At 67.3% G+C, this 56,587-nt stretch carries 54 protein-coding genes and 2 tRNA genes (1 of these 56 only partly in view); 38 read left to right on the top strand and 18 right to left on the bottom strand.

Features of this window, described 5'->3' with window-relative positions:
• Positions 1–247 precede the first annotated feature (247 nt).
• From ACHAA3_RS02010 to ACHAA3_RS01975, 8 genes are all read left to right on the top strand, one after another.
• Positions 248–439, top strand: coding sequence for a Flp family type IVb pilin (locus ACHAA3_RS02010; RefSeq protein WP_435707258.1), 192 nt, complete (start codon positions 248–250; stop codon positions 437–439).
• 82 nt (positions 440–521) lie between these two features.
• Positions 522–950 carry a TadE/TadG family type IV pilus assembly protein gene (locus ACHAA3_RS02005; RefSeq protein ID WP_435707257.1) on the top strand — a complete coding sequence of 143 codons (429 nt, stop codon included), beginning with the start codon at positions 522–524 and terminating at the stop codon, positions 948–950.
• Positions 938–1,990 (top strand): pilus assembly protein TadG-related protein, encoded by a 1,053-nt coding sequence (locus ACHAA3_RS02000; protein WP_435707256.1) that lies wholly within the window; start codon positions 938–940, stop codon positions 1,988–1,990. The genes ACHAA3_RS02005 and ACHAA3_RS02000 overlap by 13 nt, the downstream gene beginning before the upstream one ends.
• Before the next feature lie 9 nt (positions 1,991–1,999).
• Positions 2,000–2,692 (top strand): Flp pilus assembly protein CpaB, encoded by a 693-nt coding sequence (gene cpaB, locus ACHAA3_RS01995; RefSeq protein WP_435707255.1) that lies wholly within the window; start codon positions 2,000–2,002, stop codon positions 2,690–2,692.
• Positions 2,689–3,852, top strand: a complete 1,164-nt coding sequence (locus ACHAA3_RS01990; RefSeq protein WP_435707254.1) for an AAA family ATPase — start codon at positions 2,689–2,691, stop codon at positions 3,850–3,852. Before cpaB ends, ACHAA3_RS01990 begins: the two co-directional genes overlap by 4 nt.
• Positions 3,839–5,221, top strand: a complete 1,383-nt coding sequence (locus tag ACHAA3_RS01985; protein WP_435707253.1) for a CpaF family protein — start codon at positions 3,839–3,841, stop codon at positions 5,219–5,221. The genes ACHAA3_RS01990 and ACHAA3_RS01985 overlap by 14 nt, the downstream gene beginning before the upstream one ends.
• 23 nt (positions 5,222–5,244) lie before the next feature.
• Complete coding sequence (locus ACHAA3_RS01980; RefSeq protein WP_435707252.1) at positions 5,245–6,147, top strand: type II secretion system F family protein; 903 nt, start codon at positions 5,245–5,247, stop codon at positions 6,145–6,147.
• Complete coding sequence (locus ACHAA3_RS01975; protein ID WP_435707251.1) at positions 6,144–7,040, top strand: type II secretion system F family protein; 897 nt, start codon at positions 6,144–6,146, stop codon at positions 7,038–7,040. The genes ACHAA3_RS01980 and ACHAA3_RS01975 overlap by 4 nt, the downstream gene beginning before the upstream one ends.
• Positions 7,041–7,067: 27 nt before the next feature.
• Here ACHAA3_RS01975 and ACHAA3_RS01970 read toward each other — a convergent pair whose 3' ends face one another.
• From ACHAA3_RS01970 to ACHAA3_RS01940, 7 genes are read right to left on the bottom strand one after another with little or no spacing between them, the layout of a single operon-like run.
• On the bottom strand, positions 7,068–8,561 hold the full coding sequence (locus tag ACHAA3_RS01970) for a dolichyl-phosphate-mannose--protein mannosyltransferase (protein ID WP_435707250.1): 1,494 nt from the start codon (positions 8,559–8,561) through the stop codon (positions 7,068–7,070).
• Positions 8,562–8,584: 23 nt separating this feature from the next.
• Positions 8,585–9,187, bottom strand: a complete 603-nt coding sequence (idi, locus tag ACHAA3_RS01965; RefSeq protein WP_435707249.1) for an isopentenyl-diphosphate Delta-isomerase — start codon at positions 9,185–9,187, stop codon at positions 8,585–8,587.
• On the bottom strand, positions 9,184–10,206 hold the full coding sequence (locus ACHAA3_RS01960; protein WP_435707248.1) for an NAD(P)/FAD-dependent oxidoreductase: 1,023 nt from the start codon (positions 10,204–10,206) through the stop codon (positions 9,184–9,186). The genes idi and ACHAA3_RS01960 overlap by 4 nt, the downstream gene beginning before the upstream one ends.
• Positions 10,206–10,742: an isoprenylcysteine carboxyl methyltransferase family protein gene (locus tag ACHAA3_RS01955; RefSeq protein ID WP_435707247.1), complete on the bottom strand. Its 537-nt coding sequence runs from the start codon at positions 10,740–10,742 to the stop codon at positions 10,206–10,208. The genes ACHAA3_RS01960 and ACHAA3_RS01955 overlap by 1 nt, the downstream gene beginning before the upstream one ends.
• Positions 10,739–11,809 carry a type III polyketide synthase gene (locus ACHAA3_RS01950; RefSeq protein WP_435707246.1) on the bottom strand — a complete coding sequence of 357 codons (1,071 nt, stop codon included), beginning with the start codon at positions 11,807–11,809 and terminating at the stop codon, positions 10,739–10,741. Before ACHAA3_RS01950 ends, ACHAA3_RS01955 begins: the two co-directional genes overlap by 4 nt.
• 5 nt (positions 11,810–11,814) lie before the next feature.
• Entirely contained in the window at positions 11,815–12,999 is a 1,185-nt protein-coding gene (locus tag ACHAA3_RS01945) for an NAD(P)/FAD-dependent oxidoreductase (RefSeq protein WP_435707245.1), read from the bottom strand.
• A complete protein-coding gene (locus tag ACHAA3_RS01940; RefSeq protein WP_435707244.1) occupies positions 12,996–13,829 on the bottom strand; it encodes a UbiA family prenyltransferase in 834 nt (277 codons plus the stop codon). Before ACHAA3_RS01940 ends, ACHAA3_RS01945 begins: the two co-directional genes overlap by 4 nt.
• Before the next feature lie 81 nt (positions 13,830–13,910).
• Here ACHAA3_RS01940 and rsmI point away from each other — a divergent pair, with 81 nt between their 5' ends.
• The 7 genes from rsmI to ACHAA3_RS01905 all read left to right on the top strand — a co-directional run bounded on the left by rsmI (position 13,911) and on the right by ACHAA3_RS01905 (position 20,734).
• Complete coding sequence (gene rsmI / locus ACHAA3_RS01935) at positions 13,911–14,738, top strand: 16S rRNA (cytidine(1402)-2'-O)-methyltransferase (RefSeq protein WP_435707243.1); 828 nt, start codon at positions 13,911–13,913, stop codon at positions 14,736–14,738.
• An 18-nt stretch (positions 14,739–14,756) separates the two neighbouring features.
• Positions 14,757–16,352 (top strand): methionine--tRNA ligase, encoded by a 1,596-nt coding sequence (metG, locus tag ACHAA3_RS01930; protein ID WP_435707242.1) that lies wholly within the window; start codon positions 14,757–14,759, stop codon positions 16,350–16,352.
• Complete coding sequence (locus tag ACHAA3_RS01925) at positions 16,349–17,218, top strand: TatD family hydrolase (RefSeq protein WP_435707241.1); 870 nt, start codon at positions 16,349–16,351, stop codon at positions 17,216–17,218. The genes metG and ACHAA3_RS01925 overlap by 4 nt, the downstream gene beginning before the upstream one ends.
• A gap of 62 nt (positions 17,219–17,280) precedes the next feature.
• A complete protein-coding gene (locus ACHAA3_RS01920) occupies positions 17,281–18,405 on the top strand; it encodes a ubiquitin-like domain-containing protein (protein ID WP_435707240.1) in 1,125 nt (374 codons plus the stop codon).
• Positions 18,369–19,250 (top strand): 16S rRNA (adenine(1518)-N(6)/adenine(1519)-N(6))-dimethyltransferase RsmA, encoded by an 882-nt coding sequence (rsmA, locus tag ACHAA3_RS01915; protein WP_435707239.1) that lies wholly within the window; start codon positions 18,369–18,371, stop codon positions 19,248–19,250. Before ACHAA3_RS01920 ends, rsmA begins: the two co-directional genes overlap by 37 nt.
• A gap of 9 nt (positions 19,251–19,259) precedes the next feature.
• Positions 19,260–20,180 (top strand): 4-(cytidine 5'-diphospho)-2-C-methyl-D-erythritol kinase, encoded by a 921-nt coding sequence (locus ACHAA3_RS01910; RefSeq protein WP_435707238.1) that lies wholly within the window; start codon positions 19,260–19,262, stop codon positions 20,178–20,180.
• Between the two features lie 26 nt (positions 20,181–20,206).
• Positions 20,207–20,734 carry a DUF421 domain-containing protein gene (locus ACHAA3_RS01905; protein WP_435707237.1) on the top strand — a complete coding sequence of 176 codons (528 nt, stop codon included), beginning with the start codon at positions 20,207–20,209 and terminating at the stop codon, positions 20,732–20,734.
• Between the two features lie 6 nt (positions 20,735–20,740).
• Here ACHAA3_RS01905 and ACHAA3_RS01900 read toward each other — a convergent pair whose 3' ends face one another.
• Together ACHAA3_RS01900 and ACHAA3_RS01895 are read right to left on the bottom strand one after the other, a co-directional pair.
• Positions 20,741–22,516, bottom strand: a complete 1,776-nt coding sequence (locus ACHAA3_RS01900) for an ABC-F family ATP-binding cassette domain-containing protein (protein ID WP_435707236.1) — start codon at positions 22,514–22,516, stop codon at positions 20,741–20,743.
• 9 nt (positions 22,517–22,525) lie between these two features.
• Positions 22,526–23,041 (bottom strand): MarR family winged helix-turn-helix transcriptional regulator, encoded by a 516-nt coding sequence (locus ACHAA3_RS01895; RefSeq protein WP_435707235.1) that lies wholly within the window; start codon positions 23,039–23,041, stop codon positions 22,526–22,528.
• A gap of 88 nt (positions 23,042–23,129) precedes the next feature.
• Between ACHAA3_RS01895 and ACHAA3_RS01890 the strand changes: the two genes are divergently transcribed.
• The 4 genes from ACHAA3_RS01890 (at position 23,130) to ACHAA3_RS01875 (ending at position 25,899) form a co-directional block, all read left to right on the top strand.
• Positions 23,130–23,597: a hypothetical protein gene (locus ACHAA3_RS01890; protein WP_435707234.1), complete on the top strand. Its 468-nt coding sequence runs from the start codon at positions 23,130–23,132 to the stop codon at positions 23,595–23,597.
• 43 nt (positions 23,598–23,640) lie between these two features.
• Positions 23,641–24,984: an amidase family protein gene (locus ACHAA3_RS01885; protein WP_435707233.1), complete on the top strand. Its 1,344-nt coding sequence runs from the start codon at positions 23,641–23,643 to the stop codon at positions 24,982–24,984.
• A 45-nt stretch (positions 24,985–25,029) separates the two neighbouring features.
• Positions 25,030–25,806 carry a methyltransferase domain-containing protein gene (locus tag ACHAA3_RS01880; protein WP_435707232.1) on the top strand — a complete coding sequence of 259 codons (777 nt, stop codon included), beginning with the start codon at positions 25,030–25,032 and terminating at the stop codon, positions 25,804–25,806.
• A 14-nt stretch (positions 25,807–25,820) separates the two neighbouring features.
• Positions 25,821–25,899: transfer RNA gene (locus ACHAA3_RS01875), tRNA-Gln, on the top strand.
• Between the two features lie 13 nt (positions 25,900–25,912).
• On the opposite strand, the gene ACHAA3_RS01870 is transcribed toward ACHAA3_RS01875, so the two are convergent.
• The gene (locus ACHAA3_RS01870) at positions 25,913–26,533 is read right to left on the bottom strand and encodes a maleylpyruvate isomerase family mycothiol-dependent enzyme (protein ID WP_435707231.1); all 621 of its coding nucleotides are present in this window, start codon (positions 26,531–26,533) and stop codon (positions 25,913–25,915) included.
• A 126-nt stretch (positions 26,534–26,659) separates the two neighbouring features.
• Here ACHAA3_RS01870 and ACHAA3_RS01865 point away from each other — a divergent pair, with 126 nt between their 5' ends.
• From ACHAA3_RS01865 to mfd, 6 genes are all read left to right on the top strand, one after another.
• Positions 26,660–28,303, top strand: a complete 1,644-nt coding sequence (locus ACHAA3_RS01865) for an AMP-binding protein (RefSeq protein ID WP_435707230.1) — start codon at positions 26,660–26,662, stop codon at positions 28,301–28,303.
• 142 nt (positions 28,304–28,445) lie between these two features.
• Positions 28,446–29,906, top strand: coding sequence for a bifunctional UDP-N-acetylglucosamine diphosphorylase/glucosamine-1-phosphate N-acetyltransferase GlmU (glmU, locus tag ACHAA3_RS01860; RefSeq protein ID WP_435707229.1), 1,461 nt, complete (start codon positions 28,446–28,448; stop codon positions 29,904–29,906).
• Position 29,907: 1 nt separating this feature from the next.
• A complete protein-coding gene (locus ACHAA3_RS01855; RefSeq protein WP_435707570.1) occupies positions 29,908–30,873 on the top strand; it encodes a ribose-phosphate diphosphokinase in 966 nt (321 codons plus the stop codon).
• Positions 30,874–31,047: 174 nt separating this feature from the next.
• Positions 31,048–31,734, top strand: coding sequence for a 50S ribosomal protein L25/general stress protein Ctc (locus ACHAA3_RS01850; RefSeq protein ID WP_435707228.1), 687 nt, complete (start codon positions 31,048–31,050; stop codon positions 31,732–31,734).
• Entirely contained in the window at positions 31,731–32,303 is a 573-nt protein-coding gene (gene pth / locus ACHAA3_RS01845) for an aminoacyl-tRNA hydrolase (RefSeq protein ID WP_435707227.1), read from the top strand. Before ACHAA3_RS01850 ends, pth begins: the two co-directional genes overlap by 4 nt.
• A 13-nt stretch (positions 32,304–32,316) precedes the next feature.
• On the top strand, positions 32,317–35,808 hold the full coding sequence (mfd, locus tag ACHAA3_RS01840; protein WP_435707226.1) for a transcription-repair coupling factor: 3,492 nt from the start codon (positions 32,317–32,319) through the stop codon (positions 35,806–35,808).
• Here mfd and ACHAA3_RS01835 read toward each other — a convergent pair.
• A complete protein-coding gene (locus ACHAA3_RS01835) occupies positions 35,805–36,368 on the bottom strand; it encodes a 1-acyl-sn-glycerol-3-phosphate acyltransferase (RefSeq protein ID WP_435707225.1) in 564 nt (187 codons plus the stop codon). The two genes, mfd and ACHAA3_RS01835, sit on opposite strands and share 4 nt — an antisense overlap.
• Positions 36,369–36,431: 63 nt before the next feature.
• Between ACHAA3_RS01835 and ACHAA3_RS01830 the strand changes: the two genes are divergently transcribed.
• From ACHAA3_RS01830 to ACHAA3_RS01800, 7 genes are all read left to right on the top strand, one after another.
• A complete protein-coding gene (locus ACHAA3_RS01830; protein WP_435707224.1) occupies positions 36,432–37,937 on the top strand; it encodes an APC family permease in 1,506 nt (501 codons plus the stop codon).
• Positions 37,934–38,560, top strand: coding sequence for a hypothetical protein (locus ACHAA3_RS01825; protein WP_435707223.1), 627 nt, complete (start codon positions 37,934–37,936; stop codon positions 38,558–38,560). Before ACHAA3_RS01830 ends, ACHAA3_RS01825 begins: the two co-directional genes overlap by 4 nt.
• A complete protein-coding gene (locus ACHAA3_RS01820; RefSeq protein WP_435707222.1) occupies positions 38,560–39,147 on the top strand; it encodes a MazG family protein in 588 nt (195 codons plus the stop codon). The genes ACHAA3_RS01825 and ACHAA3_RS01820 overlap by 1 nt, the downstream gene beginning before the upstream one ends.
• A 37-nt stretch (positions 39,148–39,184) precedes the next feature.
• Positions 39,185–40,462 (top strand): phosphopyruvate hydratase, encoded by a 1,278-nt coding sequence (eno, locus tag ACHAA3_RS01815; protein WP_435707221.1) that lies wholly within the window; start codon positions 39,185–39,187, stop codon positions 40,460–40,462.
• A 72-nt stretch (positions 40,463–40,534) separates the two neighbouring features.
• Positions 40,535–41,035 (top strand): FtsB family cell division protein, encoded by a 501-nt coding sequence (locus tag ACHAA3_RS01810; RefSeq protein WP_435707220.1) that lies wholly within the window; start codon positions 40,535–40,537, stop codon positions 41,033–41,035.
• The gene (locus ACHAA3_RS01805; protein ID WP_435707219.1) at positions 41,032–41,544 is read left to right on the top strand and encodes a DUF501 domain-containing protein; all 513 of its coding nucleotides are present in this window, start codon (positions 41,032–41,034) and stop codon (positions 41,542–41,544) included. The genes ACHAA3_RS01810 and ACHAA3_RS01805 overlap by 4 nt, the downstream gene beginning before the upstream one ends.
• A 5-nt stretch (positions 41,545–41,549) precedes the next feature.
• Complete coding sequence (locus ACHAA3_RS01800) at positions 41,550–42,482, top strand: Ppx/GppA phosphatase family protein (RefSeq protein ID WP_435707218.1); 933 nt, start codon at positions 41,550–41,552, stop codon at positions 42,480–42,482.
• Between the two features lies 1 nt (position 42,483).
• Here ACHAA3_RS01800 and ACHAA3_RS01795 read toward each other — a convergent pair whose 3' ends face one another.
• Entirely contained in the window at positions 42,484–43,695 is a 1,212-nt protein-coding gene (locus tag ACHAA3_RS01795) for a DUF222 domain-containing protein (RefSeq protein WP_435707217.1), read from the bottom strand.
• A gap of 94 nt (positions 43,696–43,789) precedes the next feature.
• Here ACHAA3_RS01795 and ACHAA3_RS01790 point away from each other — a divergent pair, with 94 nt between their 5' ends.
• Positions 43,790–44,419 carry a GNAT family N-acetyltransferase gene (locus ACHAA3_RS01790; protein WP_435707216.1) on the top strand — a complete coding sequence of 210 codons (630 nt, stop codon included), beginning with the start codon at positions 43,790–43,792 and terminating at the stop codon, positions 44,417–44,419.
• Here the strand turns inward: ACHAA3_RS01790 and ACHAA3_RS01785 are convergent.
• Positions 44,376–46,739, bottom strand: coding sequence for an ATP-binding cassette domain-containing protein (locus ACHAA3_RS01785; protein ID WP_435707215.1), 2,364 nt, complete (start codon positions 46,737–46,739; stop codon positions 44,376–44,378). The two genes, ACHAA3_RS01790 and ACHAA3_RS01785, sit on opposite strands and share 44 nt — an antisense overlap.
• Before the next feature lie 41 nt (positions 46,740–46,780).
• On the opposite strand from ACHAA3_RS01785, the gene ACHAA3_RS01780 reads away from it, so the two are divergent.
• Genes ACHAA3_RS01780 through ACHAA3_RS01770 form a run of 3 tightly spaced genes read left to right on the top strand, consistent with a single transcriptional unit; the run spans position 46,781 to position 49,253 of the window.
• Complete coding sequence (locus tag ACHAA3_RS01780; RefSeq protein WP_435707214.1) at positions 46,781–47,701, top strand: NAD(P)-dependent oxidoreductase; 921 nt, start codon at positions 46,781–46,783, stop codon at positions 47,699–47,701.
• A gap of 9 nt (positions 47,702–47,710) precedes the next feature.
• Positions 47,711–48,940, top strand: a complete 1,230-nt coding sequence (locus ACHAA3_RS01775; protein WP_435707213.1) for an alpha-hydroxy acid oxidase — start codon at positions 47,711–47,713, stop codon at positions 48,938–48,940.
• Positions 48,941–48,965: 25 nt separating this feature from the next.
• A complete protein-coding gene (locus ACHAA3_RS01770; protein WP_435707212.1) occupies positions 48,966–49,253 on the top strand; it encodes a putative quinol monooxygenase in 288 nt (95 codons plus the stop codon).
• Here ACHAA3_RS01770 and ACHAA3_RS01765 read toward each other — a convergent pair.
• Entirely contained in the window at positions 49,240–49,683 is a 444-nt protein-coding gene (locus tag ACHAA3_RS01765) for a hypothetical protein (RefSeq protein ID WP_435707211.1), read from the bottom strand. The genes ACHAA3_RS01770 and ACHAA3_RS01765 overlap by 14 nt on opposite strands.
• 44 nt (positions 49,684–49,727) lie before the next feature.
• On the opposite strand from ACHAA3_RS01765, the gene ACHAA3_RS01760 reads away from it, so the two are divergent.
• Positions 49,728–49,801 (top strand) — tRNA-Leu (locus tag ACHAA3_RS01760).
• A gap of 150 nt (positions 49,802–49,951) precedes the next feature.
• Here ACHAA3_RS01760 and ACHAA3_RS01755 read toward each other — a convergent pair.
• From ACHAA3_RS01755 to ACHAA3_RS01745, 3 genes are all read right to left on the bottom strand, one after another.
• Entirely contained in the window at positions 49,952–50,992 is a 1,041-nt protein-coding gene (locus ACHAA3_RS01755; protein ID WP_435707210.1) for a Fic family protein, read from the bottom strand.
• 487 nt (positions 50,993–51,479) lie between these two features.
• A complete protein-coding gene (locus tag ACHAA3_RS01750) occupies positions 51,480–53,348 on the bottom strand; it encodes an ATP-dependent nuclease (protein WP_435707209.1) in 1,869 nt (622 codons plus the stop codon).
• A gap of 631 nt (positions 53,349–53,979) precedes the next feature.
• Complete coding sequence (locus tag ACHAA3_RS01745) at positions 53,980–54,267, bottom strand: hypothetical protein (RefSeq protein WP_435707208.1); 288 nt, start codon at positions 54,265–54,267, stop codon at positions 53,980–53,982.
• Between the two features lie 118 nt (positions 54,268–54,385).
• On the opposite strand from ACHAA3_RS01745, the gene ACHAA3_RS01740 reads away from it, so the two are divergent.
• A complete protein-coding gene (locus ACHAA3_RS01740) occupies positions 54,386–55,207 on the top strand; it encodes a S1 family peptidase (protein WP_435707207.1) in 822 nt (273 codons plus the stop codon).
• Positions 55,208–55,534: 327 nt separating this feature from the next.
• Here the strand turns inward: ACHAA3_RS01740 and ACHAA3_RS01735 are convergent, their stop codons facing one another.
• Positions 55,535–56,587: the 3' portion of a CocE/NonD family hydrolase gene (locus tag ACHAA3_RS01735; protein WP_435707206.1), read on the bottom strand. The gene runs 981 nt beyond the window's last position; 1,053 of the gene's 2,034 nt are visible here — the last part of the coding sequence; its start codon lies off the right edge, out of view; the stop codon is at positions 55,535–55,537.

The following is a 56,587-nucleotide window of genomic DNA, read 5'->3' as shown; positions in this document are numbered from 1 at the left end:
TGTCTGAGGGCTCCGCGCCATGTGCGGGGCCCTCAGTTTTTTATTGTTCCGTGAGGCTGTGGTCAGTCACAGGTTTATCACCAGTATCGCTGGTATCGCGGGGTCAATAGTTCATCGGGACTACTGGAGTAGTCCTTCAAGGGACTCCTAATGACTATAGTCCCGGGACTTTATTCCCCATAGGTTCCCTCTTGGGAGACGCGCTCATCCGGGCGCGGCACAGAAACATCAAGAGGGAGAACTCAACATGCACGCATTCACCAAGCTGTTCGTGGTCCTGTCGTCGTTCGAGGCCACCATCACCGAGCGTCGCGACGAGCGCGGCGTCACCGCGATCGAGTACGCGCTGCTCGCGGCCGGCATCGCCGCCCTCGTCGGAATTGCAGCACTTGCCCTCGGCAACAGGATCTCGGCCGCCTTCCTCACCATCCTCCCCTGAGGTTGGACCTGACGATCAGCTGACGTCGCCGTGGGGTCCGGTCCGGACCGCGGCGACGTCAGTTCGTCAGTCCGCCGTCATCATGACGACACGTCGCCGAGGCGACCACGGAGTTGCTGCCGTGGAGTTCGCGCTCATCGCCCCCCTCCTCCTCGCCCTCATCATGGGCGTCATCGAGTATGGCGACCGCTTCAGGAACACGGCGACGTACGACAACGCAGCACTCGTCGCGGCTAGGTCGTACTCGATCAGCGACACTGCAGGCACCGCGACCTCGGCCGCCCGCAACGCAGGCATCCCCGCATCGGTGACGCCTACCTACTCGTTCACGTTCGACGACGGCAGCCCGGCATCGAGCTGCATGCCAGCATCGGACGGCACGTATCCCAATGTCACCGTCACCATCAGTCGCACGGGCGTCCCGGCCGTGACGCCGCTCCCGCAGCTGCTGCCCGGAATTGCCTCGACCTTCACGATCACCGGAAAGGCGGTGGCGCGATGCGCTGCCTGACCGCTCGTGCCGAACGCGGCGTCGTCGCCGTCATGTTCGCGGTCGCCGCCCCGATGCTGATCGCCGCGGTCGGTCTCAGCGTCGACGTGGGCAATCTCGTGCTGCAGAACGGAAGCGTGCAGAAGGCAGCCGACAGCGCCGCCCTGGCGATCGGCCAGGACTGCGCTCGCGCCACACGACAGGGAGCGACCTCCACCCAGCTCCAGCGCTGCACGCCCGCTGGCGCGCTCGCGACGGCCCAGCTGATGGTCGCCGGCAACGCCACGGGATCCTCGCCGAGCATGCCGAGCTCGCTGACACCAGGTCAGGGCACCATGTCGCTCACCGTCTCCAAGAGTGTGCCGATGAGCTTCGCCGCCATCGTGGGCGTCGAACCCAGGACGGTCACGGCCAGCAGCACGGTCGCCTGGGGCCAGGTCCCGACCGCAGCCACGACGATGCCGCTGACGCTGGACACCTGCGACTTCAACGCGTGGAGATTGAACCCGACTTCCGAACGTAAGCTCTACCGGTACGACGCCGCTCCACGCTTTTCGCAGACCGAGCCGATCACGTGTGAGGCGCCCGACGGCGGAACCAACACCAGCATTGGTGGTGCGTTGTGGGTGGGCAACCTGGACAGCCCCGGGTTCGACGCCTCAACCTGTCTGGCCTCGACCGCGCTGGGACCCAACAACGGAAAGATCTTTCCGCAGAAGTATGAGTTCCCGCAGAGCTGCACCGATCGGATGAACGCCTTGGTGCCGGGAAAGACGTATCTGATGGCGATCGGTGAGCACGACGGTTGGAGCGGCTGGGGCACGACGTTGTGGCCTCGTGTGGGCGGTTACGCGCCGTTCGTCATCACCGGGTGGCGGCTCGGGGACCAGAACACCGTGAGGTCCTCGCACCTGGACCCGTCCGCGCCCCCGTGCACGGGCAGCTGCCGAGGCATCCAGGGTTACTTCACCGGGTGGGTCGGCGGGCTGGAAGGCATCGACTCCTACGGCACTGACCCCAACGCCGACTTCGGCTCCATCCGCGTCAAGCTCACGAGCTGAGAGGCCCTCATGAACAAGAAGTTGCTCGCCCTGCTGCTGGCCGGCGTGCTGGCCCTCGGCGGCGTGGTGGCGACCGTCATGTACGCGCGAGCCGCTGACGCGCGTGCCTTCGGAAACGCCGAACTCGTGCCCGTGCTCGTCGTGACACAGCAGGTCCCGGCCGGTTCGCCCGCCGATCGACTGGCCGGGAGCCTGGAGACCAAACGAGTCCCGAAGGCGCTCGTGCCGGATGGAGTCGTCACTGATCTCGCCGCGCTCGGGCAGGAAGTGACCAATGCGGTGCTCGTCCCGGGGGAGACACTGCTCGGGGCGCGCTTCGGCGAGGCGAAGAAAGCCGTGGACAAGACGGACCTGCCCGAGGGGATGCAGCGGCTCGACCTGCTGCTGGAGGCGCCGCGGGTGCCGAGTGGCCTGAAGGCAGGTGACCTCGTCGGAGTGCTGGCGAGCTACGCCGGGGAGAACGCGGGTGGTTCGGACGCGAACTCGACCAAGCTGGTGTTGTCGAAGGTGCGGGTCATCGGCCTGGAGGACGGGGTTGCTGGCGGCCAGGGTGAAGCCGCGGTGGGTGCGGGCACCAAGATCACCCTCGCCGTGAACACCGCCCAGGCCGAGCAGATTGCCAATGTCGCCGAGTTCGGCACCATCTGGCTGACCGGGCAGAACGACGAGACCGACGTCGCGTCGAGGAGGACACCGTCATGAGGGGCGTCTTGCTGGTCGGTGGAGACGGCGGGCTGGAGTACCGGCTCGGGCGGATCAGCGGCGACAAGCTCCAGAAGGTACCGCTCGACGAGATCTTCCGGCCCGGCTTCGACATCGGCCAGATCATCGATCCGGCAGCGCCGCCGAGCGCCCTTCTGCTTGGCCCAGAGCTCGACCAGGAGACGATGCTGTGGATCGCATCGTCGGCCGACGCTCTGGGCACCGGGACCGCGGTGATCGCTGTCGCCGAACCGACGCCGAAGCTGATGGCCGCCGCGATGCGCGCCGGAGTGCGTGAGGTGCTCGACCTCGACGCCCCCGACGATGAACTCGAACGCGTCCTGCTGTGGGCCCGCACCCATTCGTCTCGACTCACCGCGCCCAAGCACGTGGGGGTGCCGCACAGCAATGGCCGTGTCGTTGTCGTCGCTTCGCCCAAGGGTGGAGTCGGCAAGACGACCGTCGCGGTCAACATGGCCGTCGAGCTCGCCCGGATCGCGCCCTCGCAGGTGGTGGTCGTGGATCTGGACCTGCAGTTCGGCGACGTCGCGACGATGCTCGACCTCCAGCCCGATCATTCGATCGCCGACGTGTTCGCCAGCGGTGGCGGCCTCGACACCCTGATGCTCAAGACGTACCTCGCCGCACATGGGAGCGGGCTGTGGCTCGTCGCGGCCCCCAACTCGCCTGCTGCAGCCGACGTCGTTGACGCGTCCCACGTCAAGGAGCTGCTCCAGGTCCTGAAGGGAGCGTTTCGCTACGTCGTCGTCGACACCGGTTCGGGGCTCGACGAGCCCACGCTCGCGGCCCTGGAGGTCGCGACCGACGCGGTCTTCGTGTCCAACCTGGACGTTTCCAGCGTGCGCAACATGCGCAAGGAGGTCGAGATCCTCGGCACGGTCGGCCTGCTGCCAGAGCGTCATCGGCTGGTCGTCAACATGGCGGACCGGCGTTCGGGCATGAAGCCTGGGGACGTCTCCGCGGTCGTCGGCCTACCTGTGGGTGCGGTGATACCCAGGTCGCCCGAATTGTTGCTTGCATGCAACCAAGGCGTACCGCTGCTGACAAGCAAGAAGCACGGTGGCGCAGCCGCGAAGTCGTTGCGCGGCTTCGTGACCGTCCTCGCAGCTGAGGGGAGCGAACCTCATGAGTCTGTCTGAGCGGCTTGATGCACAACGCCAGCCGATTCCACCAGCCCGCCAGGCCGGCCACCCGGTCGAGGCGCCGGAGCCGGAGCCGAAGCAGTCGGCGGCGATGACGCAGCTGAAGACGGCGGCCATCGCGACGCTGCTGGAGAGCGTCGGTTCTCGCCTCACTGATTCCTCGATCACCGACGACCAGCTGCGCACGGTGGTCCGGCGCGAGCTGACGGACATCATCGCAGCACAGCAGGTGCTGCTGACCCATGAAGAGCGGCACAACCTGATTCGCGACATCGAGGACGATGCGCTGGGCCTCGGTCCGCTGCAGCGTCTGCTCGATGACCCCACGGTCAGCGAGATCATGGTCAACGGACACGAACGCATCTACGTGGAGCGCAGCGGCCGATTGATGGACTCCGGCACGGGATTCGTCTCCGAACAGCAGCTGCGCCGAGTCATCGAGCGCATCGTGTCGAAGGTCGGGCGTCGCATCGACGAATCCTCGCCGATGGTCGACGCGCGTCTGCAGGATGGTTCGCGTGTCAACGCGGTCGTACCACCTCTGGCCGTGCATGGATCATCGTTGACGATCCGCAAGTTCTCCGACACCCCCCTGGTGGTCAGCGACCTGATCCGCATGAGCACCATGACCGAACCGCTTGCCGAGTTCCTGAACGCCTGTGTCGAGGCACGTCTGAACATCCTGGTCTCCGGCGGTACCGGCACCGGCAAGACGACATTGCTCAACGTGCTCTCGTCGTTCATCCCGTCGTCCGAGCGCATCGTGACGATCGAGGACGCCGTTGAGCTCAAGCTCATGCAGGACCATGTCGTCACGCTCGAGAGCCGGCCGCCCAACATCGAGGGGAAGGGCGAGGTCACCATCCGTGACTTGGTGCGCAACTCGCTGCGCATGCGACCCGACCGCCTCGTGGTCGGTGAGGTCCGAGGCGGCGAGGCCCTGGACATGCTGCAGGCGATGAACACGGGCCACGACGGCTCCCTGTCGACCCTGCACGCCAACACGCCGCGCGACACAGTCTCGCGGCTCGAGACCCTGGTGCTGATGGCGGGCATGGACCTGCCGCTGCGAGCTGTGCGTGAGCAGATCTCGTCGGCCGTGGACCTGGTGGTCCAGCTGTCTCGCCTGCGGGACGGCACGCGTCGCATCAGCTACGTGACCGAGGTGCTCGGCATGGAGGGCGAGAATGTCGTGCTCCAGGACATCTTCTTGTTCGACCACGCAGCCGGGCTGGACGCCACGGGACGCATGAAGGGGCTGCCGACGTTCACCGGCGTGCGGCCGCGATTCATCGACAAGTTCGAGGAGATGGGGCTGGCTTTCGACCAACAGAAGTTCATGGCGCGGGTGGCTGGTCACCGATGATGCTCGGCCTTGGCGTCCTCTGCATGCTGAGCGCGTTCGGCGTGGCGCTGTACCTCGTGCTGCAGCCGAGTCTCGTGCGCGTGGCGCCGTCGAGGCGCGGTCGGACCGGCTCCGAGACCGGACTGAGCACGTTTGCCGATCGATTGGCGGGGGCGGTGGACAGCGCCCTTCACAAGGGTTCGTGGTCCCCGGTCAGCGCTGTGTCGCTGGAGCTGGCGGGAATCTCCACGACCGTCGGCACCTTCCTGGTGACCGTCGGGGCGGGCGCGCTGGCGACCGTCCTGCTCGTCACCGTGGTGTCGGGCAGCTGGTTGTTCGGCCTGGCTGCCGCAGCGCTCGTCTTCCTGGGGGCCAAGGTCGTCCTGTCGAATCGAACGGCCAAGCGACGGTCGGCCTTCGCCGCGCAGCTCGATTCCACTCTGCACCTGCTGGCCTCTGCGCTGCGCGCCGGGCACAGCCTGGCTCGTGCCCTCGACACCACGGCGCGCGAATCACTGTCACCGACGGCTGGCGAGGTCGGGCGTCTGATCAACGAGAATCGCATCGGACGCGATCTTGTCGACTCCATGCACACCACGGCTGACCGCATGGCGAACGAAGACTTCCACTGGGTGGCTGATGCCGTGGCGATGCAAAGAGAGACCGGCGGCAACCTGAATGAGGTGTTGGAGCGGGTCGGTAACACGATTCGTGAACGCAATGCCCTGCTGCGGGAGGTTCACACCCTCTCGGCCGAGGGGCGCGGTGGCGCCAAGGTGCTGATGGCGCTCCCGATCTTGGTCGGTGGCGGCCAGGGCCTGATCAATCCCGCTGGGCTGGGGCAGCTCTTCGGCACCACCACAGGTCACATCGCGCTCGCCGTGTCTGGTGTCCTTTATCTCGCTGGTGTGCTGTGGATGCGTGCCATCACTGCGGTGAAGCTGTGATCAGCCCCGTGCTGTATCTGGTCGGGGGACTGCTCCTGCTCGCGATCGCCGCGTGTGCGTGCGCGTACGCCTTCGACCTGTTCCCGGCCGGCCGGGCCGACGTGCGCAACAGGCTGCTCGCGCGCGACGGCGTGGGCGGTGCTCGAGCAACGACTGAGGCTGGCGGCTTCAACGCTGAGCGTGGTTCGCTGGGCGTGTGGCGCCACGCGGCCAGCGCCAAGGCTTTGAAGGCGATGGAACGAAACCTTTCGATCGCCGGAAAGCCGCTGGACTCCCTGCGAACCCTGCTCATCATCAAGACGGTGGCGCCCTTCCTCGTCGCCTTCACAGGCTGGGCCTACGTCAAGGGAACTGACAACCCGCTGATCTGGATCGGCCTGCTCATCGGCGTGTTCGCGGCGTACCAGTACCCGAACATCTACTGCGCCTCACGTGCGACCGAGCAGCAGGCCGCCATGGTGGCCACGCTTCCAGATGTTCTGGACCAGATCACGATCGCGCTCGATGCCGGCATGAGCTTCGAGGCGGCGTTCGCCCGGGTGGGCGCGACGAATCGTGGGCCCCTGGGTCCGCAGATCGTGCGGACCGTCCAGGACCTGGCGATCGGGATGCCGCGCCGTGAGGCCTATCTCGCGCTGGCGGAGCGCAATGATGTCGACGACCTGACGCAGTTGATGCGCAGCTTGGTGCAGGCCGAGGAGTTCGGCGTGCCGATCGCCCAAGTGGTCCGACTGCAGGCCGATGAGATGCGCGACAAGCGTCGCCAGCGGGCCGCTGCGAAGGCGCAGACCGTTCCGCTGAAGTTGTTGTTCCCGATGATGTCCTGCTTCCTGCCGGTGCTGTTCATCATCTTGCTCACGCCCGCCGTCATGAATCTCGGCGCGGTGCTCTGAGGTCGTTGTGGAGCGGCGCTTGGGTGGCTAGATCCAGCGCGAGAACCACATGCGGCTGAACCACGAGTCGTAGGAGATCAGCTGGTCGGTCAGGATGGGGTGGAACCACCAGAACAACCCGATCGTGGTGACGACGAGCCCGCCGGACAGCGCGCCGACGACATAGCGGCCACGTGCGGTGGCAGAGCGTTGGTACAACGCTGACACGACCATCGCGATGGCCACGATCATGAACGGCAGCACCGTGACGGCGTAGAAGCTGAAGATCGGCCGGTCCGCGTTGGCGAACCACGGCAACCAACCCGACAGCACACCCACCACCGGGACCGCCCACCGGCCGTCGCGAGTGCGGATCCACGCGAAGGCGGCAGCCAGGGTCACGGCCACACCGGTCCACCACACCGCGGGGTTGCCCAGGATCGTCACGACTCGGATGCAGCTGGAGTCGGCGGCCGCGCCGCAGGTGGCGGCCGCCAAGTCGTTCTGGGCGTCGACGCCGACCGGCCGCTCCAGCACCAGCCACCCGAGCGGATTCGACTGGTAGGGATGGCTGGCGGTGTCGAGTCCGCCGGTGTGGAACTCGTACGTCATCTGGTGGTAGTGCCACAGAGAGCGAAACGCGTCGCGAGTCTCACCGAGGAACCCGGTGGGCGTCCGGTCCAGGTAGGTGCCCCACGGGGCCGAGTAGTCGCCGTAGCCGTATCCGAACCGCGCCTCGTAGATCTCGTGGTTGACCAGCCAGCCGGTCCACGTGAGCAGGTAGACGCCCAGGGCGACCACGACGATCCACCCGAAGGCCGGAATGCCGGTTCGCAGCAGTGACCACCACCCCGCGCGGCGGGCCCAGACCTCCCACACCACGACCAGCAGGCCGAAGGCAGCGAGGCTGTACAGGCCGCTCCACTTGGTCGCCACCGCCAGGCCGAAGCTGACGCCGGCAGCGAGCTGCCACGGCCGCCACCAGCCCCGCAGCTTCTCGGCAGCCATCGCGTGGTCGTGATCGGCAACGAGGCAGGCGACGCCGACGAGGATCCAGAAGGCGAGGAACACGTCGAGCAGAGCGACCCGGGACAGCACGAAGTGCATCCCGTCGAAGGCCAGCAGCAGGCCGGCGAGCATGCCGATGACGGTCGATCCGGTGAGTCGTCGCACCAGCCGGGCCAGCACCAGCACGGTCAGCGACCCGATCACGACCGCGGCGATGCGCCAGCCGAACGGGTCGAGGCCGAACATCGACTCACCGGCGGCGATCAGCAGGTGACCGGCCGGGGGATGCACGACCCAGGACGGATCACCGGTCATCAGGCCGCTCAGGTCACCGGCGACGATCTTGTCGTTCGCGTCCTCGACGAAGTCCTGGGCATAGCCCACCTGCAGCATCGACCAGGCGTCCTTGGCGTAGTACGTCTCGTCGAACATCAACCGGTTCGGCCGCGCCACGTCCCAGATGCGGAGCACGAACGCCAGCAGTGCGATCCCGATGGGTCCGATCCACCCCCATGTCTGCTGACCCACGCGCACGCGCCCAGCGTAGAGGGCGTTCCTCACCGGTGGGCAGGTCTCGCGGCCGGGGGCAGCAGTACCGGGTCGGCGGCAGGGGCCTCGTAGGGACGTTCGGGCAGCTCCGCGACCTGTGAGACGCACCACGGGCTGACGGTGGTGTGACCGGAGAGGACATCGTCGCGGAACGTCGCCCACGGCACCCACGCGTGGGCGGCCACCTCGGCCGGATCGGGCCGGACCTCGTCGGTGGTGAAGGCCACGAAGACCGGGCACATCTCGTTCTCCACGGTGCCGTCGGCCATCGTGCACCGATACCGGAAGCTCGGAGCGATCAGGCGCACATCGGTCAGGGTGATCCCGAGCTCCTGGCGGGCACGGCGGCCGACGGCAGCGATGAAGGGCTCGCCGGGAGCCGGGTGGCCGCAGACGGAGTTGGTCCACTCGCCCGGCCAGGTCACCTTGTGCCAGGCGCGCTGGGTGAGCAGCAGGCGGTGCTGGCTGTCGAACACGTAGCAGGAGAACGCGAGGTGCAGCGGGGTGTCGGGGCCGTGCACGCCGGCCTTGTCCGCAGTACCGATGGCATGGCCGTCCTCATCGAGGAGCACGACCTGCTCGGACGCGCTGCTGACGCCGGTGGTGCTCATGCTGGCCGGGCGAGCTGGTTGACGGCGGCGTCGAAGGCCCAGGGGAGGGCGGCGGCGGCACGCACCAGATGTCTCCGAGGAGCCGGGTGCCGGGTGCTGCTGAGCAGCGCCTGGGTCAGCAGGTCGTGACGCCAGGTGAGCCGGCGCCAACCCCTCTCGTAGGAGTCGGGGTGCCCTGTCGCGATCGCGGCCACAGCCGCCCGCGCCTGCGCCAGCCCGGAGGCGACTCCCTCGCCGGTCAGTGCGTCCACGTAGCCCGCGGCGTCGCCGGCCAGCAGCACTCGACCCGCAACCCGGCGTCGTGATCGCTGGCGCAAGGGGCCGGCGCCCCGTGTCCCCACCAGCGTGTGGTCGGCCAGCCGCGCCCTCAGCGAGGGCAGCCCAGCGAGATGTTCGGTCAGCGATCCCGTGCGGCTGCTGAGCACGGCGATGCCGATCAGGTCGTCGGCGACCGGAGTCACGTAGGCCTCCGCCCCCGACGACCAGTGCACCTCCACGCAGTCCGACCAGGGAGCGGTGGCGATGTGGGCTCGCTGGCCGAATCTGCGCTCGCCGCGTGTCGAGACGTCGAGACCGAGCAGTCGACGGACGGGCGAGTGCAGGCCGTCGGCCGCGAGCACGTACGCCGCTGGATCACCGTCGACGAGAACCCGGCGGGTGTCCTGGGTCACCGCTCGAACCGGACGGGGTGTGACGGGTATGCCTGCCATGTCGACGGCGTGGCGCAGGCTCCCGTGCAGGGCCGTGCGGCGCACTCCGCGACCGGGGCCATGTCGAAAGAGCGCACCTGCCTCATGGGTGTCGTCGACGTACCGAATCCCGCGCAGCAGGTGGCCGGGCGGGTCGACCCCGAGATCGGTGAGCAGGCTCAACGCACCGGGCATCAGGCCCTCTCCACACGCCTTGTCGATGGTGCCATCGCGAGGCTCGCGGATCTCGACATCGAGTCCGGCCCGGGCTGCGTACAACCCAGCTGCCAGGCCCACCGGCCCGCCCCCGGCGATGATCAGGTCACGCATCACGCGGCTCCAGCCGCGGGAAGTCCGGCCAGCGCCTCGTTCTCGACCCGGATCCGCACCGTCAGCAGACCGGCGTTGACGATCGTGAAGACGAGTGCCGTGATCCAGGCACCATGGATTAGTGGCAGTGCGACTCCCTCGATCACGACGGCCACGTAGTTGGGGTGGGAGAACAGCCGGTAGGGCCCCGTGGTGACCGGCGCCAGCCCCGGCACCACGATGACGCGGGTGTTCCAGCGCCGACCCAATGCGGTGATGCACCACCAGCGCAGGACCTGGGCAGCAATCACCAGCGCCAGCATCGACCACGCCAGCTCCGCCGCCACGTCCGAGCGACGGAGGACGTAGGCCTCCACCAGCATGGCGATCAACAGGCCTGAGTGCAGGACGACCATGAAGCGATAGTGGCCCTGACCGGTCTCACGGCCGCCCTGGCGCATCGACCACGCGGCATTGCGCCGGGAGACGACGAGCTCGGCCAGCCGCTCGAGGGCGACGAGTGCGACGACGACGGTGAAGGCCGTCAGACTGGTCACGAGGCCGCCTCGAGCAGCACCAGCTCCAGGCAGAACCCGGGTCCCATCGCCATCAACACACCCAGGGAACCCGGCTCCGGCGGACGCTCATCCAGGGTGTCGGCGAAGATGTGCAGCACGGACGCCGATGACAGGTTGCCGATCCTGGCCAACGAGCTCCAGGTCATCTCGACCGCCTCGTCGGGCACCTCGAGGGCCTCCTGGATGGCTTGGATGACCTTCGGGCCACCTGGGTGGCAGACCCACCAGCCGATGTCGGCGCGGGTCAGTGCATGGCTGGCCAGGAAGGTGTCGACGTCGCCCTGCAGGTGTCGATCCACCAGCTTCGGCACCTCGGCGTCCAGCACGATCCGCAGTCCGGAGCTGGTGACGTCCCAGCCCATGGCCTTCTCCGTGTCCGGGTACAGCCGGCTCCTGGAGTCGAGCACCCGAGGGCCCCCGGCGCTCCGGCCACGGGTGGCTCGGTCTCCCCGTGAGACGACCGCCGCGGCGCCATCGGCGAACAGTCCGCTGGCGACGAGGTTGGCGATCGAGACGTCGTCGCTCTGCATCGTCAGCGAGCACAGCTCGACTGCGACCAGCACCGCCACGTCCTCGGGTCGGCCGAGGAGGTAGTCGTTGAGGCGGGCGATGCCCGCAGCCCCTGCGACACACCCCAGACCGACGATGGGCAACCGCTTGACGTCGTCGCGCAGACCGATCCGGGCGGCGATCCGCGCGTCGAGAGAGGGAACAGCGAGACCCGTCACGGTCGTGGACATGATCAGGTCGACGTCGGCCGGCTCCAGATCGGCGGCGTCGAGGGCCGTCTGCAGCGCCTCGGACCCGAGCCGGACCGCCTCCTCGATGAAGAGGTCGTTGGTGGCGCCGAAGTCGCCGAGCTTGGCGTACGTGTCCAGGGGCAGCACCAGATGGCGGGACTGGACGCCGGAGTTGGCGTGGAGACGGCGCAGCAGCTGCTCGTTCGCACCGTCCTCGGCGGACACCATCGCGGCGAATGCGTCGGTGATCTCCTCCTGCGGATAGCAGAAAGAGGGGAGGGCGCCGCGTATGGAGAGGATCTGCATTTTTCCTACCTTCTCGAGGTGAGCGTGGGGCGATGGGCGAGCAGGCCATGGGCCAGCCCGGCGGCGAGTCGAGGGGTGATCCGGCCGTCGCCGAGACCGAGCTCGACCAGGGCGTCGAAGGACTTCTGGCTGCGCCGGGCGGCATGGATCGCGGCGTCGAGCACGGTGGGTGATCGGCTCAGTCGGGCTGCTGTCCAGGTGTGGTGCAGGTGGGTGCGGAGCAGACGGCTGACGGCGCTGTCGTAGCGGGTGGCGGCGCCCGGGCCGGCGGCGACCGCACGGCCCGCGGCCAGTCCGGTCGCGACCGCGTAGTAGATGCCCTCGCCGGTCATCGGGTTCACCAGGTGGGCGGCGTCGCCGACCAGCAGCACCGGGTCCGTGGACGTCTCAGGTCGCCAGCCGGACAGTGGCAGGTGATGAGCCTTCCAGGACGTGCCGCCCTCGGCGCTGCCAGGGATCAGCCGCTCCAGGTCCTCCAGCATCGAGGCGCGGGTGGGGCGGTCGGCAGGGTCGACGATGAATTCGCCATATCCCACGTTGGCCAGGCCGTCGCCGCGGTCGAACGACCATGCGTACGAGGGCCGGCGACGGTCGCCGTAGACGATCGTCTGCAGGCCCGCGCGCTCCGGCGGGGTGGGGGAGTAGCCGCGGATCGCCACTGCGCGTCTCGCCACGGCGAGGCGCCCGACCAGCCCGCGGATGACGGAGTAGGCGCCATCGGCGCCGATCAGCATCCGGGTCCGCAGCACGTCGTCCACGGTCACGCCGCCGGAGTCGACCTCGATGGAGCGCACCCGGTGTCGGCGCAGCGTCGCACCGGCGGCCACGGCGTGCTCGACGAGGCGGGCATCGAACACGTCCCGAGGGATGACCCAGACGGGGCGCGCCAGTCGCCCTTCGACCCGGCGTTCGCCGTGATGCAGGTCGAGCCGGTGCAGCGGTTCCCAACCGTCGGCGACGTCGAGGACGCCGACCCCTGCCAGCGCGTCGAAGACGTGGGGAGCGATGCCGTCACCGCAGGACTTGTCGCGCGGAAAGTCCTCACGATCGACCATGAGCACTCGCAGGGAGGGATCGGCCCGCAGGGCGCCCAGTGCCGCGCTGGCCCCTGCCGGACCTGCGCCGACCACGATGAGATCCCAATGCTCGAGGAGATCCCAGTGCTCGAGACGAGCCGACGGCTCACTCATATCGCGAGCACCAACGCCACGACGTCGACCAGGGCGATCGCCATGGCGGCCTGGAACGGCCGCCGTCCACCGGTGCGCAGCGCCAACGCGGCGAGTGTGATCACGACGAGCCCGGCGACCACGACCAGCGGCCCGAACGGGAGGGCGACGAGCAGGATCGCGGACGCGATGACGAACAGCACGACAGCCATCACCGACACGGCGCGGGCGCCGTGCCGGTCAGCCACTCGGTGCGGGAACCCCGACACCCCTGTTCGGGCGTCGTCGTCGAGGTCAGGCAGGACGTTGACCAGATGAGCGCCGACTCCGAGCAAGGCCCCGACCAGGGGTACCCACCAGGCGACGTCGACGTCGGCGGCGAGGCCGGGTGCGGCGGCCAACGAGGCAAAGGCGACGGCATACGGAAGCCAGGACAACCCCGTTCGCTTCAACCCCAGGTTGTAGGTCTGACCGCCCACGACGATCAGCCAGAGTGCGGCAGCCGGTGGGCCGATTCCCAGGGGCAACGGGAGGAGCGCGGCAAGCCCCAGGGCGATCACGGCAGCGATCTGGACCATGCGTTGCCCCAGGTCGCCGGTCGCCAGTGGCTTGTCGGTTCGGCCGGCCCGTCGGTCGCGGTGCAGGTCGAGCAGGTCGTTCCCCCACCCGATGCTCAGCTGGCCGGCGAGCACCGAGGCGATCAGCAGCACCGCACGCCGCGCGTCGAGGTCGACGGCGATGCAGAGCAGGGCCGCGATGGTGGTCACCGCGATCGTGGGGCCGGGGTGGCTCGCGGTCAGCAAGATCCTGACGAGATGCAACGCACCGCGAGGAGTCGAGGTCGTGGCCACGGCATCCACCCCTTCGTTGGTACTCCTCAGGCCAGTCTCGTTGAGATGATGCTTTGTCGCCGGTAGACCTGCGACGATGGGATGGTGTTGATCCTGGCGGCGACTCCGATCGGACGGGCCGACGACGCGAGTCCTCGGTTGCGTGAGCTGCTGGGATCCGCAGACGTGGTGGCCGCCGAGGACACCCGGCGGCTGGGCCGGCTGGCGAGCGACCTCGGCGTCGAGATCACCGGCCGGATCACGTCGTACTTCGAGGGCAACGAACAACGCCGTACCCCCGACCTCATCGCGGATCTGCAGGCCGGCTCGACGGTCCTGCTGGTCACCGACGCCGGCATGCCGAGCGTCTCCGATCCCGGCTACCGGCTGGTCGCCGCGGCCGTCGAGGCCGACATCGACGTCACCGCCGTGCCCGGACCGTCCGCCGTCCTGACCGCCCTGGCCGTGTCGGGCCTGCCGGTCGACCGGTTCAGCTTCGAGGGCTTCGCCCCGAGAAAAGCCGGTGAGCGCGCCCGCGTCTTCGGCGCCCTGGCCACCGAGCAGCGCACCATGGTGTTCTTCGAGTCGCCCCACCGCACCGAGGCCACGCTGGCCGCAATGGCGCAGGCGCTCGGTGGCGATCGCAGGGCAGCACTGTGCCGTGAGCTGACCAAGACCCACGAGGAGGTCGTGCGCGGCAGCCTCGACGAGCTGGTCGCCTGGGTGCCGGCGCAGGAGCACGGTGTGCGCGGCGAGGTCACCCTGGTCATCGCTGGCGCCTCGCCCGAGCAGCGCGAGTGGGCCGCCGACGAGCTGCGCGCGCTGGTCGACGAGCAGCAGGCCACCGGCATCAGCCGCAAGGACGCCGTGGCCGCGGTCGCGGCGTCCACCGGGGTGCGCCGCAGAACCGTCTTCGATGCCGCTCACTAGATCACTAGGATGGTCAGCGTGCCTGCTGACAAGTCGTTCTACCTGACCACCCCGATCTACTACGTCAACGATGCTCCGCACATCGGGCACGCGTACACCACGCTGATGGGCGACATCCTGACCCGTTGGCACCGCCAGCGCGGCGAGCGCGTCTGGTACCTCACCGGCACCGACGAGCACGGTCAGAAGGTGCTGCGCAAGGCCGAGGCGAGCGGCGTCGAGCCCCAGGCGTGGGTCGACCGGCTGGTCGAGACGGAGTGGAAGCCGATGCTGGAGACCATCGACGTCGCCAACGACGACTTCATCCGCACCACCGAGCAGCGTCACATCGACGGCTCGAAGGCGTTCTGGGAGGACCTCTACGCGCGCGACGCCGTCTACAAGGGCGAGTTCGCCGGCTGGTACTCGGTGGGCTCGGAGGAGTTCGTCGGCGACGACGACGTCACGCCGGGCGAGGGCGACGACGCCGGTTCGATGGTCTCGACCCTCGACGGCAGCCGGGTCGAGCAGGTCACCGAGGAGAACTACTTCTTCCGGCTCTCGGACTACCAGCAGCGGCTGCTCGACCTGTACGAGCAGCAGCCCGACTTCATCGCCCCCGCGTCGTCGCGCAACGAGATCATCTCGTTCGTGCGCCGCGGCCTGCGCGACCTGTCGATCTCGCGCTCCACGTTCGACTGGGGCATCGAGGTGCCGTGGGACGACGAGCACGTCATGTACGTGTGGATCGAGGCGTTGCTGAACTACGTCACCGCGATCGGCTACGGCACCGACGAGGAGCGCTTCGAGGAGCTGTGGCCCGCCGTGCACCTGGTGGGCAAGGACATCGCACGGTTCCACGCGGTCATCTGGCCGGCCATGCTGATGGCCGCCGGCCGCCCCGTCCCGCACCGGGTCTTCGCCCACGGCTGGCTGCTGGTCGGCGGACAGAAGATGTCCAAGTCCAAGGCCAACGGCATCCACCCCGACGAGCTGGTCGCGGTGTTCGGGTCCGATGCCTACCGCTACTACTTCGCCCGCGCCCTGACCTTCGGCAGTGACGGATCGATCTCCTACGAGGACATCCACGCCCGGTACCACGCCGACCTGGCCAACGGGCTGGGCAACCTGGCCTCCCGCGTCTCGGCCATGATCGGCAAGTACTTCGAGGGATCGCTGCCGGCTGCCGGGACGGTCACGTCGGCCGAGCAGGCCGTCATCGACCTGGCCGCCACTGCGGTCGCCGATGCGGACGCCGCGATCGAGGCGCTCGCCCCCCAGGACGCCCTGAACTCGATCTGGCGACTCGTCGACGCCCTGAACGGCTACCTGGCCGAGCAGGCGCCGTGGAAGGTTGCGAAGGAGGATCTCGACCGCACCGCCACCATCTTGGCGACGGCAGCCGAAGGTCTCCGTGCGTTGGCAGTCGTCCTGGCGCCCGTGATGCCCAAGGCGATGGCTGTGCTGTGGGACTCCCTGGGTGCCACCGAGGCCATCGGGCCGCTCGCGGACCAGCGCATCGCTGACGCGGGCCGCTGGGGACAGCTGCCGGCCGGTACTCCGATCACCAAGTCGGCCTCGTTGTTCCCCCGAATCGAGGAGAGCAAGGTCGAAGAGAGCAGCGCCGAGGCGTGAACCTCACCGAGGGATGGCCCGAAGCGCCAGAGCCCCTGCCCTCGCCGGTCGTGGACAACCACTGCCACCTCGACCACCCGATCCGGGCGGCCAAGGGGGAGTCCGCGTCGCTGATCGGCGTCGACGAGGCGCTCGACCGTGCGGCCGCGGTCGGTGTCACGCGCGTGGTCCAGGTGGGATGCGATCTCGCGGGATCGCGCTGGGCCGTCGAGACCGCGACCGCCCAGCCGTCCGTGGTGGCCGCCGTGGCACTGCACCCCAACGAGGCACCCGACCTCGCGGTCGCCGGACAGCTCGACGACGCCCTCGCCGAGATCGACCAGCTCGCCGCCGACCCCCACGTTCGCGCTGTGGGAGAGACCGGGCTGGACTACTTCCGCACCGGCGCGGAGGGCCACGGAGCCCAGCACGCGTCCTTCCGGGCGCACATCGCCATGGCGCATCGGCACGATCGGACGCTCGTCATCCACGACCGTGACGCCCACGACGACGTGCTGCGCCTGCTCGACGAGGAGGGTGTGCCCGATCGCACCGTCATGCACTGCTTCTCCGGGGACGCCGACTTCGCCCGCGCGTGCGTGGAGCGCGGCGCGTTCTTGTCCTTCGCCGGCACGGTCACGTTCAAGAACGCCGAGAACCTGCGCGAGGCCCTGGCGGTAACTCCGATGGACCGCATCCTGGTTGAGACCGATGCGCCGTTCCTCACACCCACACCCCACCGGGGGCGGCCCAACGCCTCGTTCCTGATCCCGCTCACGGTCCGCCTCATGGCGGGGGTTCTGAGCGTGGAGGTCGACGAGCTCTGCCGGGCGATCGCCGCCAACACCGATCGGGCCTTCGGCGGCCCCTGGGAGCATCGGACTTGACGCATCGGGGTCTGCGGCTACTGTTGAACGCTGGCGTGTCGTCGATCCCCCCCAGGATGTATGTGAGTCTGTCCCGACCCAAGCACAAATCCCTTCCACTGATTGCCCTCTACGTGGCGATCGCTCTGGTCGTCGCCGGTGGTACCACCGCGTACGGCGCCATGAGCAATTCCGTGACCCTCTCGGTCGATGGCAAGACCGAGGACATCCGCACGCTCGGCGGCTCGGTGGGCGACGTCCTCGAGTCACGTGACATCGAGGTTCGCCCCGATGATCGCCTGAGCCTGGCGGCCGATCACGACCTCAGCGATGGCGACGAGATCGAGCTCGACTACGCCAAGCCGGTCACTCTCTCGCTCGACGGCAAGATGTCCAAGCACACGGTGTACGAGAACACCGTCGCTGACGCGGTCGACGAGATCGGCATCGATCTGCCGGCCGGCTCGTTCGTGTCCGAGGACGACTCCGCGGCGTTGTCGCGTGAATCCAACTCCTTGGTGGTCAGCACCAACAAGGACCTGGTCATCAAGGCTGACGGCAAGAAGAAGAAGGTCAAGACGGCCGAACCGACCGTCGCAGGTGCGCTTGAGGCTGCCGACATCAAGCTCGGTGAGGACGACGAGGTCAAGCCGGGTATCTCCTCGTACCTGGAGCCCGACCAGACCATCGCGGTCACCCGCATCGAGACCGTCACCAAGACCGAGACGGTCACGGTCGACTTCGACACCGACGTCCAGGAGGACGCCGAAGCCCTCGAGGGCGAGGTCGACGTCGTCACCAAGGGTGTCGCCGGTGAGACCAAGCGCGAGGTCGAGCTGGTCCTGGCCAACGGCGAGGTGCGTGATCGCAAGGTGCTTGGCACCGACGTGGTCTCCAAGCCCGTGACGCAGGTCGAGAAGCACGGCACCAAGGCGCCTCCGGCCCCCGAGCCGGCCCAGGCGGTCAGCCTCGACGGTGTCTGGGGCAAGTTGGCTCAGTGCGAGTCCGGTGGCAACCCGAGGGCGAACAACGCCGGTCTGTACTTCGGGCTGTACCAGTTCAGCCCGCAGACCTGGGCGGCTGTCGGCGGTTCAGGAAGCCCGGCTGATGCCAGCCCGGCCGAGCAGACGCAGCGCGCCAAGACCCTGCAGGCCCAGTCCGGGTGGGGTCAGTGGCCCGCCTGCGCAGCGAAGCTCGGACTGCTCTGAGCCAGATCCGGCTGCTCGGGCCCGCTGAGGTCCGAGCGCTGGCTGCCACCTGCGGGATCCGTCCCACCAAGCAACGGGGGCAGAACTTCGTCATCGACGCCAACACCGTGCGGCGCATCGTGCGCACGTCCGGTGTGGGCGTCGATGACGTCGTGGTGGAGATCGGCCCCGGGCTCGGCTCGCTGACCCTCGGACTGCTCGAGGTCGCCGCACACGTCACGGTGGTCGAGGTCGACGAGGTGCTGGCGGGGCAGCTCCCACAGACCCTCGCCACCTACGCGGGTGACCGGGCCGGCGACGTCGATCTGGTCGTCGCCGACGCGCTCCGGGTCGAGACGCTTCCCGGTCCGGCGCCCACGGCGCTGGTCGCGAACCTGCCGTACAACATCTCGGTGCCGGTGCTGCTGCACTTCCTCGAGCACTTCACGACCATCACCAGCGGGCTCGTGATGGTGCAGTCCGAGGTGGCGCACCGCCTGGCCGCTGGGCCCGGATCGCGCACCTACGGTGTGCCCAGCGTCAAGGCCGCCTGGTACGGCCAGCTGCGTCTCGCCGGACAGATCGGTCGCTCGGTCTTCTGGCCGGCGCCCAACGTCGACTCCGCGCTCGTGGCGTGGGAGCGGCGCGATCCTCCCGGCGACGACGCCCTGCGGCGCCGTACCTTCGCCGTCGTCGATGCCGCCTTCGCGCAGCGACGCAAGACGTTGCGGTCGGCGCTCGCCTCGTACGTGGGATCTCCGGCCGCCGCCGAAGCGGCCCTGGTGGCAGCAGGAATCTCGCCCCAGGCTCGTGGCGAGCAGCTCCCGCTGGAGGACTTCGTGCGCCTCGCGGGGCACATCACCTAGGTTGAGGCGATGAGTTCTGTGACGGTGGGGGTCCCGGCCAAGATCAATCTGTGTCTGGGGGTCGGTCCGTCTCGGGCCGACGGATTCCACTCGCTGGCGACGGTCTACCAGGCCGTCGACCTGCACGACGAGGTTCGCGCCACCCTTCGTGACGACGGTGACATCACGATCACGGTGCACGCTGACATGGACGCCCGCGTCGAGGCCGCACCGATTCCCCAGGACCTCGACAACCTCGCCGCCCGTGCGGCGCGCGCCCTGCAGGACGCCACCGGCACGGTGGACGGCGTGGAGCTCGCGATCCGCAAGGTCATTCCCGTTGCGGGCGGGATGGCGGGCGGCTCGGCCGATGCCGCAGCGGCGCTGGTCGCCTGCAACGAGCTGTGGGGCACCGGGATGAGCCGAGGCGAGCTCGCCCCGATCGCGGCCAGCCTCGGCAGTGACGTCCCGTTCCTGCTGCACGGAGGGACCGCAATGGGGACGGGACGAGGGGAGTCCGTCAGCCCCGTGCTGGCGCGCGGCGGCTACCACTGGGTCTTCGCCACGGCGGCGCAAGGACTGTCGACGGCCGCCGTGTACGCACAGTTCGATCTGCTCAACCAGGGGCGTCAGGTTCCGGAGCCCCAGGTCCCCGACGCCCTGATGACGGCCCTGCGCGGCGGTGATCCTCACGAGCTGGGCCCGTGCCTGTCCAACGACCTGACCGAGGCGGCGTTGTCGCTGAGACCCGAGCTGGCCGACACCCTCGAGATCGGTCTCGAGGCAGGCGCCCTCGCAGCGATCGTCTCAGGGTCGGGCCCCACCACGATCTTCCTGGCCGAGGACGACCAGCACGGACTCGACATCTCGATCGCGCTCGGAGCCGCCGCAGCCTGCGCCGACGTCATCCAGTCACGGGGCCCGATGCCGGGTGCACACATCATCGGCTGACGACGGCTGCATGAAACAGTGGCGAGATGGATTCCACGTACTTCTGGACCGGATGGTCGCCCATCGTGCACACCCTGCTCGTGGGGGTGGTCGGTTACCTCGTTCTCGTGATGCTGCTGCGAGGTGCTGGGCCGCGCACGATGGCCAGCATGACTCCGCTGGACTTCGTCATCGCGGTGACGTTGGGATCGGCGTTCGGACGGGTGCTCACGGCTGTCAAGGTCAGCCTGGCCCAGGCGCTTGCGGCCCTCGTGCTGCTCGTCGTCATCCAGTGGGTGCTGGCCGCCGCGCGGGCTCGCTGGAGTCTCGTGCGCCGTCTTCTCGACGCTCCGCCGGTCCTGCTGTTCTACGACGGTCAGATGCAGCACGGCGTCCTGCGCAAGCACCGGATGACCGAGTCCGACGTCCACACGGCGGCCCGCGAGTCAGGTCACGGCTCACTGGCCGACCTGCAGGCGGTGATCCTGGACCAGGACGGTTCGCTCGGCGTCATCGCACGGTCCTCGATGGGGGACGGCTCCAGTGTCCTGCCGTTCGTGGCGTCGGATCGCTGAACGCCCCTAGGCGGGAGCCAGCTTCTCGGACAGCTCCAGCCACCGGGTCTCGGCCGTGGACTGCTCGGCCTCGGCGGTCTGGATCTGCTGTCCGATGCGACCCAGACCGACGTGGTCGGTCGGGTCGTGAACGGCCAGCTCGCCATTCAGCTTCTCGATCGTGCCGATCAGGTTCTTGATCTTGCGCTCGGCGGCACCCAGCTCCTTGCGGGCGGCGTGGCGCTCGGCGCCGCTGAGGGCGTTGTCAGCCGGAGCAGGTGTCGACGAGGTGTTGCGGGATGTGGGTTCGCGGCGCAGGCTCAGGTACTCATCGACGCCGCCAGGCAGGTGCCGCAGGTGACCGTCGAGGATCGCGTACTGGGTGTCGGTGACGCGCTCGAGCAGGTACCGGTCGTGCGAGACGACCAGCAGGGTTCCCGGCCAGGAGTCCAGCAGGTCCTCCATCGCCGCGAGCATGTCGGTGTCGAGGTCGTTGGTCGGTTCGTCGAGCACCAGCACGTTCGGCTCGTCGAGCAGGATCAGCAGCAGCTGCAGGCGCCGCTTCTGCCCACCAGACAGGTCGCGGACCGGCGTGGACATCTGGGCGCTGGTGAAGCCGAGCCGCTCCAGCAGCTGGCTCGGCGTCATCTCCTTGCCGCCAGAGACGTATGACGTGCGCTGGCGTCCGACGACGTCGCTGACCCGGTCCGATCCGACGTCCTTGAGCTCGTCGAGCTCTTGGGTCAGCGTCACGACCTTGACCGTCTTGCCGCGCTTGACGCGTCCCGTGGTGGGTTCGACCTTGCCCGTCACCAGACCCAGGAGGGTCGACTTGCCCGATCCGTTGGCGCCGAGGATGCCGGTGCGCTCTCCCGGCCCGATACGCCACTCGACCTGCTTGAGGACAGGTTGGTCGTACGACACCGACACGTCGAGGATGTCGACGACGTCCTTGCCGAGGCGCGAGGTGGCCATCTGCTGCAGCTTGATCGGATCACGCGCCGGTGGCTCGTTCTCGATCAGCTCGTTGGCGGCGTCGATGCGGAACTTGGGCTTGGACGTGCGCGCCGGTGCGCCGCGACGCAACCAGGCCAGCTCCTTGCGCATCAGGTTCTGTCGCTTGGACTCGGTCGCGGCGGCGTGACGGTCGCGCTCGACGCGCTGCAGGATGTAGGCGGCGTAGCCACCCTCGAACGGCTCGACGATGCCGCCGTGCACTTCCCAGGTGGCGGTGCAGACCTCGTCGAGGAACCACCGGTCGTGCGTCACGACCAGCAGGCCGCCCGCGTTCGCGGACCATCGGGTCTTCAGGTGCTCTGCGAGCCAGGTGATGCCCTCGACGTCGAGGTGGTTGGTGGGCTCGTCGAGGAACAGGACGTCGTGGTCCTCGACGAGCAGCGAGGCCAGGGCGACCCGTCGGCGTTGACCACCGGACAGGGTCCCGATGACCGAGTCCCACCCGATGTCGGAGACCAGGCCTGTGATGACGTCGCGGATGCGTGCGTCTCCGGCCCACTCGTGCTCGGCGCGGTCGCCCACGATTGCCCGCGCGACGGTGCCAGCCTGGTCGAGCGTGTCGGTCTGGTCGAGCATCGTGATCGTGACCCCGTTGCGGACGGTGACGCGGCCGGAGTCTGGCTGCTGGAGTCCGGCGAGGATGCGCAGCAGCGTGGATTTGCCGTCGCCGTTGCGGCCGACGATGCCGATGCGGTCGCCCGCGTCGATGCCGATCGTCACCGACTCGAAGACGGTCTTGGTCGGGAAGTCCAGCGCGATCTGTTCGACGCCGAGTAGGTGAGCCACGTCCGAAGTCTAGGAAGGCCGAGAAGGACGAGGCACGGTGGCATCGAATGGCAGCGAGAGGGTGCGCAGGGCGTCGGCGACGAGACCGGTCGTGTCGGCGTCCAGATCGGCGAGCAGTCGTTGCTCGCGGTCCAGCAGCGCACCGAATGCGCCGTCGACCGCCGACCGCCCTGCGTCCGTCAGGCGCACGAGCACACCCCGACGGTCGGCGGGATCGGGAAGACGCTCCACGAATCCCTTGCTGACCAGTCGGTCGACGCGGTGGGTCATGGTTCCGCTGGTCACCAGGGTCTGCTGGACCAGCAGGCCGGGGGAGAGCTGATAGGGCGAGCCGGCGCGGCGCAGGGCCGAAAGGACGTCGAAGTCGGAGGTCTCGAGGCCGTGATCGGCGAAGGCCTCGCGGCGAGCGCGGTCCAGGTGCACGGCCAGGCGCGAGATGCGGCTGAGGACCTGCATGGGGGCGACATCGAGATCAGGCCGTTCGCGCTGCCATGCCACGACCAGTCGGTCGACCTCGTCCTCCATGTCCCTCACGGTAGGCCATCAAGATTCTTGACATCAAGATGTCGTAGCCGGACACATTGTGACCCGTTGTTCCTGTTACCTTTTGCCCATGAAGAAGATTGTGTCCGCCTTCGCCGGACTCGCCCTCATGGCCACCCTGACCGCCTGCGGTGGTGGAGGTGGAGCTTCCGAGGAGGACCTCCTCAAGGAGCTGAAGGATTCTGGTTTCAGCGACTCCCTGGCCAACTGCGTGCTGGACGAGGTCAAGACCGAGGCCGGAAGCCTCGACGAGTACGCCGACATGGCGCAGGACGACCAGCAGACGATGGCTGCCGAGGCGGGCGCCGAGTGTGCTCAGGGCGCCTCGCCGGAGGACATCGCCGGCGCTGCCGAGGGCGTCGACGCCGATCTCAGCGACCCGGCCCTGCGTGACTCGATCATCACGGGAATGACCTCGCAGGGCATCCCCGAGGAGACCGCCAACTGCATCCTCGATGCGGCCATCGATCAGGACCTCACGCCGACCGACTTCATCGACCCCGAGAAGATCACCCCCATCGCCCAGGGCTGCCAGTGACACAGGGCTGCCAGTGACACAGGGCTGCCAGTAGATTGCCGGAATGAGCGATGCCCGTGACGTGACCGCACTGGGTGCTGCTCGACAGGCCGAGCTGCTGGCCGCCGGCGAGGTCACCTCGCGCGAGCTCACAGCTGCGACGCTGTCGGCGATCCGGGGCCAGCAGCTTCAGGTGAATGCCGCCGTGGCGATGTTCGATGAAGAAGCCCTGGCTGCCGCAGATGCGGCTGATCGGCGCCGAGCGGCGGGGCACGCCGGTCCGTTGACCGGCGTGCCGATCGCGGTGAAGGACGATCTCGACCTGGCCGGGCTGGTCACCGGTCGCGGTAGCCGCTCGATGACGAGACCGGCCGCTGTCGATGCGGATCTGGTGGCCGGTCTGCGTGCCGCTGGCCTGGTGATCGTGGCCAAGACGACCCTGCCCGAGCTCGCCATCTACGGGTTCACCGAGACGGAGGCGCACGGCATCACCCGCAATCCGCACCACACCGGTCACTCGCCGGGTGGGTCGTCGGGTGGGTCGGCGGCGCTGGTCGGCGCGGGTGTGGTCGGGATCGCCACGGCGTCCGACGGTGCCGGCTCGATTCGCATCCCGGCGGCGAGCTGTGGGCTGGTGGGGTTCAAGCCGACCCAGGGCACGATGCCGAGCAGTGGTGGGTGGTACGGGCTCTCCACCCAGGGGTGTGTGACCCCGACGCTGGCGGACACCGGGATCTTCCTCGATGAGTTCGGTCGTTTTCCCGAGTCCTTGTCGCAGGCCGCGCGGAACGCACCACCGCCCCTGCGGGTGGGATGGTCCCTCAGCGGCTCGTCGGCCACCCGACCCGCCGCGCTCGACCCGCAGGCCCGCGCGGCTCTCGACCGTGCCGTGACCGCGCTCGCCTCCGCCGGACACCACGTGCGTCAGGTGCAGATCCCGTATGGCCTCGATGCCAAGTCCCTGACGGTGCGTTATCTGCGTGGCATCCACGACAGTGCCGTGGCTGTCGACGACCTGGAGATGCTGGAGGATCGCACGCGCACGATCGCCCGGCTCGGCGCTCCCTTCACGCCCAAGGTCGTGGACTGGGCCATCCGGCGCGGCCGTGCCTTCGGCGCCTCGGTGCACGATCAGCTGGGGGTCGACGTGCTGCTCACTCCGGTGATGTCGGGCCCCGCGCTGCCGATCGGACGGTGGGAAGGCCTGGGCGGACTTCGCCTGGTGCTCGCGATGAACAGCCACTACCCCTACACGGCGCAGTGGAATCACGCAGGCGCCCCGGCGGTCTCCATGCCGGCCGGCGCCACCGTCGACGGCCTGCCCCTGGCGGTCCAGCTGATCGCGCGACCCGGTGACGACGCACGACTGATGTCGGTGGCGGGTCAGGTCGAGGGCGGTTTATCTTGATCGAAGTATCTTGACATCAAGATAGGTAGGTCCAAGGCTGACGGTATGTCCTCGTGGAACCCCTCCCAGTACCTGCAGTTCGCCGACGAGAGAGGCAGGCCGTTCGTCGACCTGGTCTCGCGCATCGGCGTCGAGGCGTCGAGCGTCGTCGATCTGGGGTGTGGGCCCGGTCAGCTGACACCGGTGCTGCGTGCTCGATTCCCCGAGGCCGACATCCTCGGGGTCGACTCCTCGGCCGAGATGATCGAGCGCGCGGAGGCCGAGAATGCCGACCCGCGCGCACGTTACGAGGCCTCCGACGTGGCTGAGTGGCAGCCGGGTGGACCGATCGACGTGCTGACGTCGAACGCGCTCTTCCAATGGGTGCCCAGGTCGTTCGGCGTGATCGAGCGACTGGCGGCCCACGTCAGCCCAGGTGGCGCGTTCGCGATCCAGACCCCGCACAACTTCGATGCCCCCAGCCACCGACTGCTGCACGAGATCTCCTCGGCTGGGCCGTTCGCCGAGCACACCGAGGGCCTGCACGAGGACCGCGGCACGGAGAGCGCGGCGGACTATCTCGCCCTGTTCGCGGGACTCGGGTGGTCCGTCGATGCCTGGGAGACCGAGTACCAGCACGTCCTGCCCGGCGAGGACCCCGTGTTCGAGTGGATCTCCGGCACCAGTGCACGCCCGATCCTGCAAGCGTTGCCCGACGGCCTGCGCAGCCAGTTCGTCCGTGAGTACAAGACCGCGCTGCGTGAGGCCTTTCCGCGGCGCGACTTCGGCACCGTTCTACCGTTCGCGCGGGTGTTCTGTGTCGCGGTGAAGCCCTGGCTCTAGACTGTTCTGACCGATCCCCGGTTGGTCTGCCGGCAGGGCCCGCCTGACTTTGAATCAGGACTAGCGACGCAGGTTCGACTCCTGCCCGGGGAGCAAGATCAGGGCGCTACAGCCGCTCAGCCAGTGCAGTCACGCCCGGCCCGTCGAGTTCGGCTATTGCTTCTCGGCGTCCCGCAAGGGCCATCAACAGTGCTTCCGACGGTCCGGTGACTTTGGCGCCCGAGCCGTGGGTCCAACCGATGTCGCGGGCAACGAGATGGAGTCCCTTGGCGTTCTTCATGACAGGGATGGTGGGTGCGCGGAGGGCGAAATCCAGGACGGTGATCATGCGGTCGGATGGAATCGTTCGCGGGACATGGAGGGCCCGGCGGATGTCCTGCTGATGGATCATGGCGTCGGTCAGCGCGATGCGACCACCGAATCCGGCTGTCAAGCCTCGCGGACTCCGTCGCTCAGCGACGAGCTCAGCGACTCCCTTGCCCTGCACCGCGTCGTAGGAGCGCAACACCATCTCGTTGATCCGGTCTACGTCGAATCTCCCGCGTATGAACGCGAGCGGCAGAGAGGGCACCGACAGTCCGTCGTAGCTGACGACGTGCACGGCCACGTCACGCACTGACCAGCCGGGGCAGAGCGACGGTGCGGCCAACTGTACGTCGCTGAGTCCGCTGAGGAGGATCGCCAGGTCGTCTCGTTCGGCGGCCGCGAGTTCCTTGATGCTGGTCATGATCGGCGTTCCAATCCTTCGAAGGTCAGAACTTCATTCAATGTGGAGCAACCTTGATGCCGCAAGGCGCAGCGGTCATCCCGGAGGTTAGGTTGTCAGGTGATCTGTATCACGTACCGTCGGAGCATGCTGTCCCACGACGTCGGAGAGACCACCACCCCCCTGCTCGACGAGACGATCGGCGCGAACTTCGTGCGCACCGTCGCCGAGCACGCCGATCACGAGGCGCTGGTCGAGGTGGCGACCGGACGACGCTGGACCTATGCCGAGCTCGACACCGACGTCGACGCACTGGCCCAGGCGATGCTCGCCGCCGATCTCCAGGTCGGTGACCGGGTCGGCATCTGGGCGCCCAACTGCGCCGAGTGGACCATCGCGCAGTACGCGACCGCCAAGATCGGGGTCATCTGCGTCAACGTCAACCCCGCCTATCGCACCCACGAGTTCGCCTACGCCGTCGAGCACTCCGGCATGCGGATGCTGCTGGCGGCCGAGTCGTTCAAGACGTCGGACTATCGGGCCATGGTCGCCGAGACTGCTTCGCAGCTGCCCGGCCTGGAACGTGTCGTGTTCTTCGGGAAGGAGGAGTGGAGCGAGTTCGTGGCCGAAGGCAGTTCCGTGCCACGCGAACGCGTCGCGGAGGTGATGGCTGGCCTCAGCCCCGACGACGCCATCAACATCCAGTACACGTCCGGCACGACTGGTCGGCCCAAGGGGGCGACGCTGTCGCACCGCAACATCCTCAACAACGGTTACTTCACCACCGAGACCATCCGCCTCACCAGCGACGACCGCTTGTGCATCCCCGTGCCGTTCTACCACTGCTTCGGCATGGTGATGGCGAACCTCGGATGCACCACGCACGGGGCCACCATGGTCATCCCGGCGCCCGGATTCGACCCCGCCACCACCCTGGCGGTCGTCGAGGCCGAGAAGTGCACCGTCCTGTACGGCGTGCCCACGATGTTCATCGCGATGCAGAACGACCCGTCGTTCGCCACGACCGACTTCTCGCACCTGCGGTCGGGCATCATGGCCGGCTCCATCTGCCCGATCGAGGTCATGAAGCGCTGCGTCGAGGACATGAACATGACGGGCGTCTCGATCGCCTACGGCATGACCGAGACATCGCCGGTCTCGTGCCAGACCCTCGCCGACGACGACCTGGAACGACGCACCGCGAGCATCGGCCGGGTGCACCCGCACGTCGAGATCAAGGTCATCGACGCCCTCACCGGCGACACCGTCGAGCGCGCAGAACCCGGCGAGTTCTGCACCAAGGGCTACTCGGTCATGCTCGGCTACTGGCCACTGCACGGAGGTTCTGGGCCGGACGCGACCGCTGAGGCGATCGACGCCGACGGGTGGATGCACACCGGCGACCTCGCCGAGATGCGCGAGGACGGCTACTGCAACATCGTCGGCCGCATCAAGGACATGGTCATCCGTGGCGGTGAGAACATCTATCCGCGCGAGATCGAAGAGTTTCTCTACTCCCATCCCGACATCGCCGATGTGCAGGTCGTCGGCGTCCCCGACGAACGCTACGGCGAAGAGCTCTGCGCCTGGATCGTGATGAAGGACGGCGCAGCGCTGCTCGACACCGATGCCGTCCGGGCCTTCTGTGACGGCAGGCTGGCGTACTACAAGGTGCCGCGCCACGTGCTGGTCGTGGACGAATTCCCCATGACGGTCACCGGCAAGATCCGCAAGGTGCAGATGCGTGAGGAGTCAGCGCAGCGCCTGGGTCTTGAGGTACGGGGCCTCTGAACACTGTGGACGCGACCCAAGGGTCGCGTCCGCAGCGGGTTTCTCCCAACAGAGGAGGTTCCGACGGTGATTCGACAGCAACGCCCTCCAGGATGGGTCGGTGGCTCCTCGGACTCCACGGAGTCGGGCTACCGTAGGCCGAATGAGCACGCAGGTCACTGTCATCGTCCTGGCCGCAGGGGCCGGGACCCGCATGAAATCGACGCGCGCCAAGGTGCTGCACGAGCTGGGGGGCCGCAGCATGCTCGCACATGCGCTGGCTGCCACGGCGGGCGTCGATCCCGAACGCACGGTGGCGGTGATCGGTCACGACCGAGAGCAGGTCGGCGGTGCGATCGCGGCGATCGACACTGGCGTCGTGCAGGCCGTGCAGACCGAGCAGCGGGGTACCGGCCATGCCGTCGCCGTCGCCCTGGATGCGCTGAGGGAGCCGCTGACCGGAACCGTGCTCATCACCTACGCCGATGTCCCCCTGCTCACGGCCGACACCCTGGCTGCGCTGGTCCACGATCACCGCACCGCGGCGCGAGCCGTCACGATCCTGTCCTCCGTGGTGGCCCAGCCGGCCGGCTACGGCCGCATCGTGCGTGACGGCGCCGGTTCGGTGGTGGCGATCCGCGAGCACGCCGACGCCGACGATGCCGAGCGTGCGATCACCGAGATCAACAGCGGCATCCTCGCGGTCGACGCGGAGTTCCTGAGTCGGGCCGTCTCCGGTCTCACGCCGACCAATGCCCAGGGCGAGCTGTACCTCACCGACATCGTGGCCCACGCCGTCAGCGAGGCGCTGCCCGTGGGGGCCCACATGCTCGAGGACATGTGGCAGACCGAAGGGGTCAACGACCGGGCCCAGCTGGCCCGGATGGGCGCCGAGCTGAACCGGCGCATCACGGCGCACTGGATGGCCGAGGGCGTCACCATCGTCGACCCCGCCACGACCTGGATCGACTCGGCCGTCACCCTGGCGCGCGACGTCACCGTGCTGCCCGGCACCCAGCTGTTGGGTGCCACCACGGTCGATCAGGGCGCCACGATCGGTCCCGACACCACCCTGCGCAACATCGAGGTGGGCGCCGGAGCAACCGTCGTGCGCACTCACGGATCCGACACCGTGATCGGGCCGGGCGCCAGCGTCGGACCGTTCGCCTACCTGCGCCCCGGCGGTGAGATCGGCGAGTCGGCCAAGGTCGGCACGTTCGTCGAGATCAAAAACTCCACGCTCGGGACCGGTGCCAAGATCCCGCACCTGAGCTATGTGGGGGACGCCGACATCGGCGAGGGGGCCAACATCGGTGCCGGCACGATCTTCGCGAACTACGACGGAAGAACCAAGCATCGCTCTCGGATCGGACGGCACGCCAGGACCGGATCGGACAACACGTTCGTCGCGCCGGTCGACATCGGCGACGGGGCGTTCACCGGCGCGGGCTCGACCATTCGCGAGGACGTTCCGGCGGGGGCGCTTGCAGTGACCGCGGGTCAGCAGAGGACGATGTCCGGGTGGGTGCAGCGCAAGCATCCCGGCTCGGCGTCTGCCGAGGCGGCGCAGGAAGCCCACGACGAGCAGCCCGACCCCCACGATGGAGACGTCCCCGGTGAGTAGCCTGTCGAACCGCACCACGATCAAGAGCCTGATGCTCTTCTCCGGCCGGGCGCACCACGACCTGGCCACGCAGGTCGCTGACCTGCTCGAGGTCGACCTGGTGCCGACCACCAGCTACGACTTCGCCAACGGCGAGATCTACGTGCGGTTCGACGAGTCGGTCCGCGGATGTGACGCCTTCGTGATCCAGAGCCACGCCGCTCCGATCAACGATTCGATCATGGAGCAGCTCATCATGATCGACGCGCTCAAGCGCGCCTCGGCCAAGCGCATCACCGTGATCCTGCCGTTCTACGGATACGCCCGTCAGGACAAGAAGCACCTGGGCCGCGAGCCGATCTCGGCCCGGCTGATGGCCGACCTGTTCACCACCGCCGGCGCGGATCGCCTGATGACCGTCGATCTGCACACCTCGCAGATCCAGGGATTCTTCGACGGCCCGGTCGACCACCTGCTGGCCATGCCGATCCTGACGCGTCACGTCATCGCCAAGTACGGCACCGACAACCTCGCGGTGGTCTCACCCGATGCGGGCCGCATCAAGGTCGCCGAGCAGTGGGCCAACTCCCTCGGGGGCGCCCCGCTCGCGTTCATCCACAAGTCGCGCGATCCGCTCAAGCCCAACGAGTCGAAGGCCAATCGTGTGGTCGGCGAGGTCGAGGGGCGCGTGTGCATCCTGGTCGACGACCTCATCGACACCGGCGGCACGATCGTGCAGGCCGCCGAGGCCCTGATGGCCGAGGGCGCTGCATCGGTCGTGATCGCGGCCACCCATGCCGTCTTCTCCGGGCCGGCCGTCGAGCGGCTCGAGAACTCCGTGGCCTCTGAGGTCATCGTGACGAACACGCTGCCCGTGCCCGAGGACAAGCACTTCGAGAAGCTGACGATCCTCTCCATCGCGCCCCTGCTGGCGCAGGCGACGTCGGCGGTCTTCGAGGACGGCTCGGTCACCAGCCTGTTCTCCTGACGGATTTCGTTGCTGCGAGCCCGCTGGGATAGACTCACCGGGCTGCCTCGGCGAGGGTCCTGACGGACCGTGATCGACGGGCGCTCCGCTGTGAGTGCTGCGTCGCGCACCCGCGGAGGCGCCCCAGATTCGCATCCATCTGCACGTCCAACGCACGTATTCGAGGAGATCCCCGTGGCCGAGATCAAGATTGCCGCCCAGACCCGCACCGAGTTCGGCAAGGGCGCGGCTCGCCGCATCCGCCGCGACGACAAGGTTCCCGCCGTGCTCTACGGCGGCGGCGTCGACCCGGTGCACGTGACGCTTCCGGGCCACGCCCTGATGATGGCGCTGAAGAACTCCAACGCGCTGCTGAACATCGACATGGGCGACAGCCACCACCTGGTCATCCCCAAGCAGGTTCAGCGTGACCCGATCCGCGGCTTCATCGAGCACGCCGACCTGCTGATCGTCCGCAAGGGCGAGAAGGTCACCGTCGACATCCCGGTGCACCTCATCGGCGAGGCTGCTCCCGGCTCGATGGTCATGCAGGAGAACAACTCGGTGTCGGTCGAGGCCGAGGCCACCGCGATCCCCAACTTCTTCGAGCTGTCCATCGAGGATCTTGCGATCGGCAGCCTGCTGCACGCCAGCGACATCGAGCTGCCCGACGGTTCTGAGCTCAACGACGACGCCGAGATGCTCATCGTCAACATCACCGCCGCCCCGACCGAGGCCGAGCTGGATGCCGAGCTCGAAGAGGCCGAGGCCGAGGCCGGGATCGAGCGCGACGAGACCGACGAGGAGGCCGCCGAGGCCGCAAGCTCCGAGGGTGGCGACGACGCCTCGGGCGACTCGCCTGCGAGCGCCGACAAGGAGTGACCTCACCCTGGCTCGTGGTGGGTCTCGGCAATCCCGGTTCGGGATACGCCGCGACCCGTCACAACGTCGGGTACATGGTGGCCGACGTCCTGGCCGCCCGTCTGGGCGGACGCTGGAAGAAGCACCGTGCCGGGCGAGCGGACTCGATCGAGGGGCGACTCGTCGGAGAGCGAGTCGTCCTGGGTCGGCCCCGCTCGTACATGAACGAGAGCGGCGGCCCGGTCTCGACGCTGGCCCGGTTCTACGGCGTCGGGCCCGAGCAGCTGATCGTGATCCACGACGAGCTCGACATCGACTTCGGGCAGCTGCGCATCAAGAGCGGTGGAGGCGACAACGGGCACAACGGCCTGAAGTCGATCCGCCAGTCGCTCGACACGGGCGACTTCTTCCGCGTGCGGGTCGGCATCGGCCGTCCGCCGGGAAGCCAGTCGGTGCACGACTTCGTGCTCAAGGCCTATTCATCGACCGAGCGCAAGGACCTGCCGGTGCACCTGGAAGAAGCGGCCGACGCGATCGAGTCGCTGATGACCGCTGGCCTGGCCGCCACCCAGGGTGCGTTCAACCGGTGAGGGGCGACCTCTGATGGACCTGCAGCACCTGGCCAACATCGTGGCCGACGAGCCGACCATCGCCGCGATCACCTCCGACCGTGCCCGCGGCGCGGACGTCATCGACGTGCGCGGGCCCGAACCGCTGCGCCCGTTCCTCACCCGCGCGCTCGCCAGCGGCGGAACAGTCCTGGCGATCACGTCCTCGGAGCGCGAGGCCGAGGACCTGCACGCACAGGTGTCCGAGCTGCTCGGCCCCGCCGCGGTCGTGCACTACCCCTCGTGGGAGACGCTGCCGCACGAGCGCCTGTCGCCGCGCTCGGACACCGTCGGCCGGCGTCTCGCAGTCCTGCGTCGTCTGGTCCACCCCGGTGACACCGTGGACACCGGGCCGGTTCGCGTCATCACGGCTCCGGTCCGCTCGTTGCTGCAGCCCCAGGTGCGAGGTCTGGCTGATCTCGTGCCGGTCGAGCTGCGTGCCGGTGAGGACGCCGGACTCGACACCGTCGTGGCCGACCTCGCCGCCGCCGCCTACGCCCGGGTCGACCTGGTCGAGCGCCGCGGGGAGTTCGCCGTTCGTGGCGGCATCGTCGACGTGTTCCCGCCGACGGAGGAGCACCCGCTGCGCATCGAGTTCTGGGGCGACACGATCGAGGAGATCCGCCAGTTCGCGGTCGCCGACCAGCGCACCCTGGAGAAGGTCGACCGGGTGTGGGCCCCGCCGTGTCGCGAGCTGTTGCTGACCGATGAGGTGCGCAGCCGCGCCGCGACCCTCGCCGAGTCCCACCCGGGCCTGCGCGAGCTGCTGAGCAAGCTGGCCGAGGGGCATGTCGTGGAGGGCATGGAGTCGCTCAGCCCGGTCCTCGTAGATGAGATGGAGCTGCTGGTCGACCTTCTGCCGGACAGGACCAGCATCGTGCTGTGCGATCCGGAGCGGGTTCGCGCCCGCGCTGCCGATCTCAACGCCACCAGCGCAGAGTTCCTCGAGGCATCGTGGGCGAACGCCGCGAGCAACGGTGGCGAAGCGCCCATCGACCTCGGGGCAGCGTCCTTCCACCAGCTCGACGACGTGCGCCAGCAGTGCATCGACCGGGGTCTGGGCTGGATCGGCCTGTCACCGTTCGGTCTTGACATCGACGACACCCGCACCGTCGACATGGAGGCTGCGCCGACCTATCGCGGCGACACCGCCACCGCGCTGACGGACACCCGCAGCTGGCTCGCAGCGGGTCGGCAGGTGGTCATGGTGCTGCCAGGAGCCGGCCAGGCCCAGCGCACCGTCGAGTGGCTGGGCGAGCACGACATCGCCTCGACGCTCGAGGAGCATGCGTCGGCCGGAGTCGTGCAGGTCATCGTGGGCGAGCTCGACCACGGATTCGTCTCACCCCCACTGAACCTCGTCGTCGTCACCTACAACGACCTGGTCGGCCAACGTCCGGCCGATCGATCGAGCGATCGGGATGGGCGCAAGATGCCGGCCCGGCGCCGCAAGCAGGTCGATCCGCTCGAGCTGGCTACCGGCGACCTGATCGTCCACGAGCAGCACGGCGTGGGGCGGTACGTCGAGATGGTGCAGCGCATCGTGCAGGGTGCGGCGCGTGAGTACCTGGTCGTGGAGTACGCGCCCAGCAAGCGCGGCCAACCGGCCGACCGGCTGTTCGTGCCCATGGATCAGCTGGACCAGGTCACCCGGTACATCGGCGGTGAGCAGGCCAGCCTGGACAAGCTCGGCGGCAGTGACTGGTCGACCCGCAAGTCCAGGGCCCGTCGTGCGGTGCGTCAGATCGCTGACGAGCTGATCAAGCTCTACGCGGCCCGACAGTCAACGCAGGGTCACGCCTTCGGGCCGGACAGCCCGTGGCAGGCCGAGCTGGAGGACGCCTTCGCGCACGTCGAGACGCCCGACCAGCTCTCCACGATCGATGAGGTCAAGCGCGACATGGAGCGCACGGTCCCGATGGACCGGTTGGTCTGCGGCGACGTCGGCTACGGCAAGACCGAGATCGCGGTGCGTGCGGCGTTCAAGGCGATCCAGGACGGCAAGCAGGTCATCCTCTTGGTGCCCACCACCCTGCTCGTGCAGCAGCACCTGGCCACCTTCGCCGAACGATTCGGCCAGTTCCCGGTCACGATGGCGCCGCTGTCGCGCTTCCAGAGCGAGGCGGAGTCCAAGAAGGCGCTCGCCGGTCTGGCCGATGGCAGCATCGACATGGTGATCGGCACGCACCGGCTGCTGCAGCCGGGTGTCCGGATCAAGGATCTCGGTCTGGTCATCGTCGACGAGGAGCAGCGCTTCGGCGTCGAGCACAAGGAAGCGATGAAGATGCTGCGCGCCGCCGTCGACGTCCTGTCGATGTCGGCCACGCCGATCCCGCGCACCCTGGAGATGGCGGTCACCGGCATCCGTGAGATGTCGACCATCGCCACTCCGCCGGAGGAGCGCCACCCGGTGCTGTCGTTCGTCGGCGCCTACGACGACAAGACGGTCACTGCCGCGATCCGGCGCGAGCTGCTGCGCGAGGGACAGGTCTTCTTCATCCACAACCGGGTGCAGTCCATCGACAAGGTGGTGGCCCGCCTGTCCGAGCTGGTGCCGGAGGCGCGGATCACGTCGGCGCACGGTCAGATGGGCGAGCACCGGCTCGAGGAGGTCATGGTCGACTTCTGGGAGAAGCGTTTCGACGTGCTGGTCTGCACCACGATCGTCGAGTCCGGCCTCGACGTCTCCAACGCCAACACGATGATCATCGAACGCTCGGACTCGCTAGGTCTGTCGCAGCTGCACCAGCTGCGCGGCCGGGTCGGGCGTGGTCGCGAGCGCGCCTACGCCTACTTCCTGTATCCGGCGGACAAGCCACTGACCGAGACCGCGCACGACCGACTCACCACGATCGCGCAGCACTCCGAGCTCGGAGGCGGCATGGCCGTGGCCATGAAGGACCTGGAGATTCGAGGCGCCGGCAACCTGCTCGGTGGTGAGCAGTCCGGGCACATCGCCGACGTCGGGTTCGACCTGTACGTCCGGTTGGTGGGCGAGGCGGTCTCGGAGTTCCGAGGCGACGGTGAACCCGAGCGCGAGGTCAAGATCGAGCTGCCGATCGAGGCGCACCTGCCGCACGAGTACGTGCCCAGCGAGCGGTTGCGCCTCGAGATGTACAAGCGCCTGGCCGACGTGCGAGCGCTCACCGACGTCGACGAGCTGCGGGCCGAGCTGGTGGACCGCTACGGCGAGCCGCCCGAGGTGGTTCAGATGCTGCTCGACGTCGCGCGTCTGCGGGTCAAGGTCCGCGACGCCGGACTCAGCGAGATCACCGCAGCTGGCCCCAACGTGCGGTTCGCCTCGATCGTCCTGCCCGACTCGGCGCAGATGCGGATGAGTCGGATCTACCCGCGCAGCACCTACAAGGCTGCGGCCGAGGTGATCCTGGTGCCCCGACCCAAGACCTCCGGGATCGGCGGCAAGCCCATCGACGGCCGAGACCTCCTCGAGTGGTCCACCCTCGTGATCGACACGCTTGTCGCCTAGCGGTTCTCCTCGCGAAGACGGGGTGGAGTTGCGTTTCGGGGCTTGACGCCGCCCTTGTTGGCGTAGAACTCGCGGACGAGGTCCATGTCGGCGACGACGTCGTCGGTGGCATGGAACGTGGGGCCGAACCCCATGGTGCGGGTGGAGGGCTCGAAGAACGCCAAGGTGATCGGCAGGCCGGTCTGCTGCGAGAGCCGCAGGAAGCCCGACTTCCAGTACTCGCCCCTGGACCGGGTGCCCTCGGCCGCCAGGATGAGGCGGAACGGCTCGCCCCCGCTGGCTTCGTCGGCGAGCTCCTTGACCACCGTGCTGGCGTTGTCGCGGTCGAGCGGGATCCCGCCGAGTCCCCGCAGCGCCCAGCCGAGGGGACCCTTGAACAGCTGCTTCTTGACCAGCACACGGGGGTGAGCGCCGCCGTGCCACATGACCAGCAGCATCGTGACGAAGTCCCAGTTCGACGTGTGAGGTGCGCCGACCAGGATCCCGCTGGGCGGCACGTCGCCGACCATCCGGTACCGCATCATCTTCACGATTGCGCGGGCCAGCCGCTGACGCACCATGCGACCAGCCTGCCACGACAGGGGACTCGTTGCGATGCGCACCGACCTCGCTAGATTGTGAGGGTGAATCGACGGGGGCTCTGGGGCCAGCTGGTGCGGACCAAGAACGTGGACGACGTCGTGCGGCAGAACGAGGAACAGCCGGGCGGCGACCACCACGCCCGTCTGAGCAGACGCCTGACCCAGTGGGACCTGATGGGGTTCGGCGTCGGCATCGTGATCGGCACGGGCATCTTCACGCTCACCGGCGTGGCCGCCAAGAACAACGCCGGCCCGGCCGTGATGATCTCGTTCCTCATCGCCGGCGTGGTCGCCCTGCTGGCTGCGCTCTGCTACGCCGAGCTGGCCGCCGCAGTGCCGACCGCTGGGTCGTCCTACACCTACGCGTACACCACGATCGGCGAGGTGTTCGCGTGGATCATCGCGTGGGACCTGATCCTGGAGTTCGGGCTCGGTGCGGCCGTCGTGGCGCGCGGGTGGTCGGGCTACCTGCAGGACTCCTTCGGTCTGCCCGAGGCGTTCTTCGGTGAGGAGGACTCCGTCGTCAATCTCGGCGCCGCCTTCATCGTGCTGGTGCTCGGCTTCGTCGCCGCCATCGGCATCCGCGAGGCCAAGTGGCTCACCAACATGCTGGTGGTCGTCAAGGTCTCGGTCTGCCTGTTCGTCATCGCGGTCGGCATCTTCTTCATCAAGGTGTCGCTGTACAGCCCGTACATCCCGCCGTCGCGGCCACAGGAGGCAGACAACGCCCTCGCCGGCCTGCAGCAACCGTTGTGGCAGTTCGTCTCGGGCGCGGAACCGACGTCATTCGGGGTGACCGGTGTGCTCGTGGCCGCGGCGATCGTCTTCTTTGCCTACAGCGGGTTCGAGGCGGTGGCGAACCTGGGTGAGGAGACCAAGGATCCGGCCAAGGACATGCCGCGCGGGCTGCTCGGCACGCTGGCCATCTGCACCGTGCTGTACGTCCTGGTGTGCTTCGTGCTGGTCGGCATGGTCCGGTACACCGACCTGTCTGAGGGTGCTCCGATCTCCGACGCGTTCAGGCAGGTCGGTCTCGGCTGGGCCGGCATCCTGGTCGGGATCGCGGCGATCGCCGGCCTCACCTCGGTGATCCTGGTCGACATCGTGGCGATGGGGCGCATCGGATTCGCCCTGAGCCGCGACGGGCTCCTGCCGGCCAGCATCGGCAAGATCGACGAGAAGTACCAGACCCCGCTGCGTCTCACGGTCGGCACCACGATCGTGGTGGCCGTGATCGCCGCGTTCGTCCCGCTGGCCGCTCTGGCCGAGATGGTCAGCATCGGGACGCTGTTCGCGTTCCTCGTCGTCTCGATCGCCGTGGTGGTGCTGCGCCGCACGAAGCCGCACCTCGAGCGTCCTTTCCGCACTCCGCAGGTGCCGCTGCTGCCGGTCGTGTCGGCGGTGCTGTGCGTGGGCCTGATGACGAACCTGGCTGTCGAGACCTGGTTGCGGTTCCTCGTGTGGTTGGCGCTCGGTCTGCTGGTCTACGCCCTCTACGGACGCAAGCACGCGAACCTCGCGAGCCGGACGTCTACGATGGAGCCGTGAAACTCCTTCGCCTCGTGCCCCTGGCGGCTGCCGGCCTGTTGTTGTCGTCCTGCGGAGCGCTGACTCCCGGCGCCGCGGCCACGGTCGACAACCGGACCATCTCGATGTCCGCCCTCGACGACTCCGCACGCATCTACTGCGACGTCACGGCGCTGCAGGCGCAGCAGCAGGGCGTCCAGGCCATCGACAACGCCGCCATCCGGCAGCAGGCAGTCACCGACCTCGTGCTCGAGAGGGTTGCCACCGAGATCGCCGAGCAGCGCGACATCGCGGTGCCGACGCCGGTGAAGCCCGACCCCGCGCAGTTCGCCGAGGTGTTCGGTGATCGGGCCCCAGAGGTCGCCGACGTGTTGGCCCAAGCGCAGGATCTGTTCCAGCTGCTGGCACAGATCGGCGGCGACGAGACCTCCACCGAGGTCACCGACCAGAACCGCGACCAGCTGGCCGAGGCGGGTCGCACCGTGGCGCTGGAGTCGTTCAGCGAGTTCGACGTCGAGTTCTCGCCCCGGCTCGGACTGAGCGACGATGGCCAGCCGGCGCCGCAGATTGGCTCCCTGTCGGTCACGGCGACGCCTGGGACTCCAGCGGTCGAGGACCTGCCCGAAGCGCTGCGCTGCAGCTGATGTCGGCCTTGGCCGAGCTCGTGGAGGTCATGGACCGGCTGCGGCGTGAGTGCCCGTGGACGGCGCAGCAGACCCACGAGTCCCTGGCGCACTTCCTGCTGGAGGAGGCGCACGAGACCCTTGAGGCGTTGGAGTCTCCCGAGGATCCCGACCATCTGCGCGAGGAGCTGGGCGATCTGCTGATGCAGGTGGTCTTCCACGCTCGCATCGCCAGCGAGACTGACGGGTTCGACATCGACGACGTGGCGCGCGGCATCACTGCCAAGCTCGTCCGCCGCAACCCGCACGTGTTTGCCGACGGTGGCGCCTCCACGCCCGATGAGATCGACGCCGCCTGGCAGGCGGTCAAGGCGACCGAGAAGCGCCGCGACTCGGTGCACGACGGGATCCCACCCACTCTTCCGGCGCTCGCCTACGCCGACGCCGTGCTGCGTCGTCTGGGCGACCCGCCCGTGCAGCGTGCCGACGAGACGGCCGACATCGGGGCGCAGCTGCTGGCCCTGGTGGCCCTGGCCCGGGCCGAGGGGATCGACGCCGAGCAGGCGCTCCGCCAGCAGGTGCGCCATCTTCCCCCGGTGGCCCATTAGTCTGAGAACTGACACCCATCACCACCAAGGAGCATCTGTGGCACGCATCGAAGCCGTCGGAGCACGCGAGATCCTGGATTCACGAGGCAACCCGACCGTCGAGGTCGAGGTCGCCCTCGGCGACGGCACGATCGGTCGCGCTGCGGTTCCGTCAGGAGCCTCCACCGGCCAGTTCGAGGCCGTGGAGCTGCGCGACGGTGGCGAGCGGTACCTGGGCAAGGGCGTCCAGAAGGCCGTGGCCGGCGTGAACCAGAAGATCGGCCCCGCGCTGGTCGGCGTCGATGCTGACGAGCAGCGCGTCGTCGATGCGATCATGCTCGATCTGGACGGCACGCCCAACAAGGCCACGCTGGGCGCCAACGCCATTCTCGGCGTCTCGCTCGCCGTGGCCAAGGCGTCCGCCGACTCGGCGCGTCTGCCGCTGTTCCGCTACGTCGGAGGCCCGAACGCGCACGTGCTGCCGGTGCCGATGATGAACATCCTCAACGGTGGCTCGCACGCGGACTCCAACGTGGACATCCAGGAGTTCATGATCGCGCCCATCGGTGCGCCCACGTTCTCCGAAGCACTGCGCACCGGCGCCGAGGTCTACCACGCGCTCAAGGCGGTGCTCCGGGAGCAGGGACTGTCCACCGGACTGGGCGACGAGGGCGGTTTCGCGCCCAACCTGGACTCCAACCGGGCTGCGCTCGAGCTGATCTCCGTGGCCATCGAGAAGGCCGGCCTGACGGCTGGCACCGACGTCGCGCTGGCGCTCGACGTGGCAGCCAGCGAGTTCTTCAGCGACGGCGTCTACACGTTCGAGGGCGAGGCGAAGTCCGCCGAGGAGATGTCGGCGTACTACGCGCAGCTGGCCGCGGACTTCCCGATCGTCTCGATCGAGGATCCGCTCGACGAGGACGACTGGGCCGGCTGGACCACGCTCACCGACACCGTCGGCGATGACGTGCAGGTCGTGGGCGACGACCTGTTCGTCACCAACGTCGAACGACTCACCCGTGGCATCGAGGAGGGTGCAGCCAATGCCCTGCTGGTCAAGGTCAACCAGATCGGGTCGCTGACCGAGACCCTCGACTCGGTCGATCTCGCCCACCGGCACGGCTTCAGCTGCATGATGAGCCACCGATCTGGCGAGACCGAGGACGTCACGATCGCCGATCTCGCCGTCGCGACCAACTGCGGTCAGATCAAGACGGGTGCGCCGGCGCGCTCGGACCGGGTGGCGAAGTACAACCAGCTGCTGCGCATCGAGGAGCTGCTGGGCAGCGCCGCTGTCTATGCCGGCGCTTCGGCATTTCCTCGTCTGGCGTTCTGACCGCAGATGGCAGGGTCCTCACGCAAGCCGCCGCGGCGCCCGGGTGCATCACGCCCGGGCGCACCGTCGCGCGTGGGCAAGGTGGGCCCCAGCGGCAAGCGTCCGGGTGGCAAGCGTCCGACCAAGAAGTCAGGCAGCGGACCGCAGATCACGACCCGCGCCGTGCTGCTGCTGATGGTCGTGCTGCTGCTCGTGGGTTCGTACACCGCCACGTTCCGGGCGTGGTGGTCGGCGCAGTCGCAGATCTCGGCCTCGCAGGCCGAGCGCACCCAGCTGAAGTCAGAGATCGCTGGCCTGCAGGACCAGAAAGAGCGTTTCGACGACCCGGCCTACATCCGTCAGCAGGCGCGTGAACGATTCGGGTGGGTCATGCCCGGGGAGATCGGATATCGGGTGATCGGCGCTGATGGTGAGGTCCGCGGCGACGTTCCGACCCTCGACGCGCCGGCCGAGGCCCGCCCCGACGCCTGGTACGACAAGCTGTGGGGCAGCGTCGTCACCTCCGGTGAACCAGAGGGCGATGTCGCCCCGCCCGACACCACCGACGACGTGCTCGGGGAGGACGACGAATGAGCGTCACCGCCGAGGATCTCGACGCCCTCGCCGAGCAGCTCGGTCGTCCGGCACGCGGCGTCATCGAGGTCGCCTCACGGTGCCCGTCGGGCCACCCCAACGTGGTCAAGACCGAACCGCGGCTGCCCAATGGCACACCGTTTCCCACGCTCTACTACCTGACGTGTCCGCGGCTGGCCGGGCAGATCGGCACTCTCGAGGCGTCCGGTCTGATGCGCGAGATGAGTGCGAAGATCCTCCACGACGAAGCGCTCGCGCAGGCCTACCAGCGTGCGCACGAGGAATATCTTGCGGAACGTGTGGCCGTGGGGCACGTCCCGGAGATCGACGGCATCACCGCTGGCGGAATGCCCACCAGGGTCAAGTGCCTGCACGTCCTCGCGGCCCATGCGCTGGCCAAGGGCCCGGGGACCAACCCGCTCGGTGATGAGACCGTCGCCCTGCTCGGCGACTGGTGGGGCGCCTCGTCGTGCGCTCCGGCCGCGGACGCCCGGGAGTCGATAGGGTGAGGCGCATGCCTGACACGCGCACCCGGGTGGCCGCGATCGACTGCGGCACGAATTCGATCCGCCTGCTGGTCAGTGATGTGTCCGGCGACGAGAAGACCGACGTGCTGCGCGAGATGCGCATCGTCCGGCTGGGTGAGGACGTCGACCGCACAGGCCACCTGAGCGAGGCGGCCATCCAGCGCACGCTGGGCGTGTGCCGCGAATACGCCGAGCTGATCGCGATGTTCGGTGTCTCGATCGTCCGCTTCTGCGCCACCTCAGCGGTGAGGGACGCCGACAACGGTGAGGATTTCGGCGACGCCGTCGAGTCGATCCTCGGCGTGCGGCCCGAGGTCCTGGCCGGTGTCGAGGAGGCCCACGCCTCCTTCCTGGGAGCGACCAAGGGCCTGGAGCCGGGGCGCACGCTGGTGGTCGACATCGGTGGCGGCTCCACCGAGATCGTCGTCGGGTCGGGCGTGGCCGGTGATCCGTTCGAGACGGCGGTGTCGCTGGATGTCGGGTCGGTGCGGCTGACCGAGCGGTTTCTGCTCGGGGACCCGCCCACCGTGGCCGAGCTGACTGCCTGCATGACCCATCTCGACGCCCAGCTGGCTCCCATCGTCGGTGACATCACGCCTGTCGAGACCTTCGTGGGTGTCGCGGGCACCGTCACCACCGTCGCGGCCCACGCGCTGGCGCTGCCCTCGTACGACTCAGAGGCGCTCCATCTGGCACGTCTCTCGGTCGAGGACGTGCAGGGTGCCTGCCTGTCGCTGGCCCAGATGTCGATGATGGATCGCCGCAACCTGCCCTACCTCCACCCGGGCCGCGCCGACGTGATCGGTGGGGGAGCGCTCATCCTGGACCGGCTGATCGAGCTCATGCCACTGGCGACCGACGAGCTCATCATCAGCGAGCACGACATCCTCGACGGCATCGCCTGGGGCGCTGCGACGTAGGTCAGTGGTTCGCGATCAGATGGGCGAGCCGGTGTTCCATCGTTGATGGTGGCGTTTCGGGTGGTCGTCGATGTGCTGGTTCGGCGTCGACGGTGTGTCCGGACGGCAGGATCCATCTGAGGACGCGGTGTCCTTTGAGGGTGTGGTGGCGTCTGCAGAGGGGCCACATGTTTTCGCCCGAGGTTGGCCCGTCGGGCCAGGGTTGTCGATGATCGGCATCGCACCGATCCGCTGGAACCAGACATCCAGGTGCCTGACAGACCCCATCGCGGAAGAGAAGCGCGAGCTTGAGCGATTCGGGGGCCAGCCGGCCCACGTACTGGTGGGCCAGGACGTCGTCGGTGACCGGATCGACGATCAACCGATGCCAGACCGGGTTCGCGACCAGGTCGGGATTCAGGATCCAGGAGGCTGGGCACGACCAGGACCCGTCCGCGGCTTCGGCGAACCCGTCTTTGGCTCCGGTGAAGGTCTCGGCGGACAGCTTGACCGCGATGTGGGCGTGGATCGAGGTCTCGCCGTCCTCGTTGTTGGTCAACCACGACGCGAAGAGATCGGCCTGGCGTTGCGCCAGGGTGCGGGGATCGTCGGCGCCCATCGCCTTGGCCTCGACGGTGAGTCGCTTCATCGCCGCTGCAGCCTGCGGCGATGTCAACGACCCGAGCATGGTCGCCATTCCGTCGTCACCGTGACGCACATCGACGCGACGGTCAGCACGCGCTCGCTCGGCGCGTTCGAGCGCGAGATCGGTCTCGACCCGGTCGACGAACCGGCGCAACCATCGCCGCAGCTCAGTCACGGTGTGGGACTCGGCGTACGCGACGGCGCTCTGGTCGAGACGGATGTACGAGTCTTCACGCTGCAGAATCTCGACCGTGGAGGAGATCTCCCGCATGCGTGCTTCGTTGATGGTTCCGTCGCGGAACGCCAACCACACCCGAGGCGTGTGCTCCCGCACCCGATCCGCCGACGCCAAACGGCCGTGGACCTGGGCTTCGGACAACCCCATCGCCTGACCGATCTCCAGCACCACCGCCGCCTTCTCGACCTGCCGCATCAACGGCCGATCCACGCCAGCGATCCGCTGATACTCAGCATCGCGGTAGCGGATCATCGCCTCGGTCGCCCGAGCCTCCGCGCGAGCCTGCACCCGAGCGAGCTCGGTCAACCGACCGGTCTCCAGCTCATCGTCAGCGCACTCGTGGTTGCTCATATGTCCAACCTAGATGGAGCCACCGACAGTCCATTTTCCCGAGCAATCCCGGTGCGGATGGCCGCCTGATCGATGGGTGGGTGAGGATGGACGCATGAGCCAGGTGACGCTACGGACCGACCGGCTTCTCCTGGTCCCTCTGGCAGGTGAGCACCTCGAGCACGAGATCGAGCTCGACGCCGACCCCGAGGTGATGCGCTTCCTCGGAGCTGGCCGTCCGCGGACCCGCGACGAGGTCGAGGAGCTGCATCGTGCTCGGCTCGCGGCCGCTGATCTCGTGCGCGGCCTCGGCTTCTGGGCGGGACTGGTCGAGGGACAGTTCGTCGGGTGGTGGATTCTCGAGCCGCCGGAACGTGCCGACCAAGGCCCGGTGGAGGGGCAGGCTGAGCTTGGCTACCGGCTGCTGCGCCGACACTGGCGCAGAGGTCTGGCCAGCGAGGGAGCACGTGAGCTCATTCGGTACGGATTCGAGGACGTCGGGCTGGCCCGGATCTTCGCCGAGACGATGGCGGTCAACACTGCGTCGCGCGCGACGATGACCTCGGTGGGCATGCAGTACCTACGGACTTTTCACCCCGTGGGGGACGAGCCCCTTCCGGGCAGCGAGTGCGGCGAGGTGGAGTACGAGATCTCACGAGAGATGTGGGTGGCGGGCGATGAGCAGCCTTGGCACCACGCCGTCAACCAGCGTGACGCACGTAGGCCGCGAGGTGCTGGCCGGTGAGTGTGGAGGCGTCGGCGACCAGATCGGCAGGGGTGCCCTCGAAGACCACCCGGCCGCCGTCGTGGCCGGCGCCGGGACCGAGATCGATGACCCAGTCGGCGTGCGCCATCACGGCCTGGTGGTGCTCGATCACCACGACGGTCTTCCCGGCATCGACGAGTCGATCCAGCAGGGCAAGCAGCTGCTCGACATCGGCCAGGTGCAGGCCGGTGGTCGGCTCGTCGAGCACGTAGACCGAGCCGTCGCCGGCCATCTGCACGGCCAGCTTGAGCCGCTGGCGCTCGCCGCCGGACAGCGTGGTCAGCGGTTGACCGATCTTGACGTACCCGAGCCCGACGTCGACCAGACGATCGAGGATCTTGTGGGCCGCAGCGACTCTCGCCTCCGCGCTCGCGAAGAAACCGGCGGCCTCGTCGACCGACATGGCCAGCACCTCGGCGATGTCTCGCCCGCCGAAGGGGTACTGCAGGACGTCGGAGCTGAATCGTCGGCCCTCGCACTCCTCGCAGGTCGATGAGGCGCCGGCCATCATCGCGAGGTCGGCGTAGATGACGCCGGCACCGTTGCACACGGGGCAGGCGCCGTCGGAGTTCGCGCTGAACAGACCGGGCTTGACGCCATTGGCCTTCGCGAACGCCTTGCGGATCGGGTCGAGCATGCCGGTGTAGGTCGCCGGATTGCTACGGCGCGAGCCCTTGATCGCGCCCTGATCGACCGACACCACGCCGTCGCGGCCGACCAGCGAGCCGTTGATCAACGAGCTCTTGCCCGAGCCAGCGACACCGGTCACGGCGGTGAGCACCCCGGTGGGCACGTCGACGTCGACTCCCGTCAGGTTGTGCGTGCTGGCGCCACGGATCTCCAGGGCGCCCGTCGCCACACGCACGGTCTTCTTGAGTGTCGACCGGTCGTCGAGGTGGCGCCCCGTGAGGGTGTCGGCGGAGCGCAGTGCCTCGACGGTACCCTCGAAGACGATCGAGCCGCCGTCGGACCCGGCGCGCGGACCGAGGTCGACGACGTGGTCGGCGATCGCGATGGTCTCGGGCTTGTGCTCGACCACGAGCACCGTGTTGCCCTTGTCGCGCAGCTGCAGCAGCAGGGCGTTCATCCGTTCGATGTCGTGGGGGTGCAGGCCGATGGTGGGCTCGTCGAACACGTAGGTGACGTCGGTCAGCGCCGAGCCGAGGTGGCGAATCATCTTGGTGCGTTGAGCCTCGCCGCCCGAGAGCGTTCCGGCCGGACGGTCCAGGGACAGGTATCCCAGACCGATGTCGACGAACGAGTCGAGTGTCTCGTCCAGCACCGTCAGCAGCGGAGCGACCGTGGGCTCGTCGAGATCTCGCACCCAGGCGGCCAGATCACTGATCTGCATCGCGCACGCATCAGCGATGCCGAGATCGCCGATCTTCGAGGACCGGGCCTGCTCGCTCAACCGGGTGCCGTCGCAGTCCGGACAGGTCTGAAAGGTGATGGCCCGCTCGACGAAGGTGCGGATGTGGGGCTGCATGGCCTCGACGTCCTTGGCCAGCATCGACCTGGTGATCTGGGGGATCAGCCCCTGGTAGGTCAGGTTGATGCCGTCGACCTTGATCTTCGTGGGTTCCTTGTGGAGCAGGTCGTGGCGCTGCTTCTTGGTGAACGCGGAGATCGGCTTGTCTGGATCGAAGAATCCGCAGCCACGCAGGATGCGGCCCTGCCAGCCGCTCATGCTGTAGCCCGGCACGGTGATGGCGCCCTCGTTGAGGGTCTTGGTCTCGTCGAACAGGGCGGTGAGGTCGAAGTCGGTGACGGCGCCGCGGCCCTCGCAGCGCGGACACATGCCGCCGAGGCGGTTGAACGTGACCTTCTGCGCCTGGGACTTCTCGCCCCGGTCCACCGTCATCGCGCCGGACGCGCTGACGGTGGCCAGGTTGAAGCTGAATGCGTTGGGCCCGCCGATGTGTGGGTCGCCGAGTCGGCTGAACAGGATCCGGAGCATCGCGTTGGCATCGGTCGCGGTGCCGACCGTCGAGCGCGGGTTGGCGCCCATGCGTTCCTGGTCGACGATGATCGCGGTGGTCAGGCCCTCCAGCACGTCGACGTCGGGGCGCGCCATCGACGGCATGAATCCCTGCACGAAGGCGCTGTAGGTCTCGTTGATCATCCGCTGCGACTCCGCGGCGATCGTGCTGAACACGAGCGAGCTCTTGCCCGATCCGGACACGCCCGTGAAGACGGTCAGCCGGCGCTTGGGGAGGTCGACGCTCACGTCGCGCAGGTTGTTCTCACGCGCCCCGACGACGCGGATCAGGTCGTGGGTGTCGGCGGTGTGGGTGCCCATGAGGGACAGTCTGCAACATCGCCGGGGTGCATGATCGAGGTATGACCGATCAGATGCTGCGCGTCAGCGTGCCCGACGATTCCTGGCTCGATTCCCTGGACGACCTGACCGACCGCGTCGAGCTCGTGGTGTGGGACACCGCGACAGCTCAGCCCGAGGGGCACCTCGATCTGGTACTTCGCCCGTACGTGCTCGACAACTCCGTGCTGCCCGGCTTCGACACGGCGCGCATGGGTCTGGTCCAGGCCCAGTCGCTCGGATTTGACGGAGTGGCCGACGCGCTGCCGGCCGGTGGCACCTATGCCAATGCCGTCGGTGTGCACGAGGCGTCGACGGCCGAGCTGGCGATCGCGCTGGCCCTCGCGTCGTTGCGGCACGTCGACGACTTCGCCCGCGCGATGGGTGAAGGAGCGTGGGAGCAGCCATGGAGCTCGAGCCTGATCGACCGCCGCGTCATGCTGCTGGGTGTCGGAGGCATCGGCACTGAGCTGGCCAAGCGACTCGACGGGTTCGGCTGTGACCTGGTGCGGGTCGCCAACAGCGCGCGCGACGACGACCTCGGTCACGTGCACGCGACGTCCGAGCTGCCTGACCTGCTGCCCGCCGTCGACGTGGTGATCGTGGCCGTGCCGCTGACCGCCGAGACCACGGGGATGGTCGACGATGCGTTCATCGCCGCACTGCCTGACGATGCCCTGATCGTCAACGTGGCTCGCGGCAAGGTCGTCGACACCGACGCCGTGGTGCGCGCCGACGGCCGCATCCGGTTCGCCGCCGATGTCTTCGACCCCGAACCTCTGCCGGCCGACCACCCGTTGTGGACCGTGCCGCGCGTCCTCGTGTCGCCGCACGTGGGCGGACGGTCCAGTGCCATGCGGCCCCGTGTCGAGCGCGTCGTCCGCCGTCAGATCGACCGGCTGCTGGCCGGTCAGGAACCCGATGACGTCGTCGTCAGGACCTAGGGAATTCCCATGAATCGCCGATTTCCGCGCCCGCGCGACTTCGTGCCCCTGCTGAAGTTCAAGCGACCCATGCTGAATCCCACGCGGCGCCGCTTGGCCCGGGCACTGACGATCGACGACCTGCGCACCGTGGCGAAGCGACGGACCCCCAAGGCGGCCTTCGACTACACCGACGGCTCGGCCGATGACGAGATCTCGTTGGCCCGGGCCCGTCAGGCCTTTCGCGACATCACCTTCCACCCGGCGATCCTGCGTGACGTCTCGCGCGTCGACACCAGCGTCGAGGTGCTGGGGCGGCGGTCCGCGTTGCCTTTCGGGATCGCACCGACCGGCTTCACCCGCATGATGCAGACGGAGGGCGAGCGCGCTGGCGCGACCGCTGCAGAGGCTGCTGGCATCCCGTTCGCGCTGTCGACCATGGGGACCACCTCGATCGAGGAGGTCGCCGCCGCGGCCCCGCATGGCCGCAACTGGTTCCAGCTGTACATGTGGAAGGACCGGGACCGGTCGATGGCGCTGGTCGACCGCGCTGCGCAGGCCGGCTTCGACACGCTGGTGGTCACCGTGGACGTTCCTGTGGCCGGTGCCCGTCTGCGCGACACCCGCAACGGCATGACCATCCCGCCGACCCTCACGCCGCGCACCGTGCTCAACGCCGTGCCGCGACCGGCGTGGTGGATCAACTTCCTGACCACCGAGCCGCTGGCCTTCGCCTCCCTGGACTCGTGGTCGGGCACGGTCGCCGACCTATTGGACTCCATGTTCGATCCCACGGTCACCTTCGAGGACCTGGCCTGGATCACCGACCAGTGGCAGGGCAAGGTCGTCGTCAAGGGTGTGCAGAACGTGGCCGACGCCGTTCGTCTCGCCGAGATGGAGGTCGACGCGGTGCTGCTGTCCAATCATGGCGGTCGCCAGCTGGACCGTGCACCCGTGCCGTTCCACCTGCTGCCCGAGGTGCGTGCAGCCGTGGGCGATGCGCTTGAGGTGCATGTCGACACCGGGATCATGAGCGGTCAGGACATCGTGGCGGCCCTGGCTGCGGGAGCGGACTTCACCTACGTCGGTCGGGCCTACCTCTACGGGCTGATGGCTGGTGGACGCCCCGGAGTCGACCGAAGCATCGAGATCCTGCAGACGCAGATCGAGCGCACCATGCGTCTGCTGGGAGTCGCCTCGGTCGGCGACCTCCAACCCGAGCACGTCACGCAGCTGATGCGCCTGACACCTCGCCATTAGTTCGCGGCGGGTCTACGTTCGGACGATGAGCATTCATGTGGTCGCCGTCATCACCGCCAAGCCCGGATCCGAGGACAAGGTCCGCGAGGCCATGCAGGGTCTGGTCGAGCCGACCCGCGCCGAGGAGGGCAACATCGCCTACGAGCTGTCCGAGTCGCTGGCCACGCCCGGCACCTTCGTCACGATCGAGGAATGGAACGACCCCTCCGATCTCGACCAGCACATGGAGACCGACCACATCCAGAGCGCGCTGGCCGTCCTCGGCTCCGAGCTCGCCGCCGCGCCGGCCATCCACCCCCTCAAGCCGATCTGAGCGAGCTCTGCGGAAGCGTCCCGTAGCTGTTCGCGTAGACCGTGCCCGGCCTGGGATGGGTGAAGCGCAGACCCGACCAGGTGTCGTCGATGCGCAGGCAGGTGCTCTCGACCAGACCCGCGTCATAACCGATCTCGATGACCGTGTGGAGAGTCAGGTCGGAGCCGAGTCGGCGACCCTTGGGCCACGAGAGCCAGAGCTTGCCCGCCGGTGCGAGGTGCGCCTTCGTGGTCGCGAGCTCCACACGCATCTCGGCCTGGGTGGTCACGAACAGGTGGAGGTAGTCGAACGTCCCGGTCAGTACAGGATCCATCTCGAGATCGGGGAGCCCGAGCGTGTCGAGCACGCCGTGGGGCGCGTTGATCGTGTGAGCGCGCCATCTCGCTTTGATGCCCATTTTCTGGGCAACGCTGCGCGAGGGAGTTGTCATGTTCAGCACCGTAACGAGAGGGTCGGACAACTAGGCTGAGCTCGGCTCCCGTAGCCCAACCGGCAGAGGCAGGCGACTTAAAATCGTCCCAGTGTGGGTTCGAACCCCACCGGGAGCACCGGGAGCTTGGTCCGGTCGTCCCTGCAATTGCAGGGACGACCGGGCCTCTTCTTGGTGGTCTCGGTCGGTTTGAGCACGATTCAGACGCATCTGTGTGATGTTGCGGGGCGGGATGGCCCGGGTGGTCGCAGTCCCATTCGGTGCAGATTCATGTGAGTCGTGCGGCGATCTCGATGCGGGTGCTGAGGTCTTCGAGCTCGTCGAGGATGTCGACTGCGCCCCAGATCTGGTTGCGTTTGCTCTGCGTGAGGGGGGTGAGTATCTCGGCGTCGACGAGTCTTTGTATCGAGGCGTAGATGCCTGAGGTGGGTGCATCGATGAGCTTGGTTGCGTCGTCGGCGGAGAGGACCGGGATAGTGGTGATGGTCTCGAGCAGTTGGTGGGTGGCGCTGCGGCTGCGGACTCGTCCGAGGCGGGCGCGCCAGTCTTCGGGAATCTCGCGTAGGCGTTGTGCGGTGGTGAGGGACTCGAGGGCGGCAATGCGGCTTGCGTTCGCGAAGGCCAGGACAATCGGCGCAACTCTACCGTCGCGGTATTCGCCGAGCAGGTCGAAGTAGCGGTCGGCGCGGGCCACGATGGCCGAGGCGATGGGTATGACGACTTTCGTTGTGGTGCTGCGCCGGCGGAGGATGGTGTTGATCAGTGCTCGTCCGATCCGGCCGTTGCCGTCGGTGAAGGGGTGGATGGATTCGAACTGCGCGTGGGCGATCGCTGCCTGCGCCAGGACTGGGATGTCGTCGCGATTCGTGAAGGTGATGAGGTCGTGCATGTAGTCGTCGACGGTCTCGGGTGGGGGAGGGACGAACAGAGCGCCGCGTGGTGAGAAGTTGCTCCCGCCGATCCAGTTCTGCATGTCGCGTATGCGACCGGCGTACGTCGATTCGCTGGGGTCGTCCTTCATGAGCGCCCGATGGGCCGTAGCGAGCGACTCGAGGGAGATGTGCCCGGACTCGGTGACGTCGTCGATCATCGCTTGTAGTGCGCTGGTGGCCGCGACCATAGATACAGCCGAGGAGTTTGCTTTTGATCCGCGCATCGCGCGGGCGTAGTCAGTGATCGAGGCTTCGACGTGCTCGATCTTCGAGGACGCGACTGACTCCGTGCGCAGCAGCATGCTCGAGACGGCGCGGAGGGCGTCGGCATGCACGCTTTGGTCGAGCACCGTGATGGCGCGTGAGGCGTCGTCCATGACTGTTACGAGAGCGGAAGGGAACGTGGGTGACAGACCTGCGATCTTGGGTGGGAGCCACACGTCGACCGAGTTGAACAGTCGGTCCTCGCGTGGGCACTGACGCTGAGACTGCGACCAGGCCCGTGTCTCGCGGCTATGCGCAGGCCAGTCAGCATCGGGGGTTGTCTGATTGTTGTTCGGATCCACCGGGCGCCTCCGTAAGTCGGACATAACATAACACTATTCCGATTTAACACATCTAGATAGGAATAATGTCGCCGTAGTTCCGACTCAGACTCGCTCTCCGGGTCCTCTCCTGCGTGTCAGGGCATTTCGCCCAGAATGACGCGCCCCGATGACCGCCGTGTGCTCGAAGACGTGACGCTTTGTGCGATGCGGCTGCCAGATGAACGGGCACGACAGCGAGCGACTGTCGGGGGGCCTGCTGGAGACCTTCCAGTTCACTCCGTCAACAATCGGTTTAGGCTGACCGAGTCAAGCCGACCTACGACGGGTCTGAGTTCGGAGCCTGCTTCGATTGCTCGTCAAGCATTTGCTGCAGGGAATCGAAGAGCCTCTCGAGTCGTTCGACTGTGGACGGTTCCAATTCAACTTTATCGTTCGAGGCATACAGTTCCATTACGCCTTGGCTAACAGCCTTCTTGGCGCTGGGTCGCGTTGATTCATCGGGGAAAACGTGTTCGACGATCATTCGACGGTCGACTTCGCTCAGGAGAGACTCGGCCTCAATGGCGGTCTCGTCTCCACAAAGTTCAGGAAGAAGCGCGTGACGCCCCGCTAGAGCTGGCTCAAACAGGCTTTGGTATCGCTCAAGTTGTTCACGGCCGGCCTTGTCGCCATCAAGTAGAAGTATGAACGGCTTTGCCCAGCCGATATAGAGCCCGATGGCTGGTGCAAGTGTCCCGGCGCCAGTGCCGGGAACAATTGCTGGACAACGATCCCCGACTCCGAGGACCTCATGCGCGTACCGGAGAAGGTAGAAGTCCGACTTCCCTTCAACTAGCACCGCATGCGGGATCGGCTCCAGATTTGATGGCCGGTAGTCGAGAAGGTCGAGGACCGGCTGGAAGTATGAAGTCTGAGTTGGATTATCATTCACGAATCTCCGGTACGGTGCGGCGCTGATAGACGTTTTTGCACCTACCTGCGCGTTGAAGTACTCATCGAAGGCCAAGGAACCAAGCGCTTCGTTCTTGACGACGTAGGCCGAGTCGAGCCATCGCAAATTGATGAGGTGGTGGCTGTGCGTCGTGTACACGAGGCTGCATCGTTCCGTGAGGGTCTCGAAACTCTTGAGGAGCTCCGCCTGGGCACTAGAGTGCAAGTTTGATGCAGGCTCGTCGAGCAGAAATAGCGGCCGTTGTTCCTCCTTTCCGGTTCTCGTTCCGCTGAACGAGGTCATCAACAGGAACATGAAGAACCATCTGAAGCCAAGGCTCCGCTCCGAGAGATCGTAGTAGCCGTCAGGCCCCTTAATCTGCAGCTCAAGGTACGCCGCTGAATTCTCGAGGTCCGCTTGGATCTGTACCTCCTGTGCAATTGGTGCTCGCCCGAATATGCGGTTCCACCCGTCAAAGATGGTGTTAGTTATTGATCGGCTCATCCCGAGAAGGACTGCTTCAAGGCTTCGTTTGTCGGCCCTCTCCTTCGAGTCCAGACGGTCGACGACGTGAGTCGCAAGATTCGCATCATTGGCCTGTTCGCCAAGAACCTGCTCAAAGATTGCCCGGTAGAAGGTGCTCCTATCGCGCTCCTCGTCGTCGAGTGAGTCCAGGCCCGTTAGAACAAACCTCTCAGGCAACTCGAAAAGGAAGTTCGGGAAGTACCAGATCCTTGGGAGCGCCTGTTTCAGGTGAGCAACTGCACCTTGCCACTCGTCTGAGCCAGCACCGTACTTACGCGTGTTCCGCTGCTGCCCCTTGAGCCCCTGGATGGTGAGGTCCCAAACGCGGCTCGCTCCGTCGCTCCGAGAGTTGGAAAACTTGTACTGTTCCTTGATCGTGATCTCGTCTGGAACATCGGTGAGCGTCAGGCTGTGCTCCCGCTTCATGTGAGCCTTCAAACTCGCCTTATCGGCTTTGTCCAGTGACACCGTCGCTGAAATCAGAATCGGCTCATTAAAGTTTGCTCGCTGCGAGATGGGTATCCATTGCTCGGGATCGCGAAGCGACTCGAGGCCAGGGTTGATCGCGTCCATATTCTCTGAGCCGTACGAGAAGCAGAAGATCGCTTCCAAGATCGTCGTTTTTCCGCTTTCGTTTAGTCCGACGAGAGTGGTGACGTCTCCTGTCAATGAGATCTCGAGGTCGTCGATTCCCTTGAAGTTCTTGAACCTGAACTTTGTGTATCGCAATTCGGGCTCTCCTGACTCAGCGTCAGGTCAGGCTACTTGGACCGGAGCGCAAATCCAGGCTCATTGGCGCTTGATTCCACTAAACGACGGAATCGTGAATCCATTGGGAACGCAGTGCATCGAACCACCGCCTTCGGGTCATGAACCCAAGGTCCCGTCTTCCGCGCTCAGGCGCGAGGGTCCGATTGGCCTGGGACAGACCCCAGAAGCGATTGGTACCGCTCGCCCCACGCTATGAGTCGGTCATCCCACGCTGGCGTTTCCATCATTCGATTTATTGACGCCAGGCTTCGCAGCAAGTTGCTCACGCAGAATGCGCCGTCAAGTCGTGTCCCATCGGTGTTTGGCATGATCAAGACTCGCTTACCATCGCGATCCCAGTACGGCGCCGCAGTGGACCAGCTGGGATGGCTATGTGCTGTTTCAATTAGCCACGCCGCTTGGTCGTTCGGGTGTCCATACTTTTCCATCCGCGCGGTCACGTTTGTAAGCATGTGACTTTCGCTCAGATTCCCCGTCGCCTTGATTGCGTCTTCCGCAGTCTCGGCCCAGATGCTCCAGGTCGCGGAAGTCCAACCAGCGCTGGCCTGCGCTTCCTGTCGCTTTTCGGAGGATTTTGCGTGAACCCGATTCACAACATCGACGGCGTCATCACCCACCGCTGCGACACCCATCGCAATGCGATCGTGTGCTCGAGCGCGGCGCGCCTCAAAGGCCATGACTCCGTGCCTAGCTCCGAACGGTGCATCAGCATCACGGCATCGCAGGTGCGCACGACACGCATAATCCAACCGTGCGCGATCAGCTGAACCTGACGATGAGTCGACTTGAAGTGGAGCATTCCGCCGCTGTCGGGATATAGGCCACGGGCCTCGTCGTAAAGAGCTTGGAAAAGCTCATCCATTTTTTGGCGGGTCACGCACCAAGTGTGTACCTGGCTACGTCATACCGCCGCAAACGAAGCTGGTTCGAAAACGACACGCAGCCGAGGGCCTGCGCGGTTAGCCTGATACTCCGTCTCGGCAGGAGGGTCTCCCGTGCACGTAAGTACATTGACCGAACAGCTACTTTTCGTCACTGTACGAATTACGACGTTGACCTCTGACGGGCGGGCCGGCAGCGGTACCGGCTTCTTGCTCGCTGAAGACTCGCCCGGCGGAGGAACGGCCCTCCTCTTAGTCACAAACAAGCACGTGATCGAGGGCTCCGCTCTTGTGACGATGCACTTCCTGGCCGCTACTCCTGCTGGCCAGCCGGCCCTGGGGCAAGAACTCGCCGTCTCCGCGGAACCTGCCCAATTCGTTGGCCATCCAGACGCGGCCGTAGATATCGCCATGGTCGGCATTGGCGGCGCACTTCAATCGCTCGCCGACGCCGGCACTCCGGCATTCTTCCGGTCCATAGCCACCGAAATGTGCGCGACTTCGGCGGTGCTTAGTGAGTTCGAGCCGATCGAGCCTGTCACTTTCATCGGTTACCCGAACGGTCTTTTCGACTCAACTTCTTTCTTACCAATCGTCCGACAAGGCCATTCGGCGACTGCCCTCGACATCGACTACGAAGGAAAGCCAACGTTTCTCATCGACGCTTCGGTCTTTCCCGGCTCCAGCGGAAGTCCCGTCTTCCTCGTTCCTCGGCCGTCGGCTCCCGACAAACGCGGCAACATCGTTATCGGAGGAGCTCCTCGTCCGCCGGTATTCCTCGGAGTGGTGGCAGCCGTCCATCAACGCCAAGTTCCTGTCTTGCAGACAAGCGCCGGCGTCGGCATCCCGTTCGTCTACGACTTGCTCGACTTGGGCATCGTTTACAAGGCCCGAGAGGTGCACGCCTTGGCTCGACAAATAATTGACGCTGGCTGAGGGCCGCCGATGTTGGGATAGTTCATTCACGCGAACCTGGGCGGCCTCGTTTCTCACTGACCCTCATCATCGTTCGGGAACTGATTTTCATGCGTGGACGTGTCACGGCACGGGGTATCAAGCCGCGTCATTCCACCGCTTATGACCGACGTTCCGGTGAGCACGGTTTGAGCACAAGTGTGCGTGATTCGTACGCATCTGCCCCACGGCGGGTGATGGTCTCGACGCCGAAATTGGAGTGGAAAGCGCCATTCGCGAGGTTCTAACGGTCGGTCGAATAGGGTTCGCCCCACCGGGAGCACGTGGATGAGTGTCGCTCCGATTCGTCTACACGTGGTCTCGGGGGATGGTCCGGTCCCAGTTGAGCGAGACCACACGCTCTTGCCCTTCGTAGGCGTCGAGCTGGGCGTGCAGGTGGAAGTCGGTTGGTGTAGAGGTCAGCACGGTACGGGTGACGGTCTGGACGTCCCAGTCGCCGCGACGAAAGCCCATCGTCCATGTCGTCTCGCCGCGCAGCGAGCCGTAGTCGTCCGCGATCGAGCTGTAACGCTCGTCGGCCCGCCGGGTCACCTCCAGGCCGATGTCGTCGATCCGCACGACGCCCAGGTCGTTGACGACCTCGAGGGCGGACTCGTAGTCGACCAGGTCGCGAGTGACCCGCCACTGGTGTTCGCCGTTGCGGATCTGCGTGACGGAGATCGGTTCGGCCCCCTCGGGATCACCGAATGGGTGCATGGACACCTCGTCGGACTCGCGCACCGGCCGTACCGGTAGCACCAGCCGGCTCGAGCCGGCTGTCACGTCGAGCCGCGCGGACTCCGGAGATGCCCACGCCAGGGGCCAGTAGGACGTGGAGATGGACAGACGCATGCGGTGTCCGGCGGCGAAGGCATGCGCGACACCGTTCATCACGACCCGCACGCGGTACCGCTGGCCGGGCACGAGCGGCTGCGGGTCGGCGTGGCTGTCGCGGTGAGTGAGATTCAGCAGTCCGTACGTGACCCGGGTCGACCTGCCGTCGGGTGCGATGTCCGAGAGGCGCACGGCGACCATGGCGTCGGGACGGTCCGCGGTGACGTCGAGCTCGACGGCAGGGGAGCCGAGGATCTCGTGCTGCTGCTCGAGCACATCGCTGTCGAACACGAGCGATCCGCCGTCCTCCTCCCGCTGGTCGTACGGGAGGTCCGGGGGCGCGTTGTACGAGCACCACTTGCCGGCGAACTGGCCGACCGACAGCGGAGACTCGACGCTCATGGTCTGCTCGGCGACGGTCTCGTCGGGGGCGGCGAGGCGGTGTCTCGCGAGCGGGTGCGTGACCTTCTCGACGTGCGGTGACGGCCAATTCGGCTCTCCCACCCACCGGCCAGGGCGTTCTTCGTA

This window comes from Aeromicrobium sp. CF3.5, from assembly GCF_051262695.1.
GTDB lineage: Bacteria > Actinomycetota > Actinomycetes > Propionibacteriales > Nocardioidaceae > Aeromicrobium.
The sequence above is the reverse complement of the archived record's forward strand: the minus strand, read 5'-3'. Positions and strand labels throughout refer to the sequence as shown.

Coding starts and splice junctions, on each gene's coding strand:
- ACHAA3_RS02010 (WP_435707258.1), top strand. CDS start 248: ATGCACGCATTCACCAAGCTGTTCGTGGTCCTGTCGTCGTTCGAGGCC.
- ACHAA3_RS02005 (WP_435707257.1), top strand. CDS start 522: ATGACGACACGTCGCCGAGGCGACCACGGAGTTGCTGCCGTGGAGTTC.
- ACHAA3_RS02000 (WP_435707256.1), top strand. CDS start 938: ATGCGCTGCCTGACCGCTCGTGCCGAACGCGGCGTCGTCGCCGTCATG.
- cpaB (WP_435707255.1), top strand. CDS start 2,000: ATGAACAAGAAGTTGCTCGCCCTGCTGCTGGCCGGCGTGCTGGCCCTC.
- ACHAA3_RS01990 (WP_435707254.1), top strand. CDS start 2,689: ATGAGGGGCGTCTTGCTGGTCGGTGGAGACGGCGGGCTGGAGTACCGG.
- ACHAA3_RS01985 (WP_435707253.1), top strand. CDS start 3,839: ATGAGTCTGTCTGAGCGGCTTGATGCACAACGCCAGCCGATTCCACCA.
- ACHAA3_RS01980 (WP_435707252.1), top strand. CDS start 5,245: ATGCTGAGCGCGTTCGGCGTGGCGCTGTACCTCGTGCTGCAGCCGAGT.
- idi (WP_435707249.1), bottom strand. CDS start 9,187: ATGAGCACCACCGGCGTCAGCAGCGCGTCCGAGCAGGTCGTGCTCCTC.
- ACHAA3_RS01960 (WP_435707248.1), bottom strand. CDS start 10,206: ATGCGTGACCTGATCATCGCCGGGGGCGGGCCGGTGGGCCTGGCAGCT.
- ACHAA3_RS01950 (WP_435707246.1), bottom strand. CDS start 11,809: ATGCAGATCCTCTCCATACGCGGCGCCCTCCCCTCTTTCTGCTATCCG.
- ACHAA3_RS01945 (WP_435707245.1), bottom strand. CDS start 12,999: ATGAGTGAGCCGTCGGCTCGTCTCGAGCACTGGGATCTCCTCGAGCAT.
- rsmI (WP_435707243.1), top strand. CDS start 13,911: ATGGTGTTGATCCTGGCGGCGACTCCGATCGGACGGGCCGACGACGCG.
- ACHAA3_RS01910 (WP_435707238.1), top strand. CDS start 19,260: ATGAGTTCTGTGACGGTGGGGGTCCCGGCCAAGATCAATCTGTGTCTG.
- ACHAA3_RS01905 (WP_435707237.1), top strand. CDS start 20,207: ATGGATTCCACGTACTTCTGGACCGGATGGTCGCCCATCGTGCACACC.
- ACHAA3_RS01895 (WP_435707235.1), bottom strand. CDS start 23,041: ATGGAGGACGAGGTCGACCGACTGGTCGTGGCATGGCAGCGCGAACGG.
- ACHAA3_RS01890 (WP_435707234.1), top strand. CDS start 23,130: ATGAAGAAGATTGTGTCCGCCTTCGCCGGACTCGCCCTCATGGCCACC.
- ACHAA3_RS01885 (WP_435707233.1), top strand. CDS start 23,641: ATGAGCGATGCCCGTGACGTGACCGCACTGGGTGCTGCTCGACAGGCC.
- ACHAA3_RS01880 (WP_435707232.1), top strand. CDS start 25,030: ATGTCCTCGTGGAACCCCTCCCAGTACCTGCAGTTCGCCGACGAGAGA.
- ACHAA3_RS01870 (WP_435707231.1), bottom strand. CDS start 26,533: ATGACCAGCATCAAGGAACTCGCGGCCGCCGAACGAGACGACCTGGCG.
- ACHAA3_RS01865 (WP_435707230.1), top strand. CDS start 26,660: ATGCTGTCCCACGACGTCGGAGAGACCACCACCCCCCTGCTCGACGAG.
- glmU (WP_435707229.1), top strand. CDS start 28,446: ATGAGCACGCAGGTCACTGTCATCGTCCTGGCCGCAGGGGCCGGGACC.
- mfd (WP_435707226.1), top strand. CDS start 32,317: ATGGACCTGCAGCACCTGGCCAACATCGTGGCCGACGAGCCGACCATC.
- ACHAA3_RS01835 (WP_435707225.1), bottom strand. CDS start 36,368: ATGGTGCGTCAGCGGCTGGCCCGCGCAATCGTGAAGATGATGCGGTAC.
- ACHAA3_RS01820 (WP_435707222.1), top strand. CDS start 38,560: ATGTCGGCCTTGGCCGAGCTCGTGGAGGTCATGGACCGGCTGCGGCGT.
- ACHAA3_RS01805 (WP_435707219.1), top strand. CDS start 41,032: ATGAGCGTCACCGCCGAGGATCTCGACGCCCTCGCCGAGCAGCTCGGT.
- ACHAA3_RS01800 (WP_435707218.1), top strand. CDS start 41,550: ATGCCTGACACGCGCACCCGGGTGGCCGCGATCGACTGCGGCACGAAT.
- ACHAA3_RS01795 (WP_435707217.1), bottom strand. CDS start 43,695: ATGAGCAACCACGAGTGCGCTGACGATGAGCTGGAGACCGGTCGGTTG.
- ACHAA3_RS01790 (WP_435707216.1), top strand. CDS start 43,790: ATGAGCCAGGTGACGCTACGGACCGACCGGCTTCTCCTGGTCCCTCTG.
- ACHAA3_RS01785 (WP_435707215.1), bottom strand. CDS start 46,739: ATGGGCACCCACACCGCCGACACCCACGACCTGATCCGCGTCGTCGGG.
- ACHAA3_RS01780 (WP_435707214.1), top strand. CDS start 46,781: ATGACCGATCAGATGCTGCGCGTCAGCGTGCCCGACGATTCCTGGCTC.
- ACHAA3_RS01775 (WP_435707213.1), top strand. CDS start 47,711: ATGAATCGCCGATTTCCGCGCCCGCGCGACTTCGTGCCCCTGCTGAAG.
- ACHAA3_RS01770 (WP_435707212.1), top strand. CDS start 48,966: ATGAGCATTCATGTGGTCGCCGTCATCACCGCCAAGCCCGGATCCGAG.
- ACHAA3_RS01765 (WP_435707211.1), bottom strand. CDS start 49,683: ATGACAACTCCCTCGCGCAGCGTTGCCCAGAAAATGGGCATCAAAGCG.
- ACHAA3_RS01755 (WP_435707210.1), bottom strand. CDS start 50,992: ATGGACGACGCCTCACGCGCCATCACGGTGCTCGACCAAAGCGTGCAT.